This is a genomic window from Thalassospira lohafexi, from assembly GCF_002844275.1.
Lineage (GTDB): Bacteria > Pseudomonadota > Alphaproteobacteria > Rhodospirillales > Thalassospiraceae > Thalassospira > Thalassospira lohafexi.
Genome location: NZ_NXGX01000006.1, coordinates 1 through 55,566, shown reverse-complemented (window position 1 = coordinate 55,566; position 55,566 = coordinate 1). Strand labels below are relative to the sequence as shown.

Sequence of the window (55,566 nt, the reverse complement as noted above, 5' to 3'; positions counted from 1 at the left end):
TAGCCAGCACCCAGTGGCAAACGCCAAACGGTTTCATCGACCGAAAGCCCCGCCGTGGTGATTTGCTGTGACAGGTCATCATTGTTGGAAAACAGACCGGCATTTTCATGACCAAGGGCAATGATCACAGCCCCCGTCAGGGTCGCCAGATCCACGATCAAACGCGGATCGTGTTTTTCCTGAACGTATGTCAGCGCATCACACAGAACCAAGCGGCCTTCGGCGTCGGTATTGATGACTTCAATCGTCTGCCCCGACATTGAGGTCACAACATCGCCCGGACGCTGTGCGGTTGAGGATGGCATATTTTCAACAAGGCCGATAACCCCGACCACGTTGCATTTCGCCTTACGCCCGGCCAGTGCCTTCATAAGGCCGGACACAACACCGGCACCGCCCATGTCAAACTTCATGTCTTCCATGCCAGCCGCCGGTTTGATCGAAATACCGCCGGTATCAAAGGTCACGCCCTTGCCAACGAAGGCGACGGGGGCGTCTTTTTTCTTGCCACCGTTCCAGCGCATGACAACCATATAAGGCTTTTGGGCCGAGCCCATGGCAACGCCCAAAAGCGCGCCCATGCCAAGCTTTTTCATTTCCTTTTCGTCAAGCACGTCAATCTCGACACCGAGCTTTTCCAGCGCGCTGACTTCTTTCATGAAGCTTTCAGGATAGAGAACATTGGCCGGCTCAGACACCAGATCGCGGGTGAAGAACACGCCTTCGACAACCTTTTTGGCGCTATCGAACTGTTTCTTGGCATCCTTGTGATCGCGCGCGGCAATCGACAGGGCCTTAAGAACCGGCTTGTCGTCCTTGGTTTCGGTGGTGCGATATTTATCAAACCGATAGTCGCGCAGCATGGCACCGGTTGCGAAATCACAGGCCAAACCATCCATATCAAACAGAACCGACAGGTCTTTCTCCCCGGTCGAAATCGCACGGGTGGTCACCGTGCCGCCAAGTTTCTGGGCGGCGATCACGTCAAACTCAGCTTCCTTGCCAATCCCGAAAACAATCACGCGCGACAGATCAACATTGGCCGGGGCCAGAATCTGCAGGCTTTGGCCGGACTTGCCCTTAAAAGTCGAAGATTTGATCGCCTTGGTGATTGTACCGCCCATGGCTTCATCAAGGGCAACCGCACTTGGCATCAAGTCGGCACCTTCGGTGGCAAAAGCGATGACTGCACCGCTGGTCGGAAGGGCAAGATCGGAAAACGTGATCTTCATGGTGAACAGGACTCCTGTCATGTTTCGGGGCACACAGCCCTTTTCAAAAGCAGCTGTGTTGTTGAAATACTGCCCTTAATCTAGCGCGTTAAACGGCGATGAAAAGGTTTATCGTTGAAAAAGCTGCGTGATTTCACGCAATAGCAATGGTTTGATCGATAAAAACATTACCGATGCCGATTGCGCAACATCAAGGACGCCCCTTACAAAGGCGCTATTATGACGCATTCCAGCCTTTTGGAGCCTGCATCATGAATGCCAAAACTGCCCCCGTTTCAATCCGTGAACCCGCAGCACAACCCCATCCATTCTGGAGCGTTGCGTTTCGCCCGCTTTTCCTGTGTGCGGGCATTCTTGCCATTGTTGCCGTTGTCTGGTGGGTTGCCGGGTTTGTCCATGGCGTCCCGACACCGATCCTTGGCACCGCATCCTTCTGGCATGCCCATGAGATGATTTTTGGCTTTGGCGGGGCGGCGATTGGCGGGTTCCTGTTAACCGCGATTGCCAACTGGACCGGTCGCCCGGCGATTTCCGGGCCGATGTTAATGGGCCTTACATTTTCGTGGGTTTTGGGTCGGGGCGTGATTGGCTTTGGCGAAAGCCTGCCTGCTGCATTGGTGATCCTTGGGGCAATTGGCTATTTCGTCTTTTTGATTGCGCTGGGCCTGCGGGAACTTGTCGCGGCGCGCAACTTTAAAAACCTGCGGGTTTTGGCGGTGATTGGTGTGATTGCGCTGTTTGATGGATTGTTCATCGCGGCCTGTCTTGATGCCGTCGCCCTTGATGCGGTGATGCTCTATCAAACCGCCATTCTGACGATCATTTTGTTGATATCGCTGATTGGCGGGCGGGTGATCCCGGCCTTTACCCGCAACTGGATGACCCGCGATAATATCGACGCACTGATGCCCAAAATGTTTAACCGGTTTGATATGCTCTGCCTTGCCAGTGTCGCCATCAGCATCATCGCCGGGATTATTGATCCGGCGGGCATGGCATTTGGTTCTGCCCTGCTGCTGGCTGCGATCCTTCATACCGTAAGATTGATCCGCTGGCGCGGCATTCATAGCTGGCGTGAGCCAATTGTCGCCATGCTGCATCTGGGCTATTTCTGGGTGCCGGTTGGGCTTGCCCTTCTGGGCGCATCCGTCATCTGGCCTGATGCCATCACAAGCCGCGATGCCCTGCATGGGCTGACCGGCGGGGCGATTGCCTGCATGATCATTGCCATTGCTGGCCGTGCGGCCCTTGGCCATACCGGGCGGGAGGTGCGCGCAGGTGTGTTGCTGAATGCTGCCTTTGCCCTGATCTGGGTTTCAACCGTGTTTCGGATTGTCGCGGGTCAAAGTGATGGCCATTACATCACCCTGCTGGCAATTGCCACATTGATGTGGATTGGCGGCTGGCTGGCGTTTTTGATTGGCTATGGGCCGGTTCTGATCGGACCGTCGCAGAAGAAAACGCGCGGCATTCCGGTGCGCTAAACGCGTTAGGTGAAGTCAAACAGCGACATCGACGGGTTGGATTTGATGTATTCGACTTCGCCACCATCTTCATCCCCGGTGCTGATCCAGCCGTGCATTTCGTAAAAGCCATGTGCACGGTTTTTGGGGTCGGCCCCGGTGGTCAGCGAGATGTCGTCGCATCCCTGTTCAAACAGCCAGTCCTCAGCCATGCGCAACAATGCCGCCCCCACACCGCGCCCTTCAAAATCGGGATCGACGAACAGCGCCCATAATGTCGACTCAGATGGGATGGCGATGGCAAAACCCGCCGCCGAGCCATCCAGATCGGCAATCCAGATGCCGTAGCCGTCCGTCAACCATTTGCCAAAGGCCGTTTTGGTGATGCCGCGTTCGGCAAGCTGACTGGCCGACAGGTGGTTTTCGCGCACGCGGCTTCGGATGGCGAAAATAGCCCCGACATCGCCGGTCCGTGCTTTGCGAATTTTTAGTCCGGCCATGTGTGTTTAAATCCTGCGTCACCTTCATCGGGCGGCACTTTGGCCAAGCCGTTGCATCACGCGATTATAGTTTAAAAGTTCGATATAGACTTTAAGCTTTAGGTGTTATGAAAACTTTTCGATGAGAAGATAATACCATTGTTGCGACCCTTAGTATGATTGCGTATATACAGACGAACATAATCTTTGGTGCAAAGCCTATGAAAAATAAGAATTCAAAACATTCACCGCTTGATAGCCCAACCAATAGAAGCTTTGGGCTTACGGTCGGCGGCATTTTTCTCTTGATTGAGACTTATCGATTTTGGCAGAGCAATATTGTCGATATCGCAGGCGTCATACTATTGACCGTATCATTGCCGCTGTTAACTCTCGGAGTGCTATATCCTCGAATTCTTACACCACTAAATCGTGGATGGATGAAACTTGGCTTGATACTCCATAAAATTGTAAACCCAATAGTGATGTTACTGCTGTATATTGTGACGATTTGCACAACAGGCTTAGCAATGCGGGCTTTTGGTAAAGATCCTCTAAACCTCAAATTTGATAAAGATGCAAAGACCTATTGGATTGCGCGCTCGCCGAAAGGCCCGTCGCCTGAAACTATGAAGAACCAGTTTTAATTAGAGAAATTTAGACAAATGAGCTTCTTAATCGAATTATGGTCGTTTCTTAAAGCGCGCAAAAAATTCTGGCTTTTCCCGGTCATCATCGTGATGATTATGTTTGGTGGACTTCTCATAGTCGCTCAGGGTTCCGCTGTTGCTCCATTCATCTACACGCTATTTTAAGCAACAGGAGCTTTGAATGCGCATACTTGGCATCTCAGCCTTTTATCATGACAGCGCCGCCGCGCTTATCGTTGACGGTCATATCGTGGCCGCGGCTCAAGAAGAAAGATTCTCACGCAAGAAGCATGACGAAGGTTTTCCTGTTCAAGCTATCAGTTACTGCCTCGAAGAAGCTGGAATAAGTCTAGCTGATGTTGATTATGTCGCATTTTATGACAAACCCTTTCTGAAATTTGAACGCCTCCTCGAAACCTATCTTGCCTTTGCGCCAAAGGGATTTAGGTCGTTTCAAAGAGCGTTACCTATCTGGTTAAAAGAAAAACTGTTCCAGAAAGATATGTTGCGCAAACTGCTGAAGCGCTACGATGAAAACTTCGATTGGCAAAATAAACTATTATTTGGTGAACATCATCAAAGTCATGCTGCATCAGCGTATTATCCATCGCCTTTCGACGAGGCTGTAGTCTTGACCATGGATGGTGTTGGCGAGTGGGCCACCACCTCTTTAGCTATTGGTCGTGGCAACAAGCTAGAAATGATAAGAGAGATTCACTTCCCCCATAGCTTAGGCCTATTATATTCAGCGTTCACATACTACACCGGATTCAAAGTTAATTCTGGTGAGTACAAGGTAATGGGCCTAGCCCCTTATGGCTCACCAAAGTATGCCGACATAATAAAAAAACACATAATTGATATTAAAGATGATGGTTCGTTCCGCATGGATATGAGCTATTTCGACTACTGTACCGGCCTGACGATGACAAACAATAAATTTGCATCTCTGTTTGGAAGACCTGCACGTACTAAAGAAGACGATGAGCTTGAACAATTCCACATGGACATCGCAGCATCTGTTCAAGCCGTCACCGAAGAAATTGTACTCAAACTCACTCGCTCGCTGGCAAACGAATTTGACATCAAAAACCTATGCCTAGCCGGAGGAGTTGCACTTAACTGCGTAGCAAACGGTAAAATTGTAAAAGACGGCTCATTTAAGAATATTTGGATTCAACCAGCTTCCGGTGACGCAGGGGGTGCTCTCGGCGCGGCACAAACAGCCTATTTTCATCATCTCGGCATGCCACGAACGACACAAGCTGGCAATGATGCGATGCAAGGCTCGTATTTGGGGCCATCGTTCGATCAAAATGACATTGAAGAACGGTTAAAAAAAGTTGGCGCAAAATTTGAAACGTTTGATATCACAGAAGTAATTCAGAAAACAGCTGATGCTCTGTCAAATGAACGAGCTATTGGGTGGATGCAAGGTCGCATGGAATTTGGACCTCGCGCATTGGGAGGAAGATCGATCATTGCAGACCCACGCTCCGCCCGGATGCAGAAAACCTTGAACCTCAAAGTTAAATATCGAGAATCATTCCGCCCCTTCGCCCCGTCGGTTTTAGCCGAAGACGTAAGTGATTGGTTCGATATTGATTGCACCAGCCCTTACATGCTGTTTGTCGCAGATATCGTAACAAAACGTCAGCGACAAATGTCCGACGATGAACGGTCTCTATTTGGAATAGAAAAACTAAACATTCCACGTTCGGATATTCCTGCGGTAACTCACGTAGACTATTCCGCAAGGATCCAGACGGTGCACGCACAGACTAATTCAAGTTATCACGCACTTATTTCAGAGTTTAAAAAAATTACAGAATGCTCAGTTCTGGTAAATACGAGCTTCAACGTTCGCGGAGAGCCAATAGTATGCACCCCGGAAGATGCCTTTCGTTGCTTCATGGGAACGGAACTTGATAATTTAGTTATCGGAAACTGTTTTTTACGCAAAGAAGATCAAGATGAAAACCTCAAGCTAGACTACAAAAGCGCTTTTGAACTGGATTAAACGTAAAATTAAAATATAATTGATATTATAAATCGCCAGAAAAAAAGCGAAGTATTCACCATTATAATATCGCGAATATTAGATCCAAATGTCTTTTGTCCTTAGTGATTTTAGATAGCACCAGCAGAAATCCCCCTGCTTAATATTAAATTCACTTACTGAAAGAACCTGAAAACTGAAACCTGGCCTAGATCAGCTTGACCGGCAACCGTTTTGGTCCCCACGTTCCGGGGGTTGACTGAAACACACCGCCGCAGCCTGTGCCGCAATTGGCGCAACATCCGTGTGCATCAAGGTTCCAGTCCGATAATTGATACCAGTCCCGGCCAATCAGAAGATCGCCACAGCCATGGCAATAGGTGCTGCTGGCCGACTTGTCATGGACATTCCCGACATAAGGATAGCGGATGCCGTTTTTGATCGCGATGTCGCGCGCCCGGATCAGGGTTTCGGGCGGGGTGCGCGGATGGTCCATCATTTTCCAGTCGGGGTGAAAGGCGGTGAAATGCATTGGCACATCGGGGCCAAGATTTTCGCGCACCCAGTTGGTCATGGCATCAAATTCGCCGTCCCCGTCATTCTCGCCGGGGATGACAAGGTTGGTCAGTTCAAACCACACCCCGGTTTCCTGTTTGAGGTATTTGAGCGTTTCAAGAACATCACTCAGATGGGCCGAGCAAAGCTTGTGATAGAAATCCTCGGTAAAGCCCTTAAGATCGACATTGGCAGCATCCATATGGCGAAAGAATTCTTCGCGCGCCTTATCTCCGATATAGCCCGCCGTGACGGCCACGGTCCGAAGCCCCAACTCCCGGCAGGCTTGGGCAACATCGACGGCATATTCAAGGAAAATCACCGGGTCGTTATAGGTAAACGCCACCGCCGAACAGCCGTGATCCTTGGCGGTTTGCGCGATCATTTCCGGTGTGGCCAGCGATCCCAGCTTATCCATCTGACGCGCCTTGGAAATCTCGTGATTTTGGCAGAACTTGCAGGTCAGGTTACAGCCCGCCGTGCCAAACGACAGGATCGGGGTGCCGGGCAAAAAATGGTTGAGCGGTTTCTTTTCAATCGGATCAATGCAAAAGCCCGATGACCGGCCCCATGTGGTCAGAACCATCTGATCATCTTGGCGTGCCCGGACAAAGCACAAGCCCCGCTGCCCGTCTTTGAGCTTGCAAAAGCGCGGGCAGACATCGCACTGAATCCGGCCATCGTCGAGATGGTGCCAGTAGCGTCCGGGGACGGTATCGTTTCCACTGTTCAACAGCATTAATGCAGAAAACCTTATTTTCCGAATCAACTCTTAGGCTATCATGTAGTGAGCGGCACTCAGAAAGCTAAAACAAATCAGGAAACGGCCCTATGCTATTGTTTGAGAGAATGAAGACACAACGCGGAGAATGGCCAAAAACATTTGAAAAAGATCATTTCCCCGATAATGCCAGAACACAATGCTGGCAATTACTTGAACCACATACCCGAGAGTACTCGAGAATTGTTGAGATTTTGCGACATGCCATCGGTGTATATCACCTCAACAAAGCAGGTTTTCCGAATAGACAGCCAAGCAGGAGATTCAACCATAAGGCTGAGCTCCAAGCTTTTTTACACGAAGGATTGGATGGAGGTAATTCTCCACAAGATATTGAGTATGCCCTCACTACTATCGAGTTAATGGCTCAAAACTCTGGATACGATTCAGAACGAGCCATTGAAACTGTCAACTATCGACTAAAATTAGCCGGCGTTGGTTATAAATATATAGATAGGCAACTGGTACCTGTTGATGACGAAGAGCTCACAAATGATGCTGTCATCCCTGCCATAAGCCTACTGAACAGAGATGAATTTACTGATTCATATAACTATCTACGGCAAGCCTTCAGTGACTACAAAGAAGGAACGAACGAAAGCTCCCAGAGCGCCATAGATAATACCGTAAAAGCGGTTGAAACTGCGCTTAAGATTATATTTTCAGCTCTTGATATCGACTATGGCCCAAAGGCAACTTACGCACCCCTAATTCAGATTGCGGCAGAGAATGATCTTTTCCCCGGAATAGCAGAAGACAAGCTCTCCCCTATCGTAAATATGCTCAAAGCATTGGGAGAAATGCGAAACAAAGGAGCCGGGCACGGCGGACCGGACAAAAAAGTTTCGGATAAGGCCGTTCGCCTTGCGATACATCATTCAACAGCCAATCTTCTATATATCGTTGAGTCGTATCTGGAACGAAAACAATAAGCCCTAATGCTGGAGCATCAATGACCATCATTCGTCCGCCTGCTGTTGCCGGATCATTTTATCCGGCCGATCCCGATATCTTGCAAAGCGAGATCGACGGGCTGATGGATGCCGCGTTGCATTCCGATGTCATGGATGATGGGGTCACGCCCAAGGCGATCATTGTGCCCCATGCCGGGTTGATGTTTTCGGGTGCCATTGCCGCCCTTGGCTTTGCCACGGTGCGCGCGCTTAAGGGCCAGATCAAACGCATTGTGATTGTGGGCCCAGCACACCGCATGGCGTTTCAGGGGGTGGCCCTTGCCAAGGCCGATGGGTTTGCTACACCGCTTGGCACGGTTAAGTGTGATCTGGCCGGGCTTCAGACCGCCCTTTCGTGGCCGCAGGTTCAGATTTTGGATGATGCGCACCGCCAAGAACACGGGCTTGAGATTGAATTGCCGTTTATCCAGCGGCTGTTTGGCGAGGACAGCGATATCGGGATTGTGCCATTGCTGGTCAGTCGCTGTGGCGCGCGACAGGTGCATGAGTTGATTGAAGCACTTTGGGGCGGGCCGGAAACCTTGATTGTGATTTCATCGGACCTGTCGCATTTCCATGATTATGAGACCGCACGCCACATGGACAACCGCACGCGCGACATGATCGAGCGGTTTGATGCCGAGGGCATTGATAGCAATGATGCCTGCGGGGCGTTGCCGGTCGCGGGGATGTTGATGTCTGCGCGCAAGCGCGGCATGCGGATCAAGACCCTTGGCATGCGCAATTCCGGTGATGTGACCGGCGATAAATCGCGCGTTGTCGGCTATGGCGCATGGGCGATTTACACCGGATCGGAAAAGATGCGTGACCGCGATACGCGCGCCGAACCATCGGAAGGATTTACCGGTACGACCGAACAGCTTTTGGCCCAACACGGGCCAGAGATGATTGATCTAGCGCGGCAATCGGTCTGGCACGGTATTCGTCACGGCGGGCCGCTTAGCGCCAGTACAGCATCTGTGTCCCCGGCCCTTTTGGAGCCCGGTGCGTGTTTTGTGACCTTGAAGAAATCAGGCCAACTTCGTGGCTGCATCGGATCGGTGATGGCGCATCGCGATTTGGCGACGGACCTTTGCGAAAATGCGTTTAAGGCCGGATTTGCCGACCCCAGGTTTCCGCCGCTCCAAGAAGCGGATTTAAACGATGATCTGGAAATCTCGATTTCGGTTTTATCCCCCGCACGTGATTTTCCGTTTGAGGATGAGGCCGATCTGATTGCCAAGCTAACCCCGTTTGAGGATGGCATGATCCTGTCGGACGGCAACAACCGGGGGCTTTTCCTGCCGCAAGTGTGGGAACAATTGCCCGAACCGGCCGATTTCGTTGCACATTTGAAACGCAAGGCGGGGTTATCGATGGATCATTGGTCGACCACCATGCGCGCCCAGCGGTTTATCACGCGCGGCATTTCGGGTAAGGATATTACGACGCACGATTTCTGGAAAACTTCCGACTAAGAGGCCAAGACCATCACCGCAACAACAGACCCAAACAACCGCTATGCCGATTTTCTGAGTGCCGTTGCCACCTTCGAAGGGGTTTGGGGGCTTTATCGCAATGGCTGGCTGCTGTGTCCCGGCGATGACGGGCAGAAATTCTGTCCGTTTTTCCCATCACGTGATGATGCAGTACACTGGGAAGATGCGGCCAATACCGGCTATGTCCCAACCGCGATTACGCTGGTGGAATTGATGGAAAGTTTGCTGCCTGATTTGGCGAAGAATGACATTGTGGCCGGTATTTCCCCAACCCCGGATGCGGGGCCCATTGTGCCTGGCCATGATCAGCTTCACCATGATTTGATCACCGCATTCAAGGCCGCAATCGCCGGGAAATAAAGCAAACCCCAGTTGCCCATCGTTTAGGGTCTGGACCTTGGCGGCAAAATTCCCTATGCCCTTTGCCATATAAATTTCACGCCAACAGACGAGATTGCAATGACCATTGCCCTGCCCGCCGATGCCGATGCGCTTGAAAACGGTTTGATCGAAATTGCCCGCAAAGCCGGTGCGGCGATGATGGAAATCTATAAAACCGATTTCGATGTGCGCTCCAAAGACGACGCATCGCCGGTGACCGAGGCCGATGACGCCGCCGAGGCGGTTATTTTACCGGGTTTGCGCGCCCTCACCCCGGACGTTAAAATCGTGTCGGAAGAAAGTGCGGCCAAGGGCGATGTGCCCGATGTTGATGGCGAAACGGATTTCTTCTGGCTGGTTGATCCGCTGGACGGGACCAAGGAATTTATCAAACGCAATGGCGAGTTCACGGTCAATATCGCGCTGATTGCCAAGGGTCAGCCGGTTCTGGGTGTTGTCTATGCCCCGGCGATTGAAAAGCTTTATTACGGTGATCCGCGTGGGGCCAAGCTGATTGACGGTGACGTCACCCCGACCATCACCGACATCACGGTGCGCGACATGCCCGAAGACGGGGTTGTTGTCGTCGGGTCACGCTCGCACGGCGACCCGGAGGCGATGAAGGCGTTTCTCGGTGATCTGCCGGTCAAGGAACTGCGCCCGGCGGGTAGTTCGCTGAAACTCTGTTTGGTGGCGGCCGGTGAAGCGGACCTGTATCCGCGCCTTGGCCCGACCATGGAATGGGACATCGGGGCGGGTCATGCAGTTTTAAAGGCCGCGGGCGGTGTGATTGAAAATATGGATGGATCGCGTTTTGATTACGGCAAGGCCGATTTTCGCAACCCGTTCTTCATCGCACGCAGCCCATCTGTGCCGGTAAAATATCAGGATTAATCCTTCGCAACAGCGGGCCGAAAACGAATTTCAAAGCATGATCAGCAGCTTGTGCTGTGTGCGCTGCACAAGGCACAGGCCGCAGGTGATTTAGCCAAAAATAAATCGTCTGAAATCCGCAGTTTCCTTGACTTTTTCACGCATCTGAATTACACATGTCTTATCGCCACACAACGTGTAGGTGACGTAAATAGCCGCCGGAATCACGGCGACGCGGTCCAGCTTCACCACCGCGGGGCGAAGTCGGGCTAGAGCGTAAATTGGCGCCGCCATTCTGTATGGCGGCGCTGCGCTATTTGGGGCCTTTTTTCGCCAACTTCCCACAGATATGCCATTCCTTTTTGGCTGCTATCACATCTGTGATGGGTGTTCTTCCTTGTCATCGTCAATGATCGTCGCTAGGTATTTCAAGACACTGGATTTTTCTTTTGGTGGTATTGCATGTGCCCTGCCCTGACCATTCGTCCCTATTCCGAAGGTGCGCTGAGCCAAGCGGCGGGAAAGCTGCGCGCAGGTGAATTGGTCGCCTTTCCGACCGAAACGGTTTACGGGCTGGGTGCAGATGCAACCAATGCCGATGCGGTTGCCGGAATTTATGCCGCCAAGCAACGCCCAAGTTTTAATCCGCTGATCAGCCATTTCCCCGACCGCGATGCCGCCGCCGCCCATGCAACATTTGATGCGCGGGCCGAAAAGCTGGCCGCCGCATTCTGGCCCGGTGCGCTCACACTGGTTTTGCCAAAACGTTCCGACAGCACGGTGTGCGAACTGACCACGGCGGGGCTGCCCAGCATTGCGGTGCGGGTTCCAGCCCATCCGATGGCGCGCGAATTGCTGCGTGCGGTGGGGCGCCCGGTTGCCGCCCCCTCGGCCAATCGGTCCGGGCGCATCAGCCCGACCACGGCAGGGCATGTTGCCCATTCACTGGGCAATGCGATTGGCATGATTTTGGATGGCGGGCCGTGTGGTGTCGGGCTTGAAAGCACGGTGATTGATCTGACCACGGATCGGGTCGTGATGCTCCGTCCCGGCGGGATTACCAAGGAACAGATTGCCGAGGTCCTGGGGACTGAGGTCATCATGGCCGAAACCGATGATAGCGCGCCCAAAAGCCCCGGCATGCTGACCAGTCATTATGCACCGGGTTTGCCCGTGCGCCTTGATGCGACCGCCCCGGATAAGGCCACATACGGCCATGAAATCCTTTTGGGGTTTGGCGATTGCGTGACCAAGGGGTTTGATGCGGTCTTGTGGCTGTCCAAATCCGGGAATGACGTTGAGGCGGCCGCGAACCTGTTTGCCCGCCTGCATGAAGCCGATCAGAAACGCTTTGACGGGATTGCCATTGCGCCGATCCCTGCTACCGGGCTTGGACTTGCGATCAATGACCGCATGAAACGTGCCAGTGCGCCGCGCGCCCCGCACCCATCGCCATAAGCGGAGCAATGGCACAATGACCCGCCCGCACGATGCCGCGATCCTTGAACTGAAAAACCTGCTTGGCCCAAAAGGCTGGAGCATGGAACGCGATGTTCTTGAAACGCATAACCGTGAGGCGCGTGGTAAGTTCGAAGGCCATGCCGATATTATCCTGTTTCCCGCCAGTACCGATGAAGTTGCCAAGGCAGTTGCCATCTGTGCCGCGCACGCCATCGCCATTGTCCCGCAAGGTGGCAATACCGGGCGCTGTGGCGGGGCGGTTGCCGGTCAGGATCAGGTTCTTTTGAACCTGAAACGGATGAACAGAATTACCGAGATTGACGCCCGCGACTTCACCGCAACCGTTGAGGCCGGTGCGATCTTGAAAACCATTCAGGATGCGGCCGAAGAACATGACCTTTTATTCCCGCTGAGCTTAGGCGCCGAGGGCAGTTGCCAGATTGGTGGCAACCTTGCGACCAATGCCGGTGGGCTTAATGTTATTCGCTATGGCAATGCGCGGGATCTGGTGCTGGGGCTTGAGGTTGTTTTGCCCGATGGCAGCATCTGGAACGGGTTATCAAAGCTGCGCAAGGACAATAGCGGCTATGACCTGCGCGATTTGTTTATCGGGGCCGAAGGCACGCTGGGTATCATCACCAAGGCGACCTTGAAACTGTTCCCCCACCCCAAACATATTGCCACCGCATGGGTGGCAGTACCATCGCCCGAAGCCGCACTTGATTTGCTGGCACTCGCACGGCGCACGACCGGCGATGCGATTGCCGCATTTGAGCTGATGTGCGGTTTTGCCCATGACATGTCGGTGACGCATCTGCCCAATCTGACGCGCCCGCTTGCCAGCCAGACCGACTGGCATGTTTTGATCGAACTCACGTCATCGCGGCCCACGGATGACCTACAATCCTTGCTGACCGACCTTTTGGGCGATGCCATGGAAGGTGAGCTTGCGCGTGATGCGACCCTTGCGCAATCCGACGCACAACGCAAAAACCTGTGGGCAATCCGCGAAGGCATTCCCGAGGCGCAAGGATTTGAAGGCGGCAGCATCAAGCATGATGTGTCCGTACCAGTATCAAAGGTCCCCGATCTTCTGACACGCGGGATGGCGGCGGCGCGTGACCTGATACCGGGCATTCGCCCCTGCCCGTTTGGCCATGTCGGGGATGGCAACATTCATTTCAATTTCACCCAGCCGCTGGATATGGACAAAGCCGACTATCTTGCACACTGGGAAAACCTGAACCGCGTCATCCATGACATTGTGGCCGGTCTTGGCGGGTCGATCAGTGCCGAACACGGCATCGGGCAGCTTAAGCGCGATGAACTGGCTCATTATGCCAGTGCGGAAAAGCTGAAGTTGCTGCGCGCGGTTAAAGCGGCAATTGATCCGGACAACCGGCTGAACCCCGGAAAGGTCGTGTGAAGAAAATACCAGTTAGCGGAGGAAAAGAACCCGATGTTTTCTGTTGAGACCTATGCCCCGCTTGATACGCTTAAACCCGTTGGTGACAATATCTGGATCGTCGATGGTCCGGTTATCGGGTTTCAGTATCTGGGCATGAAACTTCCGTTTTCGACCCGGATGACGGTCGTGCGGCTGGCAAACAACAAACTGTTTATTCACTCCCCCATTCGGCTAAGCGATCCGTTAAGGGCAGAAATTGACGCGCTTGGCGATGTCCGTTTTCTGATTGCGCCAAACACCATTCATTATGCCGAGGTTCCCGATTGGCAAAAGGCATATCCAAATGCCAAGGCATTCTGTGCCCCTGGTGTGATCAAGCGCGCAAAATCCGTCGGGCTTGACGTGCAATTTGACGGTGAACTTGCCGATACGCCAGAACCCGAATGGCAAGATGACATCAAACAGATTCTTGTCCGTGGTGGATATCTCAACGAAGCGGTGTTTTTCCACACTACGTCCGATACCCTGATCCTGACCGATCTGATCGAGAATTTTGAACCCGATAAAATCAAAAGCCCGATATGGCGGTTTTTCATTCGACTGTTTGGCACCATGGATCCACATGGCTCGGCTCCACGCGACATGCGGGCGACCTTTATCGGGCATAAAGACAGCCTGCGAAAATGCGTTCAAACCATGATCGATTGGAACCCGACACGTGTCATTCTGGCCCACGGACGGTGGTATGACACAAATGCGGTTTCTGAACTCAAACGTGCCTTTCGCTGGGTTCTTAAATAGCAAAACACCAAAGCCCGACCGGTTACAGGCATTGCCTCGGGTCATTGCCTGAGTGAGATTATGCCCGCAACGATAATCATCATGATGCCGGTGAGTGACAGCGCATCGGGCGTTTCGGCAAAGAACAGCACACCCCAAATGAATGAAAACCCGACATAGGCAAAATCAAAGGTGCCGATCATTGGCGATGGCCCGTTTTGATAGGCAATCGCCGCCCCGATGCTGCCAATCAGGATCGAGGCCGCCAGCATCGCCATGATGCCGAAATCCGAGAGCGTCATGGCACTCCACGGGGCAAGCAAAAAGCCATCTCGCACCTCGTCCGAGAGCATGCTGATCACGGCGGCGGCCACACCACCGACCGCCACAAAGGCACAGTTTAGCGCAAGGGAAAGTTTGATCGGATGTTCGGCCCGGCATTTGGTCCGGGTCAGGATCATCGCAACCGCATAGAGCATGGCCGACAGTAACGGCAGCAAGGCATAGCCGTTAAAACTCCCGGCATCCGGGCGCAAGATCAAAACCACCCCGGCAAACCCCAAAATGACGGCAAGCCAGCCCTTTTTGCTGATCGTACTTTGGGTGATGGCGGCGGTAAACAGGGTGATAAAGATCGGCAGCGTGTAATAGGTCGCGGCAGCGACAGACAGGGTCAGATGCGGCAGCGAAAGGTAATAGCTGATCCACATCACGACCAGCAAAAGACTGCGCAAGATGGTCCAGCCCACCGCATCCCCAAGACGCAGGGATGCAGGCGACCGGAACACCAGATAGCCGACCAGAAACGGAATGGCGATGGCCGAGCGGATGACAAAAATCTGCCAGATCACAAAGGTGCTGCTTGATTGCTTGATCAGCGCATCGCCCAGTGACAGGGCGAAAACCGTAAAAATGATCGTTCCCACGGCAAGCGGGATACGGTCACGATAATCGGGGACAGGTGAGCTTTTCATGGCATCCAGCATAAAGCGCGGTTCGCGTTGGGCGATAAAACCCTATCACCCTTACGACCGAAAAATGAACCCCGCATATCGCCAAACAAAAAGGGCGCCCGAACCATCGGACGCCCTTGATATCATCGTTTTAAACCGCTGGCTTATTCAGTCGGGCCTGCCCAAGGGGCCATGCTGTCGAGCTTGTCCTGACGGCGGGCTTCTGGTGACTTTTTCCAGTCATTGCCAAAGGCGGCAGATTCCCATGAGCCGTAGCTTGGGTTTGGCAGCATGAACCAGCGTTCGCCCCAATAGGTCGCGTATTTGTCCATGACCTCAAGACGTTCATCGATGGAACCGTCGATATCATCGGTGAAGTCACCAAAGTTATCCCCAAACAGCATGATCACGCGGTAATCATCGGCAACTGCCTGACGGCGTGGGGCCTTGGCCGATCCCCATGTTTCGATTTCACCGCGCAGCATGACGTGCTTTTCATCAGCGAACGGGAAGCCGTATTCCTGCAAGTTCTTAATGGTTGCGGCTTCTTCCGGGGCCTTACGGTTTGACACGTAAAACACTTCGACACCCTTGGCGGCAGCTGCCTTGGTGAATTCAAGCGCGCCCGGGGTCGGGGTCGAAATCGCATCATTCACAAAGGCCGCCCAGGTTTTGGAGCTATAGCTGGTATCTTCAGTCACAACCCAGCTCTGATAAGCCGAATTATCAAGAACCGTCTCATCAACATCCAAAATCACAGCCGGTTTTTTGGCCATGAAATTACCGTCCTGCTCAAGGGCGGCGGTCCAGCTGTGATCGCCGATGGCGGCCGGCAGAAGACGGGTCGCACCCGCATAAACAGACATTGCCGTGGTTTTATATTCAACCGATGTCTGAAGCCAAAGCGTGCCGTTCAGGCCATCATTCTGGGCTGGTTCCTGCGCACTTGCGCCAAATGCGCAAAGCGCACTGGTCGCCATGATGGCGGCAACACCGAAGGATTTTGCAATAAATGTCATTTTAGTCTCCCTGTTGATTTCCCGCCCATTGGAAGCTGACCATACAGACAGGATCTCAGCAGCATGCCATTGCAGTGCGGCAAAGAAAAAGCCTTTTTCCAAAATCACTCGGAAAAAGGCATTTATGACACTTTGATAAAACCACCACGCGGCAGTTCTCATGCGGGTTTCATGCGGTTGAACGCTTTTCAAACGACGTGAAGCCGTCTTCAAGTGCCGGTTCCTCGTGAATGCGATCAACTCGCGCATGGGTGGGGCCTTCGTGGCAGGCGGCAACCATTGACCGCACAGCATCGACCGAGCCACAAAATACGGCTTCCACCGTGCCATCATTTCGATTGCGCACCCAGCCGGTCAGGTCGCGCTTTGTTGCCTGCTCCACCGTCCAGGCACGATACCAAACGCCCTGTACGCGGCCTTCAATCCGGGCATGAACGGCGATATTGCCAGAACCGGTTGCAGGATCGGGGCGTGTGTCGGTCATGGGAACGTCGTCTCCCTACTTGCTTATTTGGCGGCGTTATTTGGCGGCCTTATTTTGCACCGGGAATTTTGGCGTGCAGATGGGCGGTATCTTGAAACGTCTGTTTCTGCGCGTCCGATGCCGGGGCCTGATGGCTGTCTTTCCATGCGTCATAGGTCATGCCATAGACGACTTCGCGTGCACCATCATAATCCATGGAAACACCCTTTTCGCGCGCCGCCGCCAGATACCATTTTGCCAAACAGTTACGGCAAAAACCGGCCAAATTCATCAGATCGATGTTTTGAACATCCTTGCGGTCCTGAAGATGTGTCACAAGTCCGCGAAAGGCGGCCGCTTCGAGTTCGAGCTTGGTCTGCGGATCAAGGTCGGCCGCCGGACCATTAGCAAGGGAGGCTTCTGTTGACATTTCCGAGCCTGCGCAATCAGACATTCTCCATACTCCCGGCTTTGCTGTGCTGTTCAAGTTTGGCGATCACGTCGGGAACATCGGCAATGGTTTCGACCGTGACAAACTGGTCGTTGTCAATTTCGGTCTGATCAACCATTTCATGAACCCATGTGATTTCATAAGGGATGTGGATCGCGGCCCCGCCCGACGCAAGGACCGGCAGGATATCGGATTTCATCGAGTTGCCGATCATGACGGCTTCTTGCGGCTCGACACCATATCGGCCAAAGATATTGCGATAGGTCAGCGGATCTTTTTCCGAGACGATCTCAATCCCGTCAAACAGGTTTTCAAACCCGGACCGGTCGATTTTAAGCTGCTGGGCGATCAGATCCCCCTTGGTGATCAGCACAACCTTGTAATCGGGATCATCGGCATAGCGTTTAAGCACGGTCTCGGCCCCGTCAATAATCCGGGTCGGCGCACGCAGCATCGATTTTCCGATTTCGGCCAGTCTGTGAATTTCTTCGGCACTGATCTTGCGATCTGAAAGCTCAATCGCGGTTTCAATCATCGACAGGGTAAACCCGGTCACGCCATAGCCATAGATCGAAAGATTGGCCAGTTCGGCCTGATACAGGCGATCATCAACCTGATCGGCGGGCACATAATGCCCAAGCATCTCGCGCAGTTCGATATGGGCCTGACGGAAAAGCGGCTCGTTGTGCCACAGGGTATCATCGCCGTCAAAAGCAATCAGTTTATACATAGGGACGCCTCGTTTCTTGTTATTGGATGGCAAGCATACATAGGGGTTCAGCCTCAATTTGCGACCATATGGTACGGCCAATCGTGGGTAAAGCCCCGTTTTCTGTATTTAATATGCGCTGACGCTTTGTAAAAGGGGTTGAAACCGACATCCTTGCACCTGTCAGAAAATTAAAGGCGCCGGTCAATGACAACCAGCGCCTTTATCAAGCAAAGCCGTTTGAGGGATCAGGCAGCTTATTCTTCGGTTTCAAACTCGATAATAATCGCATCGACCGACAGGTTTGCGCCCTGCTCGGCGTGGATTTTTTTGACCACACCTTTGCTTTCGGCTTTCAGCACGTTTTCCATTTTCATGGCTTCGAGGATACAAAGCTCTGTGCCCGGCTGAACCGTCTGGCCTTCTTCGACCGATACCTTGACCAAAAGGCCCGGCATGGGTGATTGCAGGAAGTTTGACATGTCTGGCGGGGCCTTGAACGGCATCAGTTTTTGAAGTTCGGCCACGCGGGGCAGTAGCACCTTAAAGCTGCGTTGAATGCCATTGGCCGACAGGCGATAACCAATACCTTCAAGGTCGATCTGCACACAAACCGGGGTGCCATCGATTTCACCGACAAACATCGCATCGCCGATTTTCCAATCCGACACAACGCCGTAACTGCGATCACCAATGGCGACGATGTAATCGCCGTTAACACCATCAAATTCGATATCGAATGCGGTATGCTCATCGCCCGATACAGCGACCCAGCTTTCGGCAATTTCAAGCGGATGGTCGCTGACCTGGCCGGTGATCCCGGCGTTGCGTTCGGCAATACGTTGATTGATGTAGCCTGCAACCACAATCAGGATGGCGGGATCATCATTGGGCAAATCATCGGCCGTGAACCCCTTGGGGTATTCTTCGGCGATAAAGTTGGTGGTGATGTTGCCATCCTGAAACCGCTTATTGGCCATAACAGCCGCCAGGAATGGGATATTGTGCGAAATACCGCGAATGTAATAGGCATCAAGGGCGGCGCGCATTTCACCAATCGCGTCATCGCGGGTTTCGCCGTATGTCACCAGCTTTGCGACCATCGGGTCGTAAAACATCGAAATTTCGCCACCCTCAAACACGCCGGTATCGACACGCACTGTGGCACTTTCGGCGGGCGGTTGATAGCGCACCAGACGCCCGGTCGACGGCAGGAACTCGCGGAACGGGTCTTCGGCATAAATGCGGGTTTCCATCGCCCAGCCGGTAAGCGTCACGTCATCCTGTTTTAAGGTCAGTTCCTGCCCATCGGCGATCTTGATCATCCATTCAACGAGATCCTGCCCCGTGACAAGTTCGGTCACCGGATGTTCGACCTGAAGCCGGGTATTCATTTCCAGAAAGTAGAAATTCTTGTCCTTATCGACAATGAATTCCACCGTCCCGGCCGAGCAATAATCGACCGCGCGTGCAAGTGCCACGGCCTGTTCACCCATGGCCTTACGCGTGGCGGGATCAATAAAGGGTGACGGGGCTTCTTCAACGACCTTTTGATGGCGGCGCTGAATGGAGCATTCGCGTTCGCCCAGATAAATCGTATTGCCGTGTTTGTCGGCCAGCACCTGAATTTCAATGTGGCGGGGTTCTTCGACGAATTTTTCAACAAAGACCCGGTCATCGCCAAAGGAACTTGCGGCTTCAGACGTTGCGCGTTCGAACCCTTCGCGGCATTCGGCGTCATTGCGCGCAATGCGCATGCCTTTGCCGCCACCGCCAGCAGACGCCTTGAGCATCACCGGATAGCCGACATCATTGGCGATTTTGACCGCCTCGTCAGTGTCCTTGATGACCCCCATGTATCCGGGCACGGTCGAAACACCGGCATCGGCGGCAATCTTTTTCGATGTGATTTTATCGCCCATCGCGGCAATCGCGCCATTTGGCGGACCGATGAAGGCGATTTTCGCCGCATCAAGCGCCTTGGCGAAGGCCTGATTTTCCGACAGGAAGCCATAACCCGGATGAACGGCCTCGGCCCCCGTCGATTTGCAGGCCTCGATGATTTTTTCAATGATCAGATAGGACTGGTTGGACGGTGCGGGTCCGATATTAACCGCCTCGTCGGCCATCTGGACATGCAGGGCATTTTTATCCGCATCGGAATAAACCGCGACGGTTTTAATACCCATTTTGCGGGCTGACTTGATCACACGGCAGGCAATTTCACCGCGGTTGGCAATCAGGATTTTCTTGAACATTACGCGTTGCTCCATTTCTCGTGCCCCACCAAGCGGTTAGCCACCTCAACAGTCAGGCTAAACAAGTCTTGTGCCTCTTCTATGTCGTAAAATTTATCCGGATGAGCTGTTGGGTTACGGAAATTATCTCGAATATGCTGAAGGTGATTACAGACTGATTTGTCTAAAACTTTTTTGTCCGACATATGCTGCACAATTCGAAACCAATTATTGTCCTTCAACCTGCCGCGCCGCACGGAAACTACATAAAAGTGGCGAATGAAAGCTTCAAGTCCACGCATTAAGTGAAATGCTGCCGCCGTTGGCCTTTCGAAAGAGATGCACTTCCCGGCCTCGCTAAAGTCAAATCGGGTATCTTGTGGCAAGCTTGAAAACACGCCCTCTGCAAAAAGCGCAGATACATCTTCTCGCAACTTTTCAACACCAAGCCGTTTTTCTGTAAAAGACCAAACAATATCTTCAGACACCTCAGCTTTAATCACCCGAAATAAAGTTCGATAAAGAAAGCCAATTTTCTCAGCGTCATCACTGGTAAGACTCTTGCGACCATCAGCTTCGATATCTCCAAGAAGCTCAAGAATATCGTCGGAAACTTTTAATGTGACCAGATAACTGTTTGTCTCCAAAAAATCTCGTATTCCATGCACAGTCAAGTGCAGTAAATGCGTGGGATGGTCAGGCTCAAAATTCTGTAACATTCTGATTTGCTGACCAAATCTGATAAACTCTCGTACCTCCCTTTTTCTCATCGTTTATGATCCTATAACGGAATGTTGCCGTGTTTCTTTTCCGGGTTCTTGATGTCCTTGTTGCGCAGCATCGCAAGCGACCGACAGACGCGGCGGCGCGTGCCGTGCGGCATGATGACATCGTCAATGAACCCTTTGCGGCCCGCAACAAACGGGTTGGCGAATTTTTCGCGGTATTCCTCAGTGCGGGCTTCGATCTTGGCCGGATCGTTCATATCAGCGCGGAAGATGATTTCCACCGCCCCCTTTGGCCCCATAACGGCGATTTCAGCGGTCGGCCAGGCATAATTGACGTCACCGCGCAGATGCTTGGACGCCATCACGTCATAGGCCCCGCCGTATGCTTTGCGGGTGATCACAGTGACCTTGGGCACTGTGGCCTCGGCATAGGCATAAAGCAGTTTGGCACCATGCTTGATGATGCCGCCATATTCCTGTGCGGTGCCCGGCATGAAGCCCGGAACATCGACAAAAGTCACAATCGGAATGTTATAGGCATCGCAGAACCGCACGAACCGGGCGGCCTTTTTCGAACTGTCGATATCAAGGCAACCCGCCAGCACCATCGGCTGATTGGCGACGATACCAACTGTGCGGCCATCCATGCGCGCCATGCCGACGATGATGTTTTTGGCGTAATCGGGCTGAATTTCAAAGAAATCGCCTTCGTCAACGACCTTGGTGATCAACTCCTTCATGTCATAGGGCATGTTGGGGTTTTCAGGCACCAGCGTATCAAGCGAGAAATCATCGCGTTTGATCGGGTCTTCGCACAGGCGCGCGGGCGGGTCTTCTTTGTTACAAAGTGGCAGGAAGTCCATGAAACGCCGGGTTTGCAGCAACAAATCCACATCATTGTCAAACGCCAGATCGGCAACCCCCGACACGCTTGTGTGGGTGGATGCGCCGCCAAGCTGTTCGTGGGTGACTTCTTCGTGGGTGACGGTTTTGACCACATCAGGCCCGGTCACGAACATGTATGAACTGTCCTTGACCATGAAAATAAAGTCGGTCATGGCCGGGCTATAGACCGCCCCACCCGCACACGGCCCCATGATCAGGGAGATTTGCGGGATAACGCCGGATGCCTCGACATTGCGTTGAAACACATCGGCGTAACCGGCAAGGCTTTCGACACCTTCCTGAATACGCGCCCCGCCGGAATCATTGATGCCAATCACCGGAGCACCGACCTTCATCGCCTGATCCATGATCTTGCCGATTTTACGTGCATGTGCACCGGAAAGTGCACCACCAAACACGGTGAAGTCCTGTGAGAACACAAACACCAACCGGCCATTGATCGTGCCGTGGCCGGTGACGACACCATCACCGGGAATGCGGTTTTCGGTCATGCCGAAATCCACGCAATCATGTTCGACAAACATGTCCCATTCCTCGAACGAGCCGGGATCAAGCAGCACATCAATCCGCTCACGCGCGGTGAGCTTTCCTTTGGCGTGCTGGTTATCGATCCGGCGCTGCCCGCCGCCCATGGCGGCCTCGGCGCGTTTTGCTTCGAGTTTGGCGATAATATCTTGCATTCTGCGTGATCCTTGCTGTGGGCGGCCCAATGGCGCACAGGCCCGTCATCCGCTTAACCTGAAGAATGAAATAGCATTATTCGGTACTGGAATGCCAATTATTTCTGACAGTTTTACCTTGGGGTAAAATATACCGCAACCACCTGATTTCCCTAACGTCATTGTGATATGCCTGATTTCTGTGGACTAAAGTCTAGGCCACGTGAAACCGGATGAAAACCACCACCGACAGGCCACAAACGCGATGTGCTGCGTGCTCACTGTCTTATTCTATTGCGCAATCAATGCTATCAGTCATGCAAAGAATAATGTGTGATACGTCGCGACATGATCGCCCCCGTTAACGTTAAGTGACCAGAAATTTGATGTTTAAAATCAAGCCCCGCACCACAGAACCAACTGGCGACGATACCCCTGCCTCATCGCTTTGGCGTTATATCTGGCGCATGAGTGGATGGCATCAGGTTGCAGTATGCAGCCTTGCGGTTCTTGTTGCCATTTTGGGGATCGCCCCGCTTGAGCTCCAGCGCCGACTTGTCGATGACGCAATCAGCAAACAAAACCTCGACCTGCTTGTGACCTTGGCATCGATTTATGGGGCGATCATTATCTTGCAAGGCGTGATCAAGCTTGGGCTTCGCATGTATGAAGGGTGGCTGAGTGAAAGTGCGATCGCCCATAACCGCCGCCATTTGACCCGCCTTTATGCCGAAGATCAAACCGGCCATCACGACCCCGACGATAAAAACGCCAACAACAACGGGCGCGCGGTATCGATCATTGGCGGCGAGATTGAAAAGCTGGGCGGGTTTGTTGGCGATGGGCTGTCCCAGCCGATTGTCAACAGCGGCATGCTGATCTTCGGGCTTGGCTATATGCTCAGCGTCGAGCCGATTGTCGGCCTGATCGGGGTGATCGCCCTGATCCCGCAGGTCGCGCTTGTCCCGGTTATTCAAAAACGGATCAATGCGCTGATTGAAGAACGTGTGACCAAAATGCGCGATGTCAGCGATGAGTTATCGCAACTGGCGCCGGGTAAGAAAAACACCCAGACGGTCGAAGAAATCAATGACGGCGTTTTGCGCCTGTTTGATAACCGTATGAAGCTGTTTTTGCTAAAATTCGGGATGAAGGCCCTGATCAATTTCCTCAATGCGCTGGCCCCGATCTGTGTGCTGGTCGGCGGCGGCTATCTGGTTATTCAGGGGGAAACATCAGTGGGCATCATTGTCGCCTTTATTTCCGGCTTTGACCGCATGTCATCGCCGATGCGTGAATTGCTGTCCTATTACCGCGTGGCATCACAGGCCGCTGTTCAACACAGGCTGATTGCCAAATGGATGAGCTAGACTCATTCAAACAGTCGCGCATCGACCTGCTTACACCAAAACACGTCACAAACCCGCCTTTGTGACGTCCTTTCTTTCAGAACAGATTGAAACGCTTTTGCACGTCTTGTGAGCACGCAGCAAAGCTGTGGCTCCTCGCCGGGGAAAAGTGTTTTGGCACCTGGTGAAAGGCAGATAGATGGCGCTTGATCCCTCCCTTGTTTCGGGCCTGCAAACCGCGCAGAAGGGCATTGTCCTTGTGATCCGCGATTTGCAAAAACGCCCCGATTACAGCAAACAGCCCGATTTCAAAACCTATGTGACGCGGTTTAATGCCTATAATCAGGCTCTGCTTAATGCGCTGGCACAAAGCACGCTTTCAAGCGACATGCGCGAAGCCTTGGTCACCCAGTCCAAGAACGATGTCCTGCCCGATATCGAAAAGCTGATCCATGACAATATCGCCCAATCGCAAATGGGACAGCTCAACACGAACCAAACCATTTCGGCTCCTCTGGCACTTGAACAGAACAAAACCCTTTCTGCTGAACAAGCCGACATTCAGTCCCTGAACGCGCTTCTGAGTGTCGACGACACCACGGATACAAATCCTGAACAGCCCAACACGCAGCCAAACAGCAACGAGGGTTCACCAGAACCCCAAACGCGCCCAGACGACACAACAGATCCCGAAACGCCCCCACCCCGGCCGTATGCGCCGGAAATCATCCCCGAGACCGAGGTTATTTCGCGCTTCTCCGAATGGGCACGCAGCCTGGGCGGGGAAGATACCGACGCCGCGTGACGGCGTCGAGCCCCCATACGAAAGCACCAACCACAGCACAGCCCCCTTTTTGCCAAAGGAAAGCACCGATGCCAAATTTAGATCCCACCAGCCAAGACTTTTACGATCTTGTCATCGTCGGGCGCGGCTATAGTGCATCGACCTATCTGTTCACCGCTGATCTGAGCTGGTGCCAGAAAATTCTGATCATTGCCGGGCCGGATGCGTGGGAGCATGTGGTACGTGGGGATGGTATCGTCAATCATGCCAATTACATCTATGCGCGCGATAATCCCAGCGCACGTATCAATCCCGCCCCCGAAGCACCCGAGGGCAACAAGACAACCCTTAAGGATGAAAACGCCGCGATCATTGCCAAGGCCGTAGCTTGGTTACAGGCCAAAAACATCACCGTCACCCAAGATGCAGGGATAACAACAGCAATCGGTAAAAAGGACTATCTTTCGACGGCTGATATCAACAGAGGCCAACCTGTTAAGCGTGGCAAACTCGACATCTATCCCTTTGCGATCAAAGCCAACAGCGCCCAACCCATTTACGAGGTGACATACAATAAATGGGGAAACTTACCCGCAAATGAAGAATGGGACGTTGGCAATATCACCCAAAGCACGGCAAAGGCTCTCAAAGTCGTATACTGCGGCGGCGCAGGCCCGCATATCGATCGTTACAACGAGGGAAAGTTCAACAAAGCCACCTTCATGGATCTCGATAGCTTCATGCGCAGCGACATTGTCCCGACCCAAGACGGGAACAATAAGATCGCGCTTCTGGGACCCAATGCCGGCGTTGATGCCGCCGTCAAAGCGATCAGCAAGGGCTTTGAACTCTATTGGTTGATTTCCGGCCCGCAGGACAGTAATCCCGCATGGCTTTCCACCAAACACTACACGACCACACGTGATGATCAAAATCCCAAAACGGGTCAGGATGCCATCGATGATGCAAACGATTGCATTGTAAATTACCCGAAAAGCGATCGTCCATCCTTTGTCGGCACGGCAGTTCCAAACGATGCGAACGCCCCCAAAAATGCCCCATACACCATATCGTTTGGCCAAAATGAGGTCTTCAAACGTAGCGACGAAGATACAAAATTCACAAGTATTGAAGTGGGATGTGTCGTCTATGCCACCGGTCAGGCACCGGACAAGGACGAAAAGTCCGGCCCGAACGACATTGTCTCGCGCATTGGCCCAGCCAAGGTACTTGAACCTATTTTGACAAATGAAAAACTCACACCGATCTATGACACCAATCAGCGCTTTGGAAACTGGTATGAAACAGCCCTTGGCCTGAAAGACAAGGATCACAGCCCATATACCGGGCTGGAAGTCTTTGGCGCGGCGGCATTCGCCCTTTCAGGCGGTAGCAATGTCAAACAAGCATTTTTTGAAAATGCCGGATTTTACAACAACGCGCTCGATACCAGCATCCAGCCCGAGCAAAACATCGGCAACTGCCTTAAAGCCATTCAGAACAGCAGCTGGAACGACAGTGCCCATGCGTCGCGCCTGTATGATTACTTAAACACGCAAGACAGCATTCCGGCCGTTAACACGTCCATGACAGCAATTTTGCCACGCCTCTATCTGCAAACGCTTCTTGCCGCCGATCAGCTTGGTGTTGTCAAAAACCAGATCGAGGCGGCAACCGGGTTCGGGCTGATTGCAGCGTCAACTGATACCCACGCGTGGATCGTCAAGGCATCAGCCTTGCAGCAGGCCAGCCAGCAGATCAAAAACGCAATCGACGGCTTACCAAAGCCAGCCACAGCCAATGACCTTGGGCCTTTGAAAGAGGCCGTCGAGCAATATACCACCGCACAAGATGACTTTGATGAAGTCGACAATTCCGTTAACGATGCAGCCGCAGAATATATCGCACGGCTGCCAAAAGACGAGCGTGAAACGCTACAAAAAGAGGGTTTCCGGACAGATCGCTTTGCATTTGAAATAAACAGGGCCGTACAGAGATTGTCTTTTGAAGTCCGCTGGCTCAGTGGCTCAGATGAGCGCTACCTTAATCAACGATACCAACAGGATGTTCTTAAAAAGATACCTCCTGTCCAAAGGCAACTGACCAATCTGCAAGCGATCTTCCAGGCTTCGGTAACGGGCAACATACAATCTGCGATCAATTTCAACAGCATGGACAGAACACAGCTTGCGGTTCTTTTGGCGGCAAAATACCCGGCGATCCTTGCGCCTGATTGGCGACCAATCACAGCACAGATCCTTGAAGGACGCAGGTTCTCGCCGTGGGGCTACACACCAGAACAGGTCACCAAAATCGAAACATGGCTTGGCAATGTGAACCAGGGCACAAAATCGGTGAATGAATTTCCCGATCTGGTGGCCTGATCCGCGGCACGTTCGAGATAAAGTCACCGCACCAAGAGAAGCCTTAACGCGCCATCAGCAATTCAAGATACCGGCCGGTGGCGAGAATTTCGGCGCGGTGGCGATCGCGACGCTCGACCGCTTCGGCGTCATCACCCCATTGTTCAATCGAATATTCCTCATCAAGCAACGCACATTCGGATGCTTGCTGGGCACTAATGCGGCCATGCATCACGGCAAGGCCGATAATGACGGAACCCGATACGGTCGTTAGGTTGTGCAATGCCGTCAGGTAATAATCATCAAACCCGTCAACCAGGCCTTGAATACGTGCCAGCGCATCCTCGTTTTGACTGACCGGCATGACGCCTTCGGTCACGACCAGCTCAATGCCAAGTTCCTGTGCCACCCAATCCAGCAGCGGCTGCCACGCTTTGGCTTGCCGTTCGATCAGGTCTTCGGGGAATGCCGCGCGATAACACAACAGGTCGGACCGGCCGTACCCGGTCAGCTCCGCCACCACGGTTGGGCGGTTGGGCCGAACGCGGTCAATGGCAGTTGCCGCACGCTGCATGATCGGCATGGTATGAGGCAGGATTTTTTCGCCCTGCGCATCCCATTCGGCGGCAATTTCACGTGCCAGCACCTCGGACGGCAGCAGGAAGTCTGCCTTGGCCGGTGTTTTCACCGAGCGTCCGTCAAGCTGTACACGCCATCCCGCACCGCTGTCATCAGCAGCAGCATCGGCCTTTTTATAGAAGCGATTGATCGTTTGTGTAACCATGATCGCCATATGCCTAAAAGCAGAGTTCGGCGCAAGGGGTTTCAGACGGTTTTACGTCATCAGAACGCCATTTAGGCGATTATCAAAAATTTCTGTATAATTTTTGATCAATTTACCCCATTGACCAAATAGTAAACATCCCTACTCTGCGACGTGAATATGACAAAAGCGCGAAAATGCGCGACAATAATGGACATGGCATGTGCCTTGCTGTGTCGTCAGGGGATTATTTCGGTTGCAGGGCTGATAATAACAGTCCGAAATCAGGAGAGGCTTCATTCGTATGACAAAATTCACAACCCGATTTTTTAGCGCCGCACTTGGCGCATCACTAAGTGCTGCCATTGCGTTTGGCGCAACGTCGGCCAAGGCCGAGATGGACCTTAAATTTTCACTCGACTGGAAATATGAAGGTCCGGCTGCCCCCTATATTCTGGCTAAAAAGAACGGCTATTACGCCGACGAAGGGCTTGATGTCACGATTGACTCGGGCAACGGTTCGGTCGGGGCGATCACGCGGGTTGCCAGCGGCGCCTATGACGTATCACTGGCCGATATCAATTCGCTGGTTGAATTTAACGCCACCAACCCGGACCGCGCCATGAAGTCGATCTTCATGGTCTATGACCGCCCGCCGTTTGCGTTGTTCATGTTAAAAAAATCGGGCATCACCAAACCCGAAGATCTGATTGGCAAGACGCTTGGCGCGCCGGTGTTTGACGCATCGCGAAAACTTTACCCGGCCTTTGCATCGGCAACCGGCCTTGATGTCGATGCCGTCAAATGGGAAAGCATGGACCCGCCGCTTCGTGAACCGATGCTGGTGCGCGGCGATGTGGATGCGATTACCGGTCACTATTTCACATCCATCCTGAACCTGCAGGCACAAGGCATTGGCAAAGAAGACCTGACCGTTTTCCAATACAAGGATTTCGGCATGGACTTTTATGGCAACGGCCTTCTGGCATCGCCGGAAATGATGGAAAAACATCCTGAAGAACTGCGCGGCTTCTTGCGTGCGGTTGTCAAAGGCTGGCGTGCGGCGATTGAAGACCCGGCATCAGCCATCGCAGCCCTTAAGGAAGTCGATCCACTGATTGACCCGGCCCTTGAACTGCAGCGCCTTCAGATGGCGATTGACGAAAACGTCGTCACCCCGGACAGCTTGGAAAACGGCATGGGCATGGTCAAAACCGACCGTATGGCCAAGGCGATTGATCAGGTTGCACTGGCCTTTGGCTTTGAGAACAAGCCGACGGTTGGCGATGTCTTTACCGATGTCTTTATGCCCGGCGAAGCAGACCGCCAGATCAAGTAATCAATACAGACATCCGGGGCAGGTTAGCCTGCCCCGGCATGCATTGATCCCACCCATAACACATAACAAAAAACAATCCGGACAAGCAGGGGGAATGACTTCCGTGTCTAAAAGCTTTGTCGAACTCAATAACGTCACGATGCGCTATAGCGAAGGCGACGAACTCGCACTCGACACCACCAACATGAAGATCAACAAGGGCGAGTTTGTCGCGGTTGTTGGCCCGTCGGGGTGTGGCAAATCATCCTTGCTGAAACTTGTGTCCGGGCTGATGCCCCCGACCGATGGCATCGTGCTTGTTGATAATAAGGAAGTTTCCGGTCCGCTTAAAATTGTCGGCATGGCGTTTCAGAACCCGACCCTTTTGCCGTGGCGGACCACACTTGATAACGTTTTGCTGCCGATGGAAATCGTCAAGCCGCACCGTAACCGCCTGCGCAAACATCGCGCTGAATACGAAGACCGCGCGCGCAAGCTTCTGGCCAGTGTCGGACTTGAAGGACATGAAGACAAATTTCCGTGGGAATTGTCAGGTGGCATGCAGCAACGTGCATCACTCTGCCGGTCGTTGATTCATGAACCCGATCTTTTGATGCTCGATGAACCGTTTGGCGCGCTGGATGCCTTTACCCGCGAAGAACTGTGGGACATTTTGCAGAACCTTTGGATGGTGCGCCCGTTCACGGTTATTCTGGTGACCCATGATCTGCGCGAAGCATCCTATTTGGCCGATACCATTTATGTGATGTCCAAACGTCCGGGTAAAATCATCGTTGCACGGGAAAACCCCCTGCCCCGGCCGCGTGATCAGGAAGTCACCTTTACCCAGCCTTTCACCGATCTTGTCCACGAATTGCGCAGTCACATCCGTGACGTGCGTGCAGCATAGAAAGGCGGGCAGATATCATGAACAAGAAACTCAACCTGCGCAAAGCCTCCCCTTGGCTCAGTGCCATCAGCCTGTTTGTTTTGTGGGAACTGATTGTCCGGATTTTCAACATCCCGCCCTATGTGCTGCCTACCCCGTCCGAAAGCGTCATTGTCGGCTGGCAATTCCATGAAGCGATCTGGATGCATGCGACCCACACGCTTTATACAACACTGGTGGGCTTTGCCATTGCCGTGGTGTTTGGCGTGGTGCTTGGCGCACTGGTAGGATCCAGCAGAACGATTTATGACGCGGCGAACCCGCTTCTGGTCGGGTTTAACTCGGTGCCGAAGGTGGCACTGGTGCCGGTTCTGGTCATGTGGTTTGGTATTGGCACGGTGCCGGCCATCATCACCGCATTCATGATTTCGTTCTTCCCGATTGTGGTCAATGTCGCAACCGGGCTTGCCACCCTTGAACCGGAATTGCGCGATGTGTTGCGATCACTCGGCGCAACCCGCAAAGACATTCTGATCAAGGTCGGCTTCCCGCGTGCAATGCCCTATTTCTTTGCCTCGTTGAAGGTCGCGATCACGCTGGCCTTTGTCGGGTCGGTTATTTCCGAAACCGTGGCATCGAACGTTGGTGTTGGTTATTTGATGCTGTCGGCATCGTCGAAATTCAACATGCCGCTGGTGTTTGCCGGACTTCTGGTCATCGCGGTGATGGGCATTGCGATGTATGAAATCTTTAACGTCATCGAACGCCGGTCAACCAAATGGGCCAACCGCGCCAATCCGACGAATTGATAAAATTTAGGGCCTGAACCCAATCATCAGACAAATATAAAGGCCGGGTTTGACCCGGCCTTTATACGTTATACCATTTGTCGCAAAGCAACCGCTGCTTAGCCCAGATGATGATCAAAGAAGGCCTGTGTGCGCGTCCATGCCAGTTGGGCATCCTCGGCGTCATAGCGCCCGCCCGTCGGATTGGCAAAGGCATGATCCGCATCATACCAATAGAATTTATAAAGCGATTTACCCGCCGTTTCGAGCGACTGCTCAAACCCCTCGACCATTTCCTTGTTGATCGATTTATCAAGCTTTCCGAAATGGCCCATCAGCGGTGCGTTCAAGGTCGCAACCTGTTCGGGGGTTTTGTTGACATTGCCGTAATAGATCACAGCCGCATCAACATCGGTGGCAAGGGCGGTATTAAGCGACCAGCCGCCACCAAAGCACCAGCCAACCGAACCAACTTTGCCCGTTGAGTCCTTGTGGTTTTTCAAAAACTCGACCGAGGACTGCAATTTTCGGGTAGCAGCAACCGGGTCCATCCCCGACATCAAGGCACGTGCGCCATCGGGTGTGGTTGCAGGTGGTTCACCATATAAATCAACCGCAAGCGCGATATAGCCCTGCTTGGCATATTCGGCCGCCACGGCACGAATATGATCATTAAGCCCCCACCATTCATGGATCAGAATAATGGTTGGTGCCGGCAAGGTCGCTGGCATAGCGATTTCGGCCACCATTTTTGCGCCTTCGGGTGTGGTGATGGTGACTTTATCAAGCATGGCCCCTTGGGCGTGGGCCAGAACAGGGTCGGCCAAAACAATCGCAAGCGGCAGGGCAACCGCCCCTTTTAAAAACAATCGACGCTGTTCATCTGTTGCCTTGGGTGGTGGTCCAAGATGCTCGTGTGAGCCACATCCATCAAGCGTACACATATTCAAGCCTCCTTTGATGACAGTTTCTTACGGTGCAATCATTCGCGATGACCGGGGGCATAGGCAAATCACACTCCCGTCATCGGCGCCATAATGTGTTGACCTGTTTTGATACGGACAGTCGGGCACCTTCGATCAATGCAACATTTTCAACAAACTGCCGCTTGCGGTTCGCCCCGTCACCTGATTTAACCTCAGACCATCGAGCCCCCGCAAGCAGGAGTATCCATGCGCGAAATTGAAACCGTACTGTTTGATCTTGGCGGCGTTCTTGTTGATTGGGACCCGCGTCATTTATATCGCAAGATCTTTGACGATCCGGCTGAAATGGAACATTTCCTAAGCGAGATCTGCCATCCGCACTGGAACTTCCTGCATGACAAGGGGGCGCTTAGCTTTGCCAAGTCGATCCCTGACTTGCAACACCGCCATCCCGATCATGCCGATCAGATTGCCGCATGGTGGGATCGTTGGCCGGAAATGCTTAAAGGCCAGATTGACCGCACGGTTCACATCCTCGAAGATTTGAAATCACGCGGCAATGTGCGCCTGTTTGCCCTGACCAACTGGTCGGCAGAAACCTGGCCATTCGCAGTCGAACGGTTTGAGTTTCTCAACCACTTCGAAGGTATTCTGGTATCTGGCGAGGAAAAGCTCGCCAAACCTGATCCGCGCATTTTTGAGCTGACATGCGCGCGGTTCAAACTCAACCCGCGCGAAACCCTGTTTATTGATGATAGCGAGAAGAACATCCAGCAAGCGCGTGAAATGGGCTTTATGACCCATTGGTTCAATGATCCGGTCAAACTGCGCCGTGAAATGATCGAAGATCGGCTTGTTTAAAATTTGCACCCGACATGACAAAGGGCACCTTTAAAAAAGAGGTGCCCTTTTACGTATCTGGCGCACAGGTCTGTTTTAGCCGCGTTTTTCCCGCAGATACTTGGCAAAGCATTCGCCAAAGGCATATTCCCAGCCCGCAACATATCCCTTACGCAGGGCCGGTGCGATATCGCCAACGTTATGCCAGTCCTTGTGCTCCAACCGGATCACACAGCGACCAAAATCATTCATGTCAAAGGACACCGCGACACGGGTATAATCCCCGGCATTCCAGCCCGGATGCCAAGTAAAGGCAAGATGTTCGCCCGGCTGCCAGATTTCGACATGACCCCATGAAATGTTTTCACGTCCGCGCGCACGTTCGACAATCGCACCGCCAAGACCGGGATGCATATCAACCGCAATGCAATCTTTCTTGGACAGCGAATGGCTATCGGTTGGCCACCACTGCCCAAATTCGGCGGTGAAGGCCTCAAACGCGTGATCGGGATCAACGGCCACGGTCAGTTCAAAGTTAATCGGTCCGAGTTCCGGGTTTTTAAGCGGCGTCACAATCAATTTCCCAAATACGATCCAGCACGGATGGCAGTTCATCAAAATGGCGGATGACCGCATGTGCGCCCGACGCCGTCAGGGTTTCAATATCATGATAGCCCCATGCAACGCCAATGGCGATCATGCCTGCCGCACGGCCCATTTCGATATCATAGCTGGTATCACCGACAATCACCGCATTGGGCGCATCAGCCCCGGCTTCATCAAGGGCCGCCATCAACATTGATGGATGGGGCTTGGACGGATGATTGTCACAGGTTTGCAAGGTAACAAACCGGCCATCAAGTTCATTGCGCGCCAAGACCGCATCAAGACCGCGTCGGGCCTTGCCGGTGGCAACACCCAACAACCATTGGCGGCGGTCCAGTTCAGTCAGGACCTCGCGCACGCCGGGAAACAGCGGCTCGTGGAAATCAGGTGTCTGCCGCAGGGTAAAGAACGCATCCTTGTAGGCCGCCGTCACCGCATCAATCACCTCGTCGGTAACGCGGCGCGGTGCGGCAAGTTTGGCAATGGCTTCTGGCAGGCTCAGACCAATGATGGTGCGGGTATTTTCCAGTCCCGGGCAATCGAGCCCATGCTGGGCAAAGGCATGGTCCATGCAGTGTGCAATCGCATGCTGGCTATCGACCAGGGTCCCATCACAATCAAATACAACAAGTCTAAGCGGGTCATTCGCCATGAGGCATCATCCATTATCATTTTATATGGCCGCAGATTGGGTTCAGACCCTAGCCGATACCGCCCCAAAGATCGAGTCCCGTAGAGATGCAAATCAGATGCATTTTTTGCTCTGCGGGAAGCATTGGAAACCACTGGTAAATTTCGGATCGCTTTTGAACGCCCTTAACGCGCGGTATACTGTTTTTCTGGCTATCGACAGTATCTGATAACAGCGGAGACAGAAGATGCTCACGCTTAGGGACTGCATAGATTTCAGCGACCTTCGAGAGGAGGAAATACTCGCCATAGCCGAATGTGAGCATATTCCAATTCTAACCGCCCTTGAGGAAGGCGAAAGCATGGTGCACACACCACGTGGCCGCAAACGCATCGCGGTCATGATCAAAAGCCAGGCCGTTATTTGTGAACGTACGGGAAACACCGTGCACGCACGGCACCTTCGCCGCGTTCATGACGCCTTTGTCGGGCGTTTCGGCAAATCTGCGAGGCACCATTAACCAAGACGACCAATGTCATTACAACGCCTTTTGGTATTGACCTCTGACAGGGACGAAAAAGCCGACGCAGTGCGTCGGCTTTTCGCATTCTTGAACCTGTCGCAGAAGAACCTTCTGACTTATCTTTTGCGCAGACGCGACGGTTTTGCCTTGGGCTTTGGCTTTTCTTCCTTTTCCCGGTGGATTTCCGGGGTGAGGAATTTGGTCGGCGTTTTCGGATCGAAGTTAAGCGCCTTAAGGCTTGTGGCAAAATGTTCTGACACCGGTGCTTCGATCACAACCCGGTGGCCTGTCACCGGATGGGGGAAGTCAATCGCACGCGCATGCAGATGCATCTGGTTGGACATGCCATCAATGAAGGCCTTCGCCCCACCGTATTTACCATCGCCCAAGATCGGGCATTCCATGGCTTCACAATGGGCGCGCAACTGGTGCGTACGTCCGGTCAAAGGCGACAGCGCCAACCAGGCCGCACGGCGTCCGGCGCGGTGCAGCTGACGATAGACCGTCTGTGCCGATTTACCCTGCTTCTCGTCGATGACCATTTTTTCGCCGCCCTTACCGGCAAGCTTTGCCAGTGGTGCGTCAATCAGGCCTTCGCGCTCAACCGGGGCGCCGGTGACAATCGCCCAATACAGTTTCCGGGTTGATTTATCCTTGAACGCCTTGGTCAGGGCATGAGCCGCCGACGATGACCGCGCAAGCAGAAGGACACCACTGGTATCCTTATCGAGCCGGTGAACCAGTTTCGGGCGTTCCTTGCTGTCGAGTTTTAGCGCATCCAGCATGCCATCAACGTGAATGGACGTATTGGTTCCGCCCTGCACGGCCAGACCGGCGGGTTTATTGATGGCCAGTACAACTTCGTCATAGAAAATGACGGAATCACGCAAGGCCTGAAGTTCCGCTTCGCTGGCATTGGATTTTGCCGGGCCGTCGTGCTTGCGCTGCGGACCTTCGGACGCACTATAGTCGCCGTCTTTGGTCCATGGCTCCGAACCGCCGCCCGACATCACGGGAACCGGCGGCACACGAATTTCCTGACCCGGCTCAACACGCTGGTTGGCCTTGGCACGTTTGCCATCGACACGGATTTGACCGCCGCGCAGGAATTTTTGGACCTGTCCGAATGTAAATTCAGGACAGTTGCGCTTAAACCAGCGATCAAGCCGAACGTCGGCGTCCTCAGCCTTGACCTTGCGCAGAGTGACACCACTCATTGCAGAATACCCCTTACCAGCGCGATTGCGCCAAACAATGCGGAAATGCCAACCACAACAGAGACAATAATATATAGGGCCGTCAGCCCCAGATTGCCCCGTTCATATAGGGTCGCAACATCCAGCGAAAAAGTCGAAAAGGTTGTAAATGCCCCTAAGAACCCGGTGACAAGCAGCGCACGTATTTCCGGCGAAAGCGATAGCTTAAGCGCAGAAATCTCAAGCAGTGCCCCCATCAGGAACGAGCCGACGATATTAACCGTCAAGGTTCCCCAGGGAAAGCCGCTGCCCATGATCGAGCCCATCATAACCGACACACTGTGACGTGCGACAGCACCAATGGCCCCGCCCAAGGCAATCGAAGCGATAAACAACGGTGAAAATTGCATGGCGCGGAACCTATTCCCTCAAAGATCAAAAGTCACGTGTGAAAACGTCATGGGCCCAAGGCGATAACAAACACTGTAAAAATGGTTGAATTTCAGAACCTTGCCCAACATTAAACTTTTGCATATTATGATTTTACTTATTCATCTCAAAATAGAGGATTTTATGGATTTTCGCAAAATCAGCGTTCTGTGTGTAATTGCTGCATCCTTCACACTTGGCGCATGTTCCAGCAAGTATCGCACGGACAACCACCAACTTGTCCAAGCCGTCGCATCAGATAGTAGTTTTTATATCATGCAACCCAAAGACGGTATTTTTGGGGACATCAATTATGCTGGATCGGGTCAAATGTTACTGTTGGAAGTCCACAAACAACTTGTCCCTTATAGCAGCCTAGTTGTTGATGCTACCGAAATAAAAACCCGTGACGAGGCCTTTGAAGAGGCATTATCTCAAAACATTGATTACCTGATTGATCTGCAAATCTTACATTGGGAAGACCGCGCAACCGAATGGTCTGGTCGCCCTGATCGCATCACTATTCATTATCAGGCTTTTAACGTAAACACCAAAACGATGTTGGCCAGCTCAACGCTCAGCGCTAGCAGCAAGTGGGCGTCCTTTGGCAGCGATCACCCTGTTGATCTGTTGCCGGTGCCGACAACTCAGTTTGTCTCAGCGCTCCTTGGGAAATCGCTTGATGTGGAAAAATGATCTGACGTCTCGCGGTGGCACAAAAGCAACCGCTTGATCATACCAAATGACAGGCGGTTGCTTGCATCAGGGAGATGTAAGGTTTCGCCGCACGTCCCGCAGCCAAGCACGCGTGCGTTTTTCATTTTGCTGAAAATCATCCCGGCCATAGACCGATTTGGCAAACAGGCAGAATGTCGCCCCAGCCTGATCCGGGACTGACATCAGTTTTAACTCGACCCAATCAGGAAACTGAAAGACCCTGCTGCGGGCCAGAAACTGCAAACTATGCGCCCCAACACTGCCGTCGGTCAGCTTCATGCCGTGATCTGGTGCGGTTGCGATAAAGGCCCTCCCCAACTTTGCGACGGACGCATCAAACTGCGGGCTTGTCATCTGTCGACCACCCCGCGGGGCCAGACCATCCGGGCAGGATAGAAAATAGTTTGGCGTATCTGGTAATTCCGAATTGGGATCAAAGACAAACTGCGGCGGCTCCCCCGCCGTCAGCATCATGCCAAGCAATCCGGAAAACCGTACAACGGCAAATATCCCGGCCAGAACCAGAAGTCCCCAGATCATGATTGCTGTCAAACGTCTCACCCGCTGCGCACCTGATTGAAATGACACTTGGCGCGTTACCCGCCAACCTCAGCAAACGTAGCGCGAAACCCCACAAAAGCAAAATGCCCAACTGTAAAACAGTCGGGCATTTTTTTTTAAAACAGGTCATCGTTAACGTGCGTTGAGGGAGGGGGAGATGTTAACGATGCCCCATTTCACATCAGATCAGCACTGCAACAGGTCGGTCTTTAATTGGTTTGGTTAGGCCGCAACCGGAAGCGAAGCAGCTTCGACATTGGCAATCGCACGCTGCATGGCTTCTTCTGCGTTCACCGCAAAGCCAGAAGCATCAATGATTTCAACTTCGGTAATGCCGATAAAGCCAAGAACCTGCTTCATGTAAGGCGTTGCAAAGTCAGCCGGGCTGTTGACCGGAACGCCACCCGTGGCAACAACCACGTAAGCTTTTTTACCTTCAAGCAGGCCAACCGGACCGTTTTCAGTGTACTGGAACGTCACACCGACGCGGGCAATCATGTCGACCCATGCTTTGAGCGTTGAGGGAACGGCGAAGTTATACATCGGCGCACCAATGACCAGAACGTCGGCAGCCTTAACTTCAGCAACCAGTTCGTCAGAGGTTGCGATAACCTGTTTCTGTTCGGCAGAACGGGAATCTTCCGGGGTGTAAAACGCCCCAACGATTTCGCCGGTCAGGGCCGGGATCGAACCGGTGCCGCTTAGATTGCGTTCAACGATTGTGGTTGATGCATTTGCGGAAACAATACGGTCGATCAGTTTCGATGCAATCTGGCGGGAGTTGGAATTCTCACCATTCACAGATGCATTCACGTGCAGAATATTTGTCATTTTCAATCTCCAAGTCCGTGCTCAATTTGATAAAAGCACCCTACTTGGTTTCGGATTTAATGATTATCCTGCGAATTTTCACTTAATTGTTTCCATTTTGATAACTAACCAACCGTCAGTTATTCTCGCCCCGTCCCTTTTGTCGTTCCTGGCGTAAGCGATCAAAATACTCCACCCGTTTTTTCAGATCGCGTTCAAATCCGCGTTCAACCGGTTCATAGAAATTTTGACGGCGCATGCCATCGGGGAAATAGTTTTGCCCGGAAAAACCGTCTTTCTGATCATGGTCGTAGGCATATCCCGTGCCATAGCCAATGTCAGACATCAGTTTGGTCGGCGCGTTGAGGATATGGGCCGGCGGCATCAGCGATCCGGTTTCGCGCGCAATCTTGAGCGATTTTTTATAGGCGGCGTACCCGGCATTTGATTTTGGCGCCAGGGCCAGATAAATGACCGCCTGAGCCAAAGCCAACTCGCCTTCGGGGCTGCCCAAGCGTTCGTAAGATTCCCACGCGCTGATGCAAAACTGCTGGGCTTGTGGATCGGCAAGGCCAATGTCCTCAACCGCCATACGTGTCAGACGACGCGCAAGGAACTTAGGGTCCTCACCGCCCGCCAACATGCGGTTGAACCAGTACAGGGCCGCATCCGGGTCGGAACCGCGAATGGATTTATGCAGCGCACTGATCAGATTGTAATGACTGTCATCGCCCTTATCATATATCGGCACGCGCTTTTGCACGGTGCGGGCAAGTTCGGCAACGCCAAGTGGACCATCCTCGTCACTGGGCGGCATGGAAAACAGTTCTTCGGCAAGGTTCAAACAATAACGGCCATCGCCATCGGCCATGGCACGCAATGTTTCGCGGGCTTCCGGTGTTACCGGCAGCTCAAACCCCATTTCCTTTTCCGCACGCACCAGAAGTTCTTCAAGCCCCTGATCGTCAAGGCGCTTCAATACCAGCACCTGACAACGTGACAGAAGTGCGGCGTTCAACTCGAACGACGGGTTTTCGGTCGTCGCCCCGATCAGGGTGATGGTGCCGTCTTCGACATACGGCAGGAAACTGTCCTGCTGGGCCTTGTTGAAACGATGGATTTCATCAATGAACAACAAGGTCGCCCCGCCTGTCGACCGACGCCCGCGCGCACGATCAAACACTTTGCGAAGGTCCGCCACCCCGGAAAAGATCGCCGATAGGGGTTCAAACGCCATATCGGCAACATCGGCCATCAGGCGCGCCAACGTTGTTTTGCCACAACCAGGCGGCCCCCAAAGCACGACGGATGGCACGCGCCCGGTCTTGATCATGCGGGTGATCGGACCGTCATCGCCAAACAGATGCCCCTGCCCGACGACTTCGTCGAGTTTCGCCGGGCGTAATCTGTCGGCCAACGGGCGCGACACCTGACTTTCAAACAGGGAAACCATTGGGGGCCTTTAAAAACCTAAGAATGCTTACAGGGTAAACTCGCCTGTCAGGACCTTGCCATCGCGTTTGACCGCGATTTTCCAGTCCTTGCTGCGTTCACCTGCTGTGACAACTTCCTTCAGGCGGGCAACCGAGTCAATTGCTTCGCCATTGATTTCCACAATATAGTCGCCGGGCTGTAACCGCGTGCGCCGTGCAAGGCTATCACGCGCCACACCAAGCACTACCACACCAGTACTTAGGGTGTCGGTCCCAATTTCGTCGGCCAGTGCCGGGTTCATATTGGCAATCTTGGCCCCGCTAAACGGATTGCGGCCCTCAATAATGCTCTCATCGCGCGCAGGCAGTTCCGGTGCAACTTCAAGCGGCAAGGTCAGCATCACCGACGCCCCCTGACGCAGGACCGAAAGTTCCGCCCCGCCGGTCAGCTCCAGGGTCGCAATGCGGAATTTCAATTCGTTGGGGTTATCAACCGCAAGCCCATTGACGGCAACAACAACGTCACCGGGATGTAAGCCGCCCCGCTCTGCCGGGCTGCCGTCGCGAATTTCGCTGATCAGAACGCCATGCGGGCGGTCAAGCTCCAATGAGGACGCCAGATCCGCTGTTACCGCCTGCCCGGCGGCACCAAGCCACGGGCGGCGTAAATCGCCACTGATCAGGCCGCGCATGACCACCTTGACCATATTGACCGGTACGGCAAACCCGATGCCGTTTGATCCGCCCGACTTGGTAAAGATCGCCGAATTCACACCAATCAGCTTGCCATCGATATCGATCAAGGCACCACCGGAATTCCCCGGGTTAATGGCCGCATCGGTCTGAATGAATGACTGGTAGTCCTGTCCGGTCACACCGGCACGCGCAAGTGCCGATACAATCCCGCTGGTGACGGTTTGCCCGACCCCGAACGGGTTACCGATGGCAAGAACAAGGTCACCGACCTCGACCGCATCAGAATCGCCAAATGTGATCGATGGCAGTTCGGCTTCAACATCACGCAATTTCAAAACGGCCAAGTCCGTGCGTTCGTCAGATCCAACCAGATCGGCATCAAATTCACGGTTATCATGCAAGACCACACGAATTTCACTGGCCCCGTCGATCACGTGATGGTTGGTGACAATCGTGCCATCACCCGAAACAATCACACCAGAACCAAGCGAACGTTCAACGCGCTGACGCGGGGCTCCAAAGGCACCGCCGAACCGATCGCCAAAGAATTGCTTGAAGAACGGGTCATTGAAGAACGGCGAACGCGCGCGTTCCGACACGACCTTTTTGGTATAGATGTTCACAACCGTCGGGGCCGTTTGCTTGACCAGTGGCGACAGCGACATCTTGATTTCTGTCTCGCTGGACGGAAGTCGTCTGTCTTCACTTTGCGCGTGCGCAATGCTGGTGGGGCCGGAAACCGCCATCAGGCAGGTTACCGCAATCGTGAAAATGGTCGGGATCCATCTTGCTTGCACGTCGATCTCTCTTATCGCTGTCAGATAATCTGATTGGAAATGCGTTTGGCGGGAAGTCCATAAACGCACCCTGCCCCCAAATTAAACCATCGGAACAGGCAGGCTAAAGAATTAGGGTTTTCAGAACTGCCGCGCAACCTTGGCAGAAATATGAACAAAGTTGCGAAATACTGATTTAAGCTAAATTCGCAGGCAACCTTAGCCGTTGCACAGCACAAAACCCCGTTTTCTTTCGCCCGGCTAGGGACGTTGTCAGGGCAAAAGAAAACGGGCGACACCGTATGGCGCCGCCCGTTTTTATTTCTTAAAGGCCGAAGCGGTGCTTATTCAGCAGATGCTTCTTCGCCTTCGCTCTCTGCTTCAACACGAGCGCGGTCTTCTGCACCCTTTGCATCGGCATTGCGTTCAACAAGTTCAATCACCGCAACCGGAGCGGCATCGCCGTAACGGAAGCCAGCTTTAAGAACACGGGTGTAACCACCCGAACGCTCTTTGTAACGCTCAGCGATTTCGCCGAACAGCTTGGCAACGATTTTGTCATCACGCAGGATCGAAATAGCCTGACGGCGTGCATGCAGGTCGCCCCGCTTGCCCAGCGTAATCAGTTTTTCGACGTAAGGGCGAAGATCTTTGGCCTTCGGAAGAGTGGTTTTGATCTGCTCGTGGGTGAGCAGCGAAACTGCCATGTTGGCAAACATCGCCTTACGATGGGACGACGTACGATTAAGTTTACGGCCGTGCATACCGTGACGCATGGTAACTCTCCTTAATAACCTGGCTTCGCTCACGAAACCGATTGTAAAACCGCGCCGCCACCCTGATCAAAGCCAGGTCATGCACGTGCGGTGTGGGCAACTAGCCCGCCGGAAACGCCAAACAATTTGGTTTTCCCGGTTTGGAGCATAAATGCTCCGATCACGACCCGAAGGCCGAAGACCCGTTATTAAAACGGATCTTCGAACTTACGAGCGAGTTCTTCGATATTTTCCGGCGGCCAACCGCCGACTTCCATACCGAGATGCAAGCCCATCTGAGCCAGTACATCTTTAATTTCGTTCAGCGACTTACGGCCGAAGTTCGGCGTACGAAGCATTTCTGCTTCGGTCTTCTGAACAAGATCACCGATATAGATGATGTTGTCGTTCTTCAGGCAATTTGCCGAGCGGACCGAAAGTTCAAGCTCGTCAACCTTACGAAGAAGGTTACGGTTGAACGGCAGTTCGTCTTCTTTCTTCTCTTCGACAACCGCTTCCGGCTCATCGAAGTTGACGAACAGCGACAGCTGGTCCTGAAGGATACGAGCAGCCAAGGCAACCGAATCTTCCGGGGTCAACGCACCGTTGGTTTCAACGGTAAGTGACAGCTTGTCAAAATCGGTATCCTGACCAACACGGGTGTTTTCCACCTTGTAGGCCACTTTACGGATCGGGCTAAAGATTGCATCGATCGGAATAAGACCAATCGGTGCATCCGAAGAGCTGTGACCGCTTGCTGCGACATAGCCTTTACCGTTATCAACGGTAAATTCGATATTCAGCGTCGCACCATCATCAAGATGGCACAGCTCGAGATCCGGGTTAAGGATTTCGATGTCAGCACCGGTCTGAATCTGACCTGCGGTGACGGCACCAGGGCCGGTCGCCTTCAGGGTCATTTTCTTTGGACCTTCGGCATGCATACGCACGCCCATGGTCTTAATGTTCAAGATGATGTCGGTGACATCTTCACGGACACCCGGGATCGACGAAAATTCGTGCAATACGCCGTCGATCTGGATCGCGGTAACCGCTGAACCCTGGAGCGACGACAGCAGAATGCGACGCAGCGCGTTACCCAGAGTCTGACCAAAACCGCGCTCCAGCGGTTCCGCCACGATCGTACCAACGCGGCTGGCGTCTGTACCCGGAGTAACATCAAGCTTGGTCGGCTTAATCAGTTCCTGCCAGTTCTTTTGAATCACGAGACCCACCTTCGCAACTGGAGCCTAATATAAGGAGAGCAAGTTTTGCCCTCATGAGAAACGCGAAGGGGCCCGGGTGCACCGGGCCCAAACGCGGGGTCGTCCGCAGATCGACGCGATTAGACGCGACGACGTTTACGCGGACGGCAACCGTTATGCGGAATCGGCGTTACGTCTTTGATCGACGTAATCGTGAAACCAACAGCCTGAAGCGCACGCAGTGCAGATTCACGTCCCGAACCCGGGCCTTTAACCTGTACTTCAAGAGTTTTCATGCCGTGTTCTGCAGCTTTTTTACCTGCATCTTCGGCAGCCATCTGTGCAGCATATGGTGTTGATTTACGCGAACCGCGGAAACCCATACCACCAGCGGTCGACCAGGAGATGGTATTCCCCTGAACGTCAGTGATGGTAATCATGGTGTTGTTGAAGGTCGCGTTTACGTGCGCGATACCGTTCGTAATGTTCTTGCGCTCGCGACGACGTACACGAGTCTGCTGAGGAGCTTTCGCCATTGTCTCTGTCCCCTACCTTACTTCTTCTTGCCTGCGATCGGCTTAGCCGGTCCCTTGCGGGTGCGAGCGTTGGTGTGGGTACGCTGACCGCGTACCGGGAGACCGCGACGATGACGCAGGCCGCGATAGCTGCCCAGATCCATCAGACGTTTAATGTTCATTGCGGTTTCACGACGAAGGTCGCCCTCGACGGTGTAATCAGCGTCGATGACTTCACGAACCTTGAGAACCTGGTCATCAGAGAGCTGATGAACACGGGTTGCTGCTTCGATTCCAACCTTAGCGCAAATTTCTTTAGCTTTCGCCGGGCCAATGCCGGTGATGTAGGTAAGCGCAATCACGACGCGTTTAGCAGTCGGGATGTTCACGCCAGCAATACGAGCCACTGTGTGAGACTCCTGTTTCCTGTTAACAAACCCTGCGGCAGATCCGGTTGGGTAGAGCGCTGCAAAAGCGGGCCAGCATTACTGCCAACCCGCCAGCAAAAAGACGCCCTGCCCGGGAAATTACCCCAGGATGGCTTCAATCTCGCGCGTAACTTCGTCGATTTCAGCCATCCCGTCAACTGTTTTCAGCTTACCGACCTTTTCATAGTAAGGAATGATCGGTGCTGTTTGCTTGTGATAAGCTTCCAGCCTTGAGGTGACCGTCTCGGCGGTGTCATCCGCGCGACGTTTGAATTCAGCGCTTTGACATACGTCGCAGACACCTTCTTCAACCGGTTTCTGGAACTCGTCATGGTATCCCTGCCCGCATTTGGCACAGGTATAGCGACCGACAACACGGGCCACCAACGCTGCATCATCCACACGCAGTTCAATCACATAATCAAGTGCCAATCCTTTGGTTGCCAGCATATCGTCCAAGGCTTCCGCCTGGGCCGTTGTGCGTGGGAACCCGTCCAGGATGAAACCGTTTTTGGTATCATCCTGGTCAAGTCTTTCGGAAATCAGACCGATCATAAGATCGTCGGATACGAGTTTCCCCGCGTCCATGACTTCCTTTGCCTTCTGCCCCAGTTCCGTGCCAGCTGCTACCGCTGCACGAAGCATGTCGCCCGTTGAGAGCTGAACCATGCCGCGTCCTGTTTCAAGACGCTTTGCCTGAGTACCCTTGCCCGCGCCGGGAGGGCCAAGAAGGATAATGTTCATGTTCGTCCGTCCCCCTGATATCCGTGGTCGCTTCTTTATCGGCGGCGACCACGCAGTTTGGATTTCTTGATCAGGCCTTCATACTGATGAGCCAGCATATGAGACTGAACCTGTGCAACGGTATCCATCGTAACCGTTACAACGATCAGCAAGCTAGTCCCACCAAAGTAGAAGGGCACAGACCATTCTGCGATCAGAAGCTCTGGCAAGATACAAACGAACGCCAGATAAGCTGCACCGATCACCGTCAAACGGGTCAGAATGAAATCCAGATGATTCGCGGTATTTTTCCCCGGACGGATCCCCGGAATAAAGCCACCGTGTTTCTTCAGGTTGTCTGCCGTATCTTCCGGGTTGAAAACAACCGCCGTGTAGAAGAAGGCAAAGAATACGATCAGGCCGATATAAAGCGCGATATACAGCGGCTGTCCACGACCAAGCAGCGCAGTCGCCGTTGTCAGCCACGCCGGTGCATCAACACCCGTGGTAAACTGTGCCACAGAAAGCGGCATCAGGAGCAACGAGCTTGCAAAGATCGGCGGGATCACACCGGCAGTGTTGATCTTGAGCGGCAGGTGCGAGCTCTGACCTTCCATAACCTTCATGCCAACCTGGCGTTTGGGATACTGGATCAGAACGCGGCGCTGTGCACGTTCAACAAAGACGATGAAGGCAATAACTGCAACCGCCAGAACGATAATCGAAATGATCGCCAAGGCAGAAATGGCGCCGGTACGTCCAAGTTCCAGGGTACCGGCAATCGCGCTGGGCAAACCGGCAACAATACCGGTAAAGATGATCAGCGAAATACCGTTACCGATGCCGCGCTGGGTGATCTGTTCACCAAGCCACATCAGGAACATGGTGCCCCCAACAAGGGTCACAACAGCGGTAAAGCGGAAGAACATGCCCGGATCATGAACAGCAGCACCGGTTGAACCGGTCATGCTTTCAAGACCAACAGCAATGCCCCATGCCTGCACCGTTGCAATCACAACTGTCAGATAGCGGGTATATTGATTAATCTTTTTGCGGCCCTGCTCGCCTTCTTTCTTGAGAGTCTCAAGAGAGGGCGAAACGGTCGTCATCAACTGAATGATAATCGAGGCCGAGATATACGGCATAATATTGAGCGCAAAGATCGTCATACGACCCAACGCACCACCGGCGAACATGTCAAACATGCCCAGAACGCCGCCTGCATTCTGACGGAAAATGTCAGCAAGAATAGACGGGTCAACACCAGGAACCGGAATATAGGTCCCCAGACGATAAACAATAAGCGCGCCCAACGTGAACCAGATACGTTTTTTAAGCTCAGTCGACTTAGTAAAAGACGACCAGTTCAGGTTCGCGGCAAGCTGCTCGGCGGCCGATGCCATGCACTCATCTCCCAATACACTAAAACTGGAGGGTCCGGTCCCGCAAATTAATGGAACCGGACCCTCACGAAGTCATTATAGGCTTATTCTGCGGTTTTTGCTTCAGCGACCGGAGCAAGAACCTTAACCGAGCCGCCGGCTTTCTCAACAGCTTCAACAGCTGCTTTGGAAGCACCGGTAATCTCGATGTTCAGTTTCGCTTTCAGTTCACCTTTAGCAAGAAGACGCAGACCGTCTTTCTGCGGACGGGCAAGGCCTTTTTCTGCAAGAAGAGCTACGGTGACATTCGCACCTTCTTCAAGATCACCGTTATCAACGGCGGTCTGAAGGGTACCAAGGTTTACAACACCGAACTGTTTCTTGAACAGGTTCGTAAAGCCGCGTTTCGGAAGACGGCGATAGATAGGCATCTGCCCACCTTCGAAGCCATTAATGGCTACACCTGAACGGGACTTCTGACCCTTCTGACCTGCGCCAGAAGTTTTGCCTTTGCCCGAACCGATACCGCGACCGACGCGGGTACGCGCTTTACGCGCACCCGGGTTATCGGCAAGTTCGTTGAGTTTCATCGTTCAACACCTTTTCGATCTGGGGTCAATCAAGCCTCGTCCACACGGACGAGATGTTTGACCTTTGCGATCATACCGCGAACAGCTGGTGTATCTTCCAGCTCACGAGTCCGGTGCATTTTGTTCAGGCCAAGACCCACAAGGGTCTGACGCTGATCTGCCGGACGTCCGATCGGCGAACCCGTCTGGGTAACGCGTACAGTCGCTTTTTTCTTAGCAGCCATATCGAATTACTCCTTTTCGAGAACGGCGGCCGCAGCCGAACCGCTATCGCGACGGGCAACGACGTCACCGACTTTCAGGCCACGCTTAGCAGCGACCTGACGCGGAGACGCACCGTTGACCAGAGCATCAAGGGTTGCGCGGATCACATTGTGTGGGTTGTTCGAACCGGTACATTTGGACACAACGTCCTGAACGCCCATGGTTTCGAAAACCGCACGCATCGCACCGCCGGCAATGATACCGGTACCAGCCGGAGCCGAGCGAAGGACAACCTTGCCTGCACCGAAATGGCCTTTGGTATCATGGTGAAGGGTACGCCCTTCACGAAGCGGAACGCGGATCATGTTGCGTTTGGCTGCTTCGGTGGCTTTACGGATCGCTTCTGGAACTTCACGGGCTTTACCCGTGCCGTACCCGACGCGACCGCGCTGGTCACCGACAACGACCATTGCGGAAAATGCAAAACGACGACCGCCCTTAACGACTTTCGCGACGCGGTTGATACCAACCAGCTTGTCGACGAGTTCGTTTTCTTCACGGGCTTTCGGCGCCTGCTGCTGCTGTTGATTCTGGTTACGTGCCATGGTCGTGCTCCTTAGAAGTCTAGACCGCCCTCACGGGCGGCATCGGCCAGAGCTTTCACTCGGCCATGGAACAAATACCCGCCACGATCGAAAACGACCGTTTTCACACCAGCTTTAACTGCACGTTCAGCAATGGCTTTGCCAACCAGAACAGCGGCTTCGGCATTACTGCCTTTGCCTGCAAGGGCTTTCTCTGCCGTCGAAGCAGCCACCAAGGTGGTGCCAGCGACGTCGTCGATAACCTGTGCATAGATGTGAGCGTTCGAACGGTGAACACAAAGGCGCGGGCGACCGGCCGCTTTCTGGCGGATCGCAAAACGAACGCGACGTTTGCGGCGCTCGAAAAGGCTTCTCACGTTTTTCATCGTGCCAGTCCTTACTTCTTCTTGCCTTCTTTGCGCAAGATATACTCGCCTTCGTAACGGACACCTTTGCCTTTGTAAGGCTCCGGACCGCGCCAGCCGCGTGCATTTGCAGCGAACTGACCGACAAGCTGTTTATCTGCGCCAGAGATGGCGACAAGGGTCGGCTTTTCAGCAACGACGCTAAGACCCGTAGGGATCTCCATTTCCACGTCGTGTGAGAAGCCAAGCTGCAGAACAAGTTTGTTGCCTTGAACCTGCGCACGATAACCAACACCAGTGATTTCCAATTTCTTGGTGAAACCTTCTGAAACCCCGGAAACGAGGTTCGAGATGTTCGCACGGGTGGTACCCCAAAGGGCACGAGCGCGCTTACTATCATTTTTCGGTTTCACCCAGATCTGGTTATCTTCCTGGGTAACGGTTACGTCCGAGGTCAGAGACAAGTTAAGCTCACCGAGCTTACCTTTTGCACTGATCTGCTCTTCGTTCAGGGTGATGGTAACGCCGTTAGGCACGACCACCGGATTTTTACCTACTCGCGACATCGTTGGCCCTCCTTAGAATACCTTGCAGAGGATTTCGCCGCCGACATTCTGTTCGCGAGCCTCCTGATCCGAAAGAACTCCTCGCGGAGTGGACAGGACTGCGATGCCCAAGCCATTGTATACCTTCGGAAGATCTTTGATCTTCGAATATACACGACGACCCGGGGTCGAGACGCGGTCGATCTGCTTAATCACACCTTCGCCCTCAAAATACTTGAGTTCGATGCTGATTTCACTGATGCCCTTGCGAATTTCACTTACATTATAACCGCGGATATAACCTTCGCGCTGGAGAACATCCAGCACACCGGTACGCAGTTTCGAAGCCGGCGAGACAACGCTGGATTTCCCAACGCGCTGACCGTTACGGATACGCGTGAGCATATCACTTACGGGATCGGTCATCGACATGTGATGTCCTCCTTACCAGCTGGATTTCACCATGCCCGGGATCTGACCACGTGAAGCAAGTTCACGAAGCGCGATACGGGACAGGCGGAATTTGCGATACACACCGCGCGGACGACCGGACAACTGGCAGCGAATACGCTGACGGATGCGGGCCGAGTTACGCGGCAGCTGGGCGAGTTTAATCACAGCCACGATACGATCCTCAGGGGACGTTTCGCGGTTGCCGATTACCGCTTTAAGGGCGGCACGCTTGGCAGCAAATTGCTTGGCCAGGCGTTCACGTTTGAGTTCACGCTCTACAGCGCTCTTCTTGGCCATGGGCCAACCTCCAGTTAGTTTCCGAACGGAAGATCAAAGCCCTTAAGAAGGGCAAGAGCTTCATCGTCAGACTTAGCCGTGGTACAAATGATGATGTCCATCCCGCGGACCGAGTCAACTTTGTCGTACTCGACTTCAGGAAAGACGAACTGTTCCTTCAAGCCCATGGCAAAGTTGCCACGACCATCAAAGGATTTTTTGTTCAGGCCGCGGAAGTCACGAACGCGCGGAAGCGCGATGGTGACAAGACGGTCCAGGAACTCAAACATACGGTCGCGACGCAAGGTCACTTTACAACCGATGTTCATGCCTTCACGAAGTTTGAAAGCCGCTACCGACTTTTTCGCTACCGTGAAGATAGGCTTCTGACCGGTGATAGCCGCGAGATCCGCAACTGCACCATCCAGTTTTTTGCGATCTTGGGTGGCGTCGCCGACACCCATATTGATCACGATCTTTTCGAGGCGCGGAATCTCCATGCTGTTCCCGTAAGAGAACTGCTCTAGGAGTGCGTCACGCACCACTTCTTTATAATGTTCGCGCAGGCGCGTCATTTTTCCGTCCCTCACTTGTCGATGACTTCGCCGCTAAGCTTCGCGAAGCGAACCTTGCGACCATCATCAAGGGTCTTAAAACCGACGCGGGTCGGCTTATTTTCTTTCGGGTCAACAATCGCGAGATTGGAAACGTTAATTTTCGCTTCCTTCTCGACAATGCCACCGGCATCAGCACCGGACGGGCGCTGGTGACGTTTCACCAGGTTGATGCCCGAAACCAGAACCTTGTTCTCGGTCGGGAATGCGGCGAGAACTTCGCCGGTCTTCCCTTTGTCTTTACCCGTCAGAACAATGACGCGGTCGCCCTTTTTAATCTTGGCAGCCATTACAGCACCTCCGGAGCGAGCGAAATGATCTTCATGTAACCACGCGAACGAAGTTCACGGGTTACCGGGCCGAAAATACGCGTTCCGATCGGCTCGCCATTCGCATTAATGAGAACGGCAGCGTTACGGTCAAAGCGGATCGCCGAGCCATCGGCACGACGAATTTCCTTTGCGGTGCGAACGATGACAGCTTTGTGAACTGCACCCTTCTTTACACGACCGCGCGGGATGGCTTCCTTAACGGAAACCACGATAACATCACCAACGTGAGCGGTTTTGCGCTTCGAACCGCCCAGCACCTTGATGCACTGGACGCGGCGAGCGCCACTATTGTCGGCAACGTCCAGATTGGACTGCATCTGGATCATGGGTTTACCCCTTGACTATGATTGGGCTGAGGACTCACTCCTCGACCACTACTTCCCAAGACTTCAATTTGGAGATCGGTTTGCATTCGCGAATGCGAACAACGTCACCCGTCTTGAAGCGGTTCTCTTCATCGTGCGCGTGGAATTTCTTCGACTTGCGCACGTACTTTTTATACAGCGGGTGCATGACCTGGCGTTCCACACGGACCACCACAGTCTTGTCGTTCTTTGTAGAAACGACTGTCCCCTGCAATACACGCCTCGGCATGTGTGTTTACTCCTCTGCGTGTCCTGTTAGGCCGCGGTCGCACCCTTCTCGTTACCGAGAAGGGTTTTGATGCGGGCGATATCACGACGGACCTGACGGACCCGCGCAGTGTTCTCAAACTGACCAGAAGCCTGCTGGAATCGCATATTGAACGACTCCTTACGCAGGTCCAGCAGCATCTGTTTTAGTTCGTCAGCGCTTTTAGCGCGGAGATCAGCAACTTTCATCACTAATTACTCCCCTTCACCAAGACGTGTGACAAACTTGGTCTTGATCGGCAATTTTGCCGCTGCCAGCTCGAAAGCTCGGCGTGCAAGATCCAACGGAACACCGTCGAGTTCAAACATAATCCGCCCCGGTTTAACGCGTGCCGACCAATACTCGATCGAGCCTTTACCTTTACCCTGACGGACTTCGGCAGGCTTCTGCGAAACCGGTAGATCCGGGAAAACGCGTATCCACACACGACCTTGACGGCGCATGTGGCGAGTGATCGCGCGGCGAGCCGCTTCGATCTGACGCGCCGTTATACGCTCCGGCTCCAAGGCTTTCAAGCCATAAGCGCCGAAATTCAGTTCGGTACCACCTTTGGCCTGCCCTTTCAGGCGACCTTTGAAGGCTTTACGGAACTTTGTACGTTTCGGAGAAAGCATATCGGGATCTCCTTACTTACGACCGGAACCAGCCGACTCGAGCGCTTTACGCTCTGAAGCCAACGGATCATGTGCCATGATTTCGCCCTTGAAGATCCAGACCTTCAGACCGCAAACACCATAGGTGGTGTGTGCTTCTGAAGTGCCATAATCAACGTCCGCACGCAGCGTGTGCAGCGGAACGCGACCTTCACGATACCATTCGGTACGAGCGATTTCAGCGCCACCAAGACGACCAGCAGCATTAATACGAATGCCACCAGCACCGAGACGCATTGCGTTCTGAACCGAGCGCTTCATAGCGCGACGGAACGAAACACGGCGCTCAAGCTGCTGGGCGATGTTATCAGCGACCAGCTTGGCATCGATTTCCGGTTTACGGATTTCGATGATGTTAACCTGCACTTCTGACTTGGTCATCTTCTGCAGATCGTTCTTGAGCTTCTCGATGTCCTGGCCTTTTTTCCCAATCACAACACCCGGACGGGCAGAGTGAATCGAGATGCGGGCTTTTTTCGCCGGACGTTCGATAATCACCTTCGAGACACCGGCCTGCTTAAGCCGGGTGAAGATGAAATTACGGATCGCAATATCTTCATGAAGAAGATCAGCGAAATCGGTCTTGTTGGCGTACCAGCGGGAATCCCAGGTACGGTTAATCCCAACGCGTAGACCGATCGGATTTACTTTTTGACCCATTACTCGGTCTCCTCACGTTCGCAAACGACGATGCGGATGTTGGAGAACGGCTTAATGATCTTGCCGACACGACCGCGTGCACGGGCGCGCCAACGTTTCATCACGAAGGCCTTACCAACAGACGCCTCTTTGATAAAGAGACGATCAACATCAAGCTGATGGTTGTTTTCGGCATTTGCGATTGCCGATTCCAGCAGCTTTTTGACGTCCTGCGAAATACGTTTGTTGGAGAAGGTCAGTTCTGCCAAAGCAGCTTCTGCCTTCATACCACGGATCGACTCGGCGACGAGGTTGAGCTTACGCGGGGAAATGCGTAAAGCCCGGAGCGAAGCAGCAGCCTCGTTATCCGCCAGCCGACGGATGTCAGCTTTCTTACCCATCGTTACTTCCTCTTCGCCTTTTTGTCGGCCGCGTGACCATAGTAGGTACGGGTCGGCGAGAATTCACCAAACTTGTGACCGATCATATCTTCGTTCACGAGCACTGGCAGAAACTTCTGGCCATTATAAACCCCAAAGGTGAGGCCTACAAATTGCGGCAAAATCGTCGAGCGCCGCGACCAGGTCTTAATTACCTCATTCCGGCCTGAGGCACGGACAGTATCGGCTTTCTTAAGAAGGTATCCGTCAACGAACGGACCCTTCCAAACGGAACGCGCCATAGTCTAGCCTCCTCCGTTAGCTCTTGTGACGACGGCGCATGATAAGCGCGTCGGTCTTTTTGTTCGAGCGGGTACGTTTGCCCTTGGTAGGCTTACCCCACGGCGTAACCGGATGACGACCACCCGATGTACGACCTTCACCACCACCATGCGGGTGATCGATCGGGTTCATGGCTACACCACGAACCGAAGGACGTTTGCCAAGCCAGCGATTACGGCCGGCTTTACCAAGGTTGATGTTTTGATGGTCCTGGTTAGACACGGCACCAATGGTAGCCATGCATTCACCACGAACCAAACGTACTTCACCGGAGGACAGCTTCAGCTGGGCGTAACCCTGATCCTTACCAACAAGTTGCACATAGGCACCTGCTGAACGTGCGACCTGACCACCTTTACCGGCTTTCAGTTCGACGTTATGGATAATGGTACCGACCGGAATATTCTTCAGCGGTGCGGCATTGCCCGGCTTAATATCTACGCGTTCAGCGGCAACAATCTTGTCGCCAATTGCGAGACGCTGTGGTGCTAGGATGTAGGCCAATTCGTCGTCAGAATAACGAACCAACGCGATAAACGCGGTGCGGTTCGGATCATATTCCAAACGCTCGACGGTACCGACAATATCAAACTTGGTACGTTTGAAATCGATCATACGGTAACGACGTTTGTGACCACCACCAATACGGCGGGCGGTGATACGACCAGTGTTGTTACGGCCACCTTTCTTGCGAAGACCTTCGGTCAACGCTTTAATCGGCTTGCCCTTGTGGAGATCAGAACGATCGACAAGAACCAGCTGACGGCGACCAGGAGAGGTTGGTTTAAACTTCTTCAAAGCCATTGTCTTAGATTCCCGTAGTCACATCGACGGAATGACCCTCTTCGAGGGTTACCATCGCTTTCTTGAAATCGCTCCGACGACCGGAAATACCGCGAAAACGCTTGGTCTTTCCTTTTACCACAGAGGTATTGACCGCCTTGACCTTCACCCCGAACAGACCTTCCACAGCAGCCTTAATCTCCGGCTTGGTGGCGTCGATCGCGACTTTGAACGCAACAGCGTTGTGTTCAGAAATCAACGTCGACTTTTCAGTAATATGCGGGGCGCGGATGACTTCGTACATCCGCTCTTTGCTGATGATCGTCATTTGAGACGTGCCTCCAACGCTTCGACCGCACCCTTGGTGAGCACCAAGGTGTCACGGCGAAGGATGTCATAGACGTTAGCACCGATCTCAGGCAACACATCAATTTGCGGGATATTGCGCGCAGCGCGAGCAAAACCTTCGTTGACCTGCGTACCATCAATGATCAATGCAGACTTCCAGCCGAGTTTGTTGAAAACTGCAACCAGACTCTTGGTTTTAGCATCCGAGAATTCCGCATTATCAAGAACGATAAGCTTACCGTCCTTTGCTTTAGCCGACAGAGCGGTTTTAAGCGCGAGCTTACGGAATTTCTTGGTCAGATCGTGTGCGTGATCGCGAACACGCGGACCATGCACAACCCCACCACCACGGAACTGTGCTGCCTTACGGGAACCGTGACGAGCACCGCCACTACCTTTCTGACGCACGAACTTTTTCGTGGTTGCGGAAATTTCCGACTTTTCTTTTACCTTATGGGTACCAGCACGGCGTTTTGCCAACTGCCAGTTCACCATACGGTGCAGAACGTCGCGACGTACTTCCAGACCAAAGATCTCTTCTGCGAGATCAATGTTACCGGCCTTGGAAGCGTCAAGTTTAAGAATGTCGAGCTTCATGATGCTTATTCCTTATCCTCGGCGACAGCTTCTTCAGCAGCCGGGGCAGCACCCTTAAGCGCGGCTGGGAACGGAAGACCTTCCGGCGCAGCACGTTTCACAGAATCCTTAACAAGGACATATGCGCCCTTGTGACCCGGGACTGCACCATGAATCAGGATCAGACCTTTTGCTTCGTCAGAAGTGACGATTTTCAAGGACTGAACGGTAACACGTGCGGCACCCATGTGACCTGCCATCTTCTTACCTTTGAAGACGCGGCCCGGATCCTGACACTGACCAGTGGAACCATGCGAACGGTGCGATACAGACACACCGTGCGACGCACGAAGACCACCGAAGTTGTGACGCTTCATCGCACCGGCAAAACCTTTACCGATGGAGGTGCCGATTACGTCAACGTACTGACCATCAACAAAGTGAGTAGCAGAAAGTTCTGCACCAACTTCGATCAGGCCATCTTCGCTAACGCGAAATTCAGCAAGTTTGGCTTTCGGCTCAACCTTGGCTTTGGCGAAGTGACCGCGCATCGGCTTCGATACGTTTTTCACTTTCGCTTTGCCATAACCAAGCTGAACAGCGACGTAGCCGTCGAGTTCATTGGTACGGTTGGCGACAACCTGAAGATCTTCGACCTTCAGAACTGTTACAGGAAGGTGGGAACCATCGTCGTTAAAGACGCGGGTCATGCCGACCTTCTGGGTAATAAGTCCACTACGCATTGCGGCTTACTCCCGATTAAAGTTTGATCTCGACGTCGACACCGGCAGCAAGGTCGAGCTTCATAAGAGCATCAACGGTTTGCGGGGTCGGGTCGACAATGTCGAGAAGACGCTTGTGCGTACGGATTTCAAACTGCTCACGCGATTTCTTATCGATGTGCGGAGACCGCAGAACAGTGTATTTTTCGATGCGGGTCGGCAGCGGAATTGGGCCGCGGACCTCTGCGCCAGTGCGCTTCGCCGTATTGACGATCTCGCGCGTGGACTGATCCAGCACGCGATGGTCAAACGCCTTAAGGCGAATGCGAATGTTCTGACTATCCATGTAATTATGTACCGGAGCCCTCAAAAGGACACCGGCCCCTCAACTGGAGTTGACGATTGCCGCAAAAGTATAGCGGGCGGCCTATGTAGCCGCCCGCCACACAAAGATCAAGAGAAAAATTACTCGAGGATCTTAG

At 53.2% G+C, this 55,566-nt stretch carries 68 protein-coding genes (1 of these 68 only partly in view); 20 read left to right on the top strand and 48 right to left on the bottom strand.

The features are described 5' to 3' along the window. Positions 1–1,232, bottom strand: the 5' portion of a protein-coding gene (locus tag COO92_RS15210) for a leucyl aminopeptidase (RefSeq protein WP_101303458.1). 238 nt of this gene lie to the left of the window's left edge; the window shows 1,232 of its 1,470 coding nt (coding positions 1–1,232); the start codon lies at positions 1,230–1,232; its stop codon lies off the left edge, out of view. Between the two features lie 251 nt (positions 1,233–1,483). On the opposite strand from COO92_RS15210, the gene COO92_RS15205 reads away from it, so the two are divergent. Then, the gene (locus COO92_RS15205; RefSeq protein ID WP_101303456.1) at positions 1,484–2,716 is read left to right on the top strand and encodes an NnrS family protein; all 1,233 of its coding nucleotides are present in this window, start codon (positions 1,484–1,486) and stop codon (positions 2,714–2,716) included. 5 nt (positions 2,717–2,721) lie between these two features. Here the strand turns inward: COO92_RS15205 and COO92_RS15200 are convergent, their stop codons facing one another. Next, complete coding sequence (locus tag COO92_RS15200; protein ID WP_101303454.1) at positions 2,722–3,195, bottom strand: GNAT family N-acetyltransferase; 474 nt, start codon at positions 3,193–3,195, stop codon at positions 2,722–2,724. Between the two features lie 200 nt (positions 3,196–3,395). On the opposite strand from COO92_RS15200, the gene COO92_RS15195 reads away from it, so the two are divergent. From COO92_RS15195 to COO92_RS15190, 3 genes are read left to right on the top strand one after another with little or no spacing between them, the layout of a single operon-like run. Next, entirely contained in the window at positions 3,396–3,821 is a 426-nt protein-coding gene (locus COO92_RS15195; RefSeq protein WP_133125074.1) for an SxtJ family membrane protein, read from the top strand. 18 nt (positions 3,822–3,839) lie between these two features. Then, positions 3,840–3,989 carry a DUF5989 family protein gene (locus tag COO92_RS22305; protein WP_022734212.1) on the top strand — a complete coding sequence of 50 codons (150 nt, stop codon included), beginning with the start codon at positions 3,840–3,842 and terminating at the stop codon, positions 3,987–3,989. 16 nt (positions 3,990–4,005) lie between these two features. Further along, positions 4,006–5,844 (top strand): carbamoyltransferase family protein, encoded by a 1,839-nt coding sequence (locus COO92_RS15190; protein WP_101303450.1) that lies wholly within the window; start codon positions 4,006–4,008, stop codon positions 5,842–5,844. Between the two features lie 187 nt (positions 5,845–6,031). Here the strand turns inward: COO92_RS15190 and amrS are convergent, their stop codons facing one another. Then, positions 6,032–7,117 carry an AmmeMemoRadiSam system radical SAM enzyme gene (gene amrS / locus COO92_RS15185; RefSeq protein WP_101303448.1) on the bottom strand — a complete coding sequence of 362 codons (1,086 nt, stop codon included), beginning with the start codon at positions 7,115–7,117 and terminating at the stop codon, positions 6,032–6,034. A 92-nt stretch (positions 7,118–7,209) separates the two neighbouring features. Here amrS and COO92_RS15180 point away from each other — a divergent pair, with 92 nt between their 5' ends. The 7 genes from COO92_RS15180 (at position 7,210) to COO92_RS15145 (ending at position 14,535) form a co-directional block, all read left to right on the top strand. Next, positions 7,210–8,091 (top strand): hypothetical protein, encoded by an 882-nt coding sequence (locus COO92_RS15180; RefSeq protein ID WP_101303446.1) that lies wholly within the window; start codon positions 7,210–7,212, stop codon positions 8,089–8,091. Positions 8,092–8,111: 20 nt separating this feature from the next. After that, positions 8,112–9,590 carry an AmmeMemoRadiSam system protein B gene (gene amrB / locus COO92_RS15175; RefSeq protein ID WP_101303444.1) on the top strand — a complete coding sequence of 493 codons (1,479 nt, stop codon included), beginning with the start codon at positions 8,112–8,114 and terminating at the stop codon, positions 9,588–9,590. A gap of 12 nt (positions 9,591–9,602) precedes the next feature. Then, complete coding sequence (locus tag COO92_RS22405) at positions 9,603–9,971, top strand: DUF2750 domain-containing protein (protein WP_101303442.1); 369 nt, start codon at positions 9,603–9,605, stop codon at positions 9,969–9,971. Between the two features lie 99 nt (positions 9,972–10,070). Next, entirely contained in the window at positions 10,071–10,886 is an 816-nt protein-coding gene (cysQ, locus tag COO92_RS15165) for a 3'(2'),5'-bisphosphate nucleotidase CysQ (RefSeq protein WP_101303440.1), read from the top strand. A 441-nt stretch (positions 10,887–11,327) separates the two neighbouring features. Continuing rightward, positions 11,328–12,323 carry an L-threonylcarbamoyladenylate synthase gene (locus tag COO92_RS15155; RefSeq protein WP_206186420.1) on the top strand — a complete coding sequence of 332 codons (996 nt, stop codon included), beginning with the start codon at positions 11,328–11,330 and terminating at the stop codon, positions 12,321–12,323. Between the two features lie 16 nt (positions 12,324–12,339). Further along, positions 12,340–13,752, top strand: a complete 1,413-nt coding sequence (locus COO92_RS15150; protein WP_101303436.1) for an FAD-binding oxidoreductase — start codon at positions 12,340–12,342, stop codon at positions 13,750–13,752. 33 nt (positions 13,753–13,785) lie between these two features. Continuing rightward, positions 13,786–14,535, top strand: coding sequence for a DUF4336 domain-containing protein (locus COO92_RS15145; protein WP_101303434.1), 750 nt, complete (start codon positions 13,786–13,788; stop codon positions 14,533–14,535). Positions 14,536–14,576: 41 nt separating this feature from the next. Here the strand turns inward: COO92_RS15145 and COO92_RS15140 are convergent, their stop codons facing one another. From COO92_RS15140 to COO92_RS15105, 8 genes are all read right to left on the bottom strand, one after another. Further along, the gene (locus tag COO92_RS15140) at positions 14,577–15,488 is read right to left on the bottom strand and encodes a DMT family transporter (protein ID WP_101303973.1); all 912 of its coding nucleotides are present in this window, start codon (positions 15,486–15,488) and stop codon (positions 14,577–14,579) included. A gap of 143 nt (positions 15,489–15,631) precedes the next feature. After that, positions 15,632–16,486 carry a 5'-nucleotidase, lipoprotein e(P4) family gene (locus COO92_RS15135; protein ID WP_101303971.1) on the bottom strand — a complete coding sequence of 285 codons (855 nt, stop codon included), beginning with the start codon at positions 16,484–16,486 and terminating at the stop codon, positions 15,632–15,634. 169 nt (positions 16,487–16,655) lie between these two features. Continuing rightward, entirely contained in the window at positions 16,656–16,970 is a 315-nt protein-coding gene (locus tag COO92_RS15130; RefSeq protein ID WP_101303432.1) for an acylphosphatase, read from the bottom strand. Positions 16,971–17,019: 49 nt separating this feature from the next. Next, positions 17,020–17,403: a DUF1244 domain-containing protein gene (locus tag COO92_RS15125; protein ID WP_022734196.1), complete on the bottom strand. Its 384-nt coding sequence runs from the start codon at positions 17,401–17,403 to the stop codon at positions 17,020–17,022. Beyond that, entirely contained in the window at positions 17,396–18,130 is a 735-nt protein-coding gene (locus COO92_RS15120) for an HAD family hydrolase (protein ID WP_101303431.1), read from the bottom strand. The genes COO92_RS15125 and COO92_RS15120 overlap by 8 nt, the downstream gene beginning before the upstream one ends. 236 nt (positions 18,131–18,366) lie before the next feature. Beyond that, a complete protein-coding gene (gene accC / locus COO92_RS15115; protein WP_101303429.1) occupies positions 18,367–20,367 on the bottom strand; it encodes an acetyl-CoA carboxylase biotin carboxylase subunit in 2,001 nt (666 codons plus the stop codon). Then, a complete protein-coding gene (locus tag COO92_RS15110) occupies positions 20,367–21,065 on the bottom strand; it encodes a DUF4145 domain-containing protein (RefSeq protein ID WP_165792376.1) in 699 nt (232 codons plus the stop codon). Before COO92_RS15110 ends, accC begins: the two co-directional genes overlap by 1 nt. Positions 21,066–21,127: 62 nt before the next feature. Continuing rightward, positions 21,128–22,660 (bottom strand): acyl-CoA carboxylase subunit beta, encoded by a 1,533-nt coding sequence (locus tag COO92_RS15105; RefSeq protein WP_101303425.1) that lies wholly within the window; start codon positions 22,658–22,660, stop codon positions 21,128–21,130. Positions 22,661–23,025: 365 nt separating this feature from the next. On the opposite strand from COO92_RS15105, the gene COO92_RS15100 reads away from it, so the two are divergent. From COO92_RS15100 to COO92_RS15090, 3 genes are all read left to right on the top strand, one after another. Further along, positions 23,026–24,009: an ABC transporter ATP-binding protein gene (locus tag COO92_RS15100; RefSeq protein WP_022734191.1), complete on the top strand. Its 984-nt coding sequence runs from the start codon at positions 23,026–23,028 to the stop codon at positions 24,007–24,009. 178 nt (positions 24,010–24,187) lie between these two features. Beyond that, entirely contained in the window at positions 24,188–24,793 is a 606-nt protein-coding gene (locus COO92_RS15095; protein WP_101303423.1) for a hypothetical protein, read from the top strand. 68 nt (positions 24,794–24,861) lie between these two features. Next, the gene (locus tag COO92_RS15090) at positions 24,862–27,156 is read left to right on the top strand and encodes a hypothetical protein (protein WP_101303421.1); all 2,295 of its coding nucleotides are present in this window, start codon (positions 24,862–24,864) and stop codon (positions 27,154–27,156) included. Positions 27,157–27,199: 43 nt separating this feature from the next. On the opposite strand, the gene COO92_RS15085 is transcribed toward COO92_RS15090, so the two are convergent. Beyond that, the gene (locus COO92_RS15085; RefSeq protein ID WP_240626458.1) at positions 27,200–27,919 is read right to left on the bottom strand and encodes an ATP12 family chaperone protein; all 720 of its coding nucleotides are present in this window, start codon (positions 27,917–27,919) and stop codon (positions 27,200–27,202) included. Positions 27,920–28,202: 283 nt separating this feature from the next. On the opposite strand from COO92_RS15085, the gene COO92_RS15080 reads away from it, so the two are divergent. The 3 genes from COO92_RS15080 (at position 28,203) to COO92_RS15070 (ending at position 30,914) form a co-directional block, all read left to right on the top strand. Continuing rightward, a complete protein-coding gene (locus COO92_RS15080; protein WP_022734187.1) occupies positions 28,203–29,237 on the top strand; it encodes an ABC transporter substrate-binding protein in 1,035 nt (344 codons plus the stop codon). A gap of 94 nt (positions 29,238–29,331) precedes the next feature. Continuing rightward, the gene (locus COO92_RS15075) at positions 29,332–30,126 is read left to right on the top strand and encodes an ABC transporter ATP-binding protein (RefSeq protein ID WP_206186419.1); all 795 of its coding nucleotides are present in this window, start codon (positions 29,332–29,334) and stop codon (positions 30,124–30,126) included. 17 nt (positions 30,127–30,143) lie between these two features. Continuing rightward, entirely contained in the window at positions 30,144–30,914 is a 771-nt protein-coding gene (locus COO92_RS15070; protein WP_101303417.1) for an ABC transporter permease, read from the top strand. 98 nt (positions 30,915–31,012) lie between these two features. Here COO92_RS15070 and COO92_RS15065 read toward each other — a convergent pair whose 3' ends face one another. Beyond that, complete coding sequence (locus COO92_RS15065; protein ID WP_101303416.1) at positions 31,013–31,837, bottom strand: dienelactone hydrolase family protein; 825 nt, start codon at positions 31,835–31,837, stop codon at positions 31,013–31,015. A 228-nt stretch (positions 31,838–32,065) separates the two neighbouring features. Between COO92_RS15065 and COO92_RS15060 the strand changes: the two genes are divergently transcribed. Next, positions 32,066–32,680, top strand: coding sequence for an HAD family hydrolase (locus COO92_RS15060; RefSeq protein ID WP_101303414.1), 615 nt, complete (start codon positions 32,066–32,068; stop codon positions 32,678–32,680). A gap of 75 nt (positions 32,681–32,755) precedes the next feature. Here COO92_RS15060 and COO92_RS15055 read toward each other — a convergent pair whose 3' ends face one another. Together COO92_RS15055 and COO92_RS15050 are read right to left on the bottom strand one after the other, a co-directional pair. Then, positions 32,756–33,232 (bottom strand): SRPBCC domain-containing protein, encoded by a 477-nt coding sequence (locus tag COO92_RS15055; RefSeq protein WP_022734182.1) that lies wholly within the window; start codon positions 33,230–33,232, stop codon positions 32,756–32,758. Then, a complete protein-coding gene (locus COO92_RS15050; RefSeq protein WP_101303412.1) occupies positions 33,219–33,917 on the bottom strand; it encodes an HAD-IA family hydrolase in 699 nt (232 codons plus the stop codon). The genes COO92_RS15055 and COO92_RS15050 overlap by 14 nt, the downstream gene beginning before the upstream one ends. 226 nt (positions 33,918–34,143) lie before the next feature. Here COO92_RS15050 and COO92_RS15040 point away from each other — a divergent pair, with 226 nt between their 5' ends. Further along, positions 34,144–34,416, top strand: coding sequence for a hypothetical protein (locus tag COO92_RS15040; protein ID WP_022734180.1), 273 nt, complete (start codon positions 34,144–34,146; stop codon positions 34,414–34,416). Positions 34,417–34,535: 119 nt separating this feature from the next. On the opposite strand, the gene COO92_RS15035 is transcribed toward COO92_RS15040, so the two are convergent. Beyond that, the gene (locus COO92_RS15035) at positions 34,536–35,636 is read right to left on the bottom strand and encodes an RluA family pseudouridine synthase (RefSeq protein WP_022734179.1); all 1,101 of its coding nucleotides are present in this window, start codon (positions 35,634–35,636) and stop codon (positions 34,536–34,538) included. Continuing rightward, entirely contained in the window at positions 35,633–36,025 is a 393-nt protein-coding gene (gene crcB / locus COO92_RS15030; RefSeq protein ID WP_101303408.1) for a fluoride efflux transporter CrcB, read from the bottom strand. Before crcB ends, COO92_RS15035 begins: the two co-directional genes overlap by 4 nt. Positions 36,026–36,188: 163 nt before the next feature. On the opposite strand from crcB, the gene COO92_RS15025 reads away from it, so the two are divergent. Beyond that, positions 36,189–36,740 carry a DUF4823 domain-containing protein gene (locus COO92_RS15025; protein WP_165792375.1) on the top strand — a complete coding sequence of 184 codons (552 nt, stop codon included), beginning with the start codon at positions 36,189–36,191 and terminating at the stop codon, positions 36,738–36,740. Between the two features lie 66 nt (positions 36,741–36,806). On the opposite strand, the gene COO92_RS15020 is transcribed toward COO92_RS15025, so the two are convergent. From COO92_RS15020 to rpsJ, 31 genes are all read right to left on the bottom strand, one after another. Further along, on the bottom strand, positions 36,807–37,322 hold the full coding sequence (locus COO92_RS15020) for a DUF1499 domain-containing protein (protein ID WP_133125073.1): 516 nt from the start codon (positions 37,320–37,322) through the stop codon (positions 36,807–36,809). 222 nt (positions 37,323–37,544) lie between these two features. Continuing rightward, positions 37,545–38,153, bottom strand: a complete 609-nt coding sequence (locus tag COO92_RS15015) for an FMN-dependent NADH-azoreductase (RefSeq protein ID WP_101303402.1) — start codon at positions 38,151–38,153, stop codon at positions 37,545–37,547. Positions 38,154–38,268: 115 nt separating this feature from the next. After that, positions 38,269–39,585 (bottom strand): replication-associated recombination protein A, encoded by a 1,317-nt coding sequence (locus COO92_RS15010; protein WP_101303400.1) that lies wholly within the window; start codon positions 39,583–39,585, stop codon positions 38,269–38,271. Between the two features lie 27 nt (positions 39,586–39,612). Then, entirely contained in the window at positions 39,613–41,058 is a 1,446-nt protein-coding gene (locus tag COO92_RS15005) for a DegQ family serine endoprotease (RefSeq protein WP_240626457.1), read from the bottom strand. Positions 41,059–41,381: 323 nt separating this feature from the next. After that, positions 41,382–41,813: a 50S ribosomal protein L17 gene (gene rplQ / locus COO92_RS15000; RefSeq protein ID WP_101303398.1), complete on the bottom strand. Its 432-nt coding sequence runs from the start codon at positions 41,811–41,813 to the stop codon at positions 41,382–41,384. Between the two features lie 188 nt (positions 41,814–42,001). After that, positions 42,002–43,018: a DNA-directed RNA polymerase subunit alpha gene (locus COO92_RS14995; protein WP_022734169.1), complete on the bottom strand. Its 1,017-nt coding sequence runs from the start codon at positions 43,016–43,018 to the stop codon at positions 42,002–42,004. 119 nt (positions 43,019–43,137) lie between these two features. Next, entirely contained in the window at positions 43,138–43,533 is a 396-nt protein-coding gene (gene rpsK / locus COO92_RS14990; RefSeq protein WP_022734168.1) for a 30S ribosomal protein S11, read from the bottom strand. A gap of 17 nt (positions 43,534–43,550) precedes the next feature. After that, complete coding sequence (rpsM, locus tag COO92_RS14985; protein ID WP_022734167.1) at positions 43,551–43,919, bottom strand: 30S ribosomal protein S13; 369 nt, start codon at positions 43,917–43,919, stop codon at positions 43,551–43,553. Positions 43,920–44,039: 120 nt separating this feature from the next. Beyond that, positions 44,040–44,684: an adenylate kinase gene (locus COO92_RS14980; protein WP_101303396.1), complete on the bottom strand. Its 645-nt coding sequence runs from the start codon at positions 44,682–44,684 to the stop codon at positions 44,040–44,042. A 35-nt stretch (positions 44,685–44,719) separates the two neighbouring features. Then, the gene (secY, locus tag COO92_RS14975) at positions 44,720–46,066 is read right to left on the bottom strand and encodes a preprotein translocase subunit SecY (protein WP_101303394.1); all 1,347 of its coding nucleotides are present in this window, start codon (positions 46,064–46,066) and stop codon (positions 44,720–44,722) included. 83 nt (positions 46,067–46,149) lie between these two features. Continuing rightward, positions 46,150–46,635, bottom strand: a complete 486-nt coding sequence (gene rplO, locus COO92_RS14970) for a 50S ribosomal protein L15 (RefSeq protein ID WP_022734164.1) — start codon at positions 46,633–46,635, stop codon at positions 46,150–46,152. Positions 46,636–46,664: 29 nt separating this feature from the next. Continuing rightward, a complete protein-coding gene (rpmD, locus tag COO92_RS14965; protein ID WP_022734163.1) occupies positions 46,665–46,859 on the bottom strand; it encodes a 50S ribosomal protein L30 in 195 nt (64 codons plus the stop codon). A 6-nt stretch (positions 46,860–46,865) separates the two neighbouring features. After that, positions 46,866–47,444 (bottom strand): 30S ribosomal protein S5, encoded by a 579-nt coding sequence (gene rpsE, locus COO92_RS14960; RefSeq protein WP_022734162.1) that lies wholly within the window; start codon positions 47,442–47,444, stop codon positions 46,866–46,868. Between the two features lie 11 nt (positions 47,445–47,455). Continuing rightward, entirely contained in the window at positions 47,456–47,809 is a 354-nt protein-coding gene (gene rplR, locus COO92_RS14955) for a 50S ribosomal protein L18 (protein WP_022734161.1), read from the bottom strand. Positions 47,810–47,820: 11 nt separating this feature from the next. Next, a complete protein-coding gene (rplF, locus tag COO92_RS14950) occupies positions 47,821–48,354 on the bottom strand; it encodes a 50S ribosomal protein L6 (protein ID WP_022734160.1) in 534 nt (177 codons plus the stop codon). A 12-nt stretch (positions 48,355–48,366) separates the two neighbouring features. After that, the gene (gene rpsH / locus COO92_RS14945) at positions 48,367–48,765 is read right to left on the bottom strand and encodes a 30S ribosomal protein S8 (RefSeq protein ID WP_022734159.1); all 399 of its coding nucleotides are present in this window, start codon (positions 48,763–48,765) and stop codon (positions 48,367–48,369) included. A 12-nt stretch (positions 48,766–48,777) separates the two neighbouring features. Continuing rightward, a complete protein-coding gene (gene rpsN / locus COO92_RS14940; protein ID WP_022734158.1) occupies positions 48,778–49,083 on the bottom strand; it encodes a 30S ribosomal protein S14 in 306 nt (101 codons plus the stop codon). Positions 49,084–49,097: 14 nt separating this feature from the next. Continuing rightward, positions 49,098–49,637: a 50S ribosomal protein L5 gene (gene rplE / locus COO92_RS14935; protein ID WP_022734157.1), complete on the bottom strand. Its 540-nt coding sequence runs from the start codon at positions 49,635–49,637 to the stop codon at positions 49,098–49,100. 11 nt (positions 49,638–49,648) lie between these two features. Next, positions 49,649–49,966 carry a 50S ribosomal protein L24 gene (gene rplX / locus COO92_RS14930; RefSeq protein ID WP_022734156.1) on the bottom strand — a complete coding sequence of 106 codons (318 nt, stop codon included), beginning with the start codon at positions 49,964–49,966 and terminating at the stop codon, positions 49,649–49,651. Next, entirely contained in the window at positions 49,966–50,334 is a 369-nt protein-coding gene (rplN, locus tag COO92_RS14925) for a 50S ribosomal protein L14 (protein ID WP_022734155.1), read from the bottom strand. Before rplN ends, rplX begins: the two co-directional genes overlap by 1 nt. A gap of 34 nt (positions 50,335–50,368) precedes the next feature. Beyond that, positions 50,369–50,602: a 30S ribosomal protein S17 gene (rpsQ, locus tag COO92_RS14920; RefSeq protein WP_008892183.1), complete on the bottom strand. Its 234-nt coding sequence runs from the start codon at positions 50,600–50,602 to the stop codon at positions 50,369–50,371. 26 nt (positions 50,603–50,628) lie between these two features. Continuing rightward, positions 50,629–50,829 carry a 50S ribosomal protein L29 gene (gene rpmC, locus COO92_RS14915; RefSeq protein ID WP_022734154.1) on the bottom strand — a complete coding sequence of 67 codons (201 nt, stop codon included), beginning with the start codon at positions 50,827–50,829 and terminating at the stop codon, positions 50,629–50,631. Between the two features lie 6 nt (positions 50,830–50,835). Further along, entirely contained in the window at positions 50,836–51,255 is a 420-nt protein-coding gene (rplP, locus tag COO92_RS14910) for a 50S ribosomal protein L16 (RefSeq protein WP_022734153.1), read from the bottom strand. A gap of 12 nt (positions 51,256–51,267) precedes the next feature. Further along, positions 51,268–51,954, bottom strand: a complete 687-nt coding sequence (rpsC, locus tag COO92_RS14905) for a 30S ribosomal protein S3 (RefSeq protein ID WP_022734152.1) — start codon at positions 51,952–51,954, stop codon at positions 51,268–51,270. Continuing rightward, entirely contained in the window at positions 51,954–52,334 is a 381-nt protein-coding gene (rplV, locus tag COO92_RS14900; RefSeq protein WP_022734151.1) for a 50S ribosomal protein L22, read from the bottom strand. Before rplV ends, rpsC begins: the two co-directional genes overlap by 1 nt. Positions 52,335–52,336: 2 nt before the next feature. Next, positions 52,337–52,615, bottom strand: coding sequence for a 30S ribosomal protein S19 (gene rpsS / locus COO92_RS14895; protein ID WP_022734150.1), 279 nt, complete (start codon positions 52,613–52,615; stop codon positions 52,337–52,339). 16 nt (positions 52,616–52,631) lie between these two features. After that, positions 52,632–53,459, bottom strand: coding sequence for a 50S ribosomal protein L2 (gene rplB / locus COO92_RS14890; RefSeq protein WP_022734149.1), 828 nt, complete (start codon positions 53,457–53,459; stop codon positions 52,632–52,634). Between the two features lie 4 nt (positions 53,460–53,463). Beyond that, positions 53,464–53,766, bottom strand: a complete 303-nt coding sequence (locus COO92_RS14885; protein ID WP_022734148.1) for a 50S ribosomal protein L23 — start codon at positions 53,764–53,766, stop codon at positions 53,464–53,466. Beyond that, on the bottom strand, positions 53,763–54,383 hold the full coding sequence (gene rplD / locus COO92_RS14880) for a 50S ribosomal protein L4 (protein WP_022734147.1): 621 nt from the start codon (positions 54,381–54,383) through the stop codon (positions 53,763–53,765). The genes COO92_RS14885 and rplD overlap by 4 nt, the downstream gene beginning before the upstream one ends. A 5-nt stretch (positions 54,384–54,388) precedes the next feature. Then, positions 54,389–55,105, bottom strand: coding sequence for a 50S ribosomal protein L3 (gene rplC, locus COO92_RS14875; RefSeq protein ID WP_101303392.1), 717 nt, complete (start codon positions 55,103–55,105; stop codon positions 54,389–54,391). 16 nt (positions 55,106–55,121) lie between these two features. Continuing rightward, positions 55,122–55,430, bottom strand: a complete 309-nt coding sequence (rpsJ, locus tag COO92_RS14870) for a 30S ribosomal protein S10 (protein WP_007091508.1) — start codon at positions 55,428–55,430, stop codon at positions 55,122–55,124. Positions 55,431–55,566: the final 136 nt, after the last annotated feature.

Bases quoted from the DNA above. Each gene is read 5' to 3' on its own strand.
- COO92_RS15205 (WP_101303456.1), top strand. From the start codon at position 1,484: ATGAATGCCAAAACTGCCCCCGTTTCAATCCGTGAACCCGCAGCACAA.
- COO92_RS15200 (WP_101303454.1), bottom strand. From the start codon at position 3,195: ATGGCCGGACTAAAAATTCGCAAAGCACGGACCGGCGATGTCGGGGCT.
- COO92_RS15195 (WP_133125074.1), top strand. From the start codon at position 3,396: ATGAAAAATAAGAATTCAAAACATTCACCGCTTGATAGCCCAACCAAT.
- COO92_RS22305 (WP_022734212.1), top strand. From the start codon at position 3,840: ATGAGCTTCTTAATCGAATTATGGTCGTTTCTTAAAGCGCGCAAAAAA.
- COO92_RS15190 (WP_101303450.1), top strand. From the start codon at position 4,006: ATGCGCATACTTGGCATCTCAGCCTTTTATCATGACAGCGCCGCCGCG.
- amrS (WP_101303448.1), bottom strand. From the start codon at position 7,117: ATGCTGTTGAACAGTGGAAACGATACCGTCCCCGGACGCTACTGGCAC.
- COO92_RS15180 (WP_101303446.1), top strand. From the start codon at position 7,210: ATGCTATTGTTTGAGAGAATGAAGACACAACGCGGAGAATGGCCAAAA.
- amrB (WP_101303444.1), top strand. From the start codon at position 8,112: ATGACCATCATTCGTCCGCCTGCTGTTGCCGGATCATTTTATCCGGCC.
- cysQ (WP_101303440.1), top strand. From the start codon at position 10,071: ATGACCATTGCCCTGCCCGCCGATGCCGATGCGCTTGAAAACGGTTTG.
- COO92_RS15155 (WP_206186420.1), top strand. From the start codon at position 11,328: ATGTGCCCTGCCCTGACCATTCGTCCCTATTCCGAAGGTGCGCTGAGC.
- COO92_RS15150 (WP_101303436.1), top strand. From the start codon at position 12,340: ATGACCCGCCCGCACGATGCCGCGATCCTTGAACTGAAAAACCTGCTT.
- COO92_RS15145 (WP_101303434.1), top strand. From the start codon at position 13,786: ATGTTTTCTGTTGAGACCTATGCCCCGCTTGATACGCTTAAACCCGTT.
- COO92_RS15140 (WP_101303973.1), bottom strand. From the start codon at position 15,488: ATGAAAAGCTCACCTGTCCCCGATTATCGTGACCGTATCCCGCTTGCC.
- COO92_RS15135 (WP_101303971.1), bottom strand. From the start codon at position 16,486: ATGACATTTATTGCAAAATCCTTCGGTGTTGCCGCCATCATGGCGACC.
- COO92_RS15130 (WP_101303432.1), bottom strand. From the start codon at position 16,970: ATGACCGACACACGCCCCGATCCTGCAACCGGTTCTGGCAATATCGCC.
- COO92_RS15125 (WP_022734196.1), bottom strand. From the start codon at position 17,403: ATGTCTGATTGCGCAGGCTCGGAAATGTCAACAGAAGCCTCCCTTGCT.
- COO92_RS15120 (WP_101303431.1), bottom strand. From the start codon at position 18,130: ATGTATAAACTGATTGCTTTTGACGGCGATGATACCCTGTGGCACAAC.
- accC (WP_101303429.1), bottom strand. From the start codon at position 20,367: ATGTTCAAGAAAATCCTGATTGCCAACCGCGGTGAAATTGCCTGCCGT.
- COO92_RS15110 (WP_165792376.1), bottom strand. From the start codon at position 21,065: ATGTTACAGAATTTTGAGCCTGACCATCCCACGCATTTACTGCACTTG.
- COO92_RS15105 (WP_101303425.1), bottom strand. From the start codon at position 22,660: ATGCAAGATATTATCGCCAAACTCGAAGCAAAACGCGCCGAGGCCGCC.
- COO92_RS15100 (WP_022734191.1), top strand. From the start codon at position 23,026: ATGTTTAAAATCAAGCCCCGCACCACAGAACCAACTGGCGACGATACC.
- COO92_RS15095 (WP_101303423.1), top strand. From the start codon at position 24,188: ATGGCGCTTGATCCCTCCCTTGTTTCGGGCCTGCAAACCGCGCAGAAG.
- COO92_RS15090 (WP_101303421.1), top strand. From the start codon at position 24,862: ATGCCAAATTTAGATCCCACCAGCCAAGACTTTTACGATCTTGTCATC.
- COO92_RS15085 (WP_240626458.1), bottom strand. From the start codon at position 27,919: ATGGTTACACAAACGATCAATCGCTTCTATAAAAAGGCCGATGCTGCT.
- COO92_RS15080 (WP_022734187.1), top strand. From the start codon at position 28,203: ATGACAAAATTCACAACCCGATTTTTTAGCGCCGCACTTGGCGCATCA.
- COO92_RS15075 (WP_206186419.1), top strand. From the start codon at position 29,332: ATGACTTCCGTGTCTAAAAGCTTTGTCGAACTCAATAACGTCACGATG.
- COO92_RS15070 (WP_101303417.1), top strand. From the start codon at position 30,144: ATGAACAAGAAACTCAACCTGCGCAAAGCCTCCCCTTGGCTCAGTGCC.
- COO92_RS15065 (WP_101303416.1), bottom strand. From the start codon at position 31,837: ATGTGTACGCTTGATGGATGTGGCTCACACGAGCATCTTGGACCACCA.
- COO92_RS15060 (WP_101303414.1), top strand. From the start codon at position 32,066: ATGCGCGAAATTGAAACCGTACTGTTTGATCTTGGCGGCGTTCTTGTT.
- COO92_RS15050 (WP_101303412.1), bottom strand. From the start codon at position 33,917: ATGGCGAATGACCCGCTTAGACTTGTTGTATTTGATTGTGATGGGACC.
- COO92_RS15040 (WP_022734180.1), top strand. From the start codon at position 34,144: ATGCTCACGCTTAGGGACTGCATAGATTTCAGCGACCTTCGAGAGGAG.
- COO92_RS15035 (WP_022734179.1), bottom strand. From the start codon at position 35,636: ATGAGTGGTGTCACTCTGCGCAAGGTCAAGGCTGAGGACGCCGACGTT.
- crcB (WP_101303408.1), bottom strand. From the start codon at position 36,025: ATGCAATTTTCACCGTTGTTTATCGCTTCGATTGCCTTGGGCGGGGCC.
- COO92_RS15025 (WP_165792375.1), top strand. From the start codon at position 36,189: ATGGATTTTCGCAAAATCAGCGTTCTGTGTGTAATTGCTGCATCCTTC.
- COO92_RS15015 (WP_101303402.1), bottom strand. From the start codon at position 38,153: ATGACAAATATTCTGCACGTGAATGCATCTGTGAATGGTGAGAATTCC.
- COO92_RS15010 (WP_101303400.1), bottom strand. From the start codon at position 39,585: ATGGTTTCCCTGTTTGAAAGTCAGGTGTCGCGCCCGTTGGCCGACAGA.
- rplQ (WP_101303398.1), bottom strand. From the start codon at position 41,813: ATGCGTCACGGTATGCACGGCCGTAAACTTAATCGTACGTCGTCCCAT.
- rpsK (WP_022734168.1), bottom strand. From the start codon at position 43,533: ATGGCGAAAGCTCCTCAGCAGACTCGTGTACGTCGTCGCGAGCGCAAG.
- COO92_RS14980 (WP_101303396.1), bottom strand. From the start codon at position 44,684: ATGAACATTATCCTTCTTGGCCCTCCCGGCGCGGGCAAGGGTACTCAG.
- secY (WP_101303394.1), bottom strand. From the start codon at position 46,066: ATGGCATCGGCCGCCGAGCAGCTTGCCGCGAACCTGAACTGGTCGTCT.
- rplO (WP_022734164.1), bottom strand. From the start codon at position 46,635: ATGAAACTCAACGAACTTGCCGATAACCCGGGTGCGCGTAAAGCGCGT.
- rpmD (WP_022734163.1), bottom strand. From the start codon at position 46,859: ATGGCTGCTAAGAAAAAAGCGACTGTACGCGTTACCCAGACGGGTTCG.
- rpsE (WP_022734162.1), bottom strand. From the start codon at position 47,444: ATGGCACGTAACCAGAATCAACAGCAGCAGCAGGCGCCGAAAGCCCGT.
- rplR (WP_022734161.1), bottom strand. From the start codon at position 47,809: ATGAAAAACGTGAGAAGCCTTTTCGAGCGCCGCAAACGTCGCGTTCGT.
- rplF (WP_022734160.1), bottom strand. From the start codon at position 48,354: ATGTCGCGAGTAGGTAAAAATCCGGTGGTCGTGCCTAACGGCGTTACC.
- rpsH (WP_022734159.1), bottom strand. From the start codon at position 48,765: ATGTCGATGACCGATCCCGTAAGTGATATGCTCACGCGTATCCGTAAC.
- rpsN (WP_022734158.1), bottom strand. From the start codon at position 49,083: ATGGCCAAGAAGAGCGCTGTAGAGCGTGAACTCAAACGTGAACGCCTG.
- rplE (WP_022734157.1), bottom strand. From the start codon at position 49,637: ATGACGCGCCTGCGCGAACATTATAAAGAAGTGGTGCGTGACGCACTC.
- rplX (WP_022734156.1), bottom strand. From the start codon at position 49,966: ATGGCTGCCAAGATTAAAAAGGGCGACCGCGTCATTGTTCTGACGGGT.
- rplN (WP_022734155.1), bottom strand. From the start codon at position 50,334: ATGATCCAGATGCAGTCCAATCTGGACGTTGCCGACAATAGTGGCGCT.
- rpsQ (WP_008892183.1), bottom strand. From the start codon at position 50,602: ATGCCGAGGCGTGTATTGCAGGGGACAGTCGTTTCTACAAAGAACGAC.
- rpmC (WP_022734154.1), bottom strand. From the start codon at position 50,829: ATGAAAGTTGCTGATCTCCGCGCTAAAAGCGCTGACGAACTAAAACAG.
- rplP (WP_022734153.1), bottom strand. From the start codon at position 51,255: ATGCTTTCTCCGAAACGTACAAAGTTCCGTAAAGCCTTCAAAGGTCGC.
- rpsC (WP_022734152.1), bottom strand. From the start codon at position 51,954: ATGGGTCAAAAAGTAAATCCGATCGGTCTACGCGTTGGGATTAACCGT.
- rplV (WP_022734151.1), bottom strand. From the start codon at position 52,334: ATGGGTAAGAAAGCTGACATCCGTCGGCTGGCGGATAACGAGGCTGCT.
- rpsS (WP_022734150.1), bottom strand. From the start codon at position 52,615: ATGGCGCGTTCCGTTTGGAAGGGTCCGTTCGTTGACGGATACCTTCTT.
- rplB (WP_022734149.1), bottom strand. From the start codon at position 53,459: ATGGCTTTGAAGAAGTTTAAACCAACCTCTCCTGGTCGCCGTCAGCTG.
- COO92_RS14885 (WP_022734148.1), bottom strand. From the start codon at position 53,766: ATGACGATCATCAGCAAAGAGCGGATGTACGAAGTCATCCGCGCCCCG.
- rplD (WP_022734147.1), bottom strand. From the start codon at position 54,383: ATGAAGCTCGACATTCTTAAACTTGACGCTTCCAAGGCCGGTAACATT.
- rplC (WP_101303392.1), bottom strand. From the start codon at position 55,105: ATGCGTAGTGGACTTATTACCCAGAAGGTCGGCATGACCCGCGTCTTT.
- rpsJ (WP_007091508.1), bottom strand. From the start codon at position 55,430: ATGGATAGTCAGAACATTCGCATTCGCCTTAAGGCGTTTGACCATCGC.